Source organism: Mucilaginibacter sp. (assembly GCF_028288185.1).
Classification (GTDB): Bacteria; Bacteroidota; Bacteroidia; order Sphingobacteriales; family Sphingobacteriaceae; genus Mucilaginibacter.
The window spans coordinates 57,672-115,342 of sequence record NZ_JAQBOF010000012.1; the positions used below are offsets into that span (position 1 = coordinate 57,672).

Below are 57,671 nucleotides of genomic sequence, written 5' to 3' on the forward strand. Positions count from 1 at the left end.
ATTGCCCCGGCGTGCCATTTTGAAATACCTGGTTCAATCACTATCTTAACCCTGCAATAACAAACACGTAATCAGGCTTATGGCAGGTACCGGTACAGAACAATTAAAACGGGTATTAAAGCCTGTACATTTATGGGCAATAGGGGTTGGGCTGGTCATATCCGGCGAGTATTTTGGCTGGAACCTGGGCTGGGCTGTAGCCGGTACTATCGGGTTGTTGATAGCTACTATAGTGGTTACCATTATGTACGTCACCTTTATTTTTAGCTATACGGAGCTTACCGCCGCTATACCACACGCGGGTGGGGCTTTTGCCTATGCTTACCGTGCCATGGGGCCATTTGGCGGATTGATTGCCGGATATGCCACATTGATAGATTTTTTATTAGCTACACCCGCTATAGCTATATCCTTAGGCAGTTATCTCCATTTTTTATACCCGGTGATACCGGTTATGCAGTCGGCTTTGATATTTAACACTGCTTTTATTTTGCTAAATATATCCGGGGTGAAAGAGTCGGGAATGTTCTCAGTTTTTATTACTATCCTGGCCGTTGCCGAATTGATATTATATATGGGCATAGTTTCGCCGCATTTTAAAATGAGCAATTTTATGGCTGATCCGATGCCATTTGGCTGGTCGGGCGTGTTTGCGGCCTTGCCTTATGCTGTTTGGTTATACTTAGCTATTGAGGGGGTAGCTATGGTAGTAGAAGAGGTTAAGGAACCTAAAAAGAATATCCCCAAAGGTTATATATCGGCCATATTAACGCTGGTAGTGCTGGCCTTAGCTGTAATGATATTAACCGGCGGCATTACCGACTGGCATAAGCTGGATAGCCTGGCTTACCCGTTACCGGCATCAATAGGTATTGTATTGGGCGATAATAACAGTCTAACCAAACTGTTTGCAGGTATAGGTTTGTTTGGATTAATAGCTTCTTTACATGGTATCATATTGGCATCGTCGAGACAAGTATTTGCCATGGCCCGTAGTGGCTACTTGCCAAGAACATTAGGCAATGTAAACACCCGATTTAAAACACCGCACTGGGCCTTAATAGGCAGTGGCATGGTTAGCTTTATTGCGATATATATTGGCACAATGGATCAAATATTAGTGTTATCTGTATTGGGCGCGGTGGTGATGTATTTAATGAGTATGACAAGCCTGTTTATTTTAAGGAAAAAGGAACCCCAGTTAGAGCGGCCCTTTATATCGCCGTTTTATCCCATCTTTCCGGCAACGGCATTGGTGATATCGGTGGTTTGTTTATTCGCTATCATGTATTTTAACGTTACAGTTAGCTTGATATTCTTTGCCATATTAGCCGTTGCGCTAACTATCTTTATGCTGATGGGAAAACATAAAATGAAAATAATGGATGATGTATTGCTGGAGCGTTAAATCGCTATCCCACCAATGAACTAATAAACCATTGAACTAATGAACCAATAATGTACCGCCACACCATAAAAAGCAAAGTATACCAATTTGCAGATTTAAAAGATCTGCTGGCTAAAGCATCGCCCTGCCGGTCGGGTGATGAGTTGGCGGGGGTATGCGCTGCTACTTATGAAGAACGCGTGGCTGCGCAAATAACATTGGCTGATGTACCGCTAAAAACCTTTTTGAACGAAGTGGTTATTCCGTACGAAAAGGACGAAATTACCCGCCTCATCATCGACACCCACAATACCGAAGCTTTTGAACCCATAAGCCACCTAACCGTTGGCGATTTTTGCGACTGGCTGTTAAGCGATCATACCACTACTGAAACTTTGCAACAGATCTCTGCAGGTATTACCCCCGAAATGGCGGCAGCGGTATCAAAACTAATGCGCAACCAGGACCTTATCGCGGTAGCAAAAAAATGTGAGGTAGTTACCAGGTTTAGAAATACGATAGGTTTAACTGGCCATTTCTCTACCCGCCTGCAACCCAATCATCCTACGGACAATCCAAAAGGTGTGGCGGCAAGTATAATTGATGGCTTGCTATATGGCAGTGGCGATGCCGTGATAGGTATAAACCCGGCTACGGATAGCCCGGCGGCAGTGGCTAATTTGCTTAATTTAATAGATACGCTCCGGCAGCAGTTTGATATACCTACGCAATCGTGCGTGTTGAGCCATATTACCACAACTATTCAATTAATCAACGAAGGTGCGCCGGTTGATCTTTGTTTTCAATCCATCGCCGGGACCGAGAAAACCAATTCAAGCTTTGGCATCGACATGGCATTACTGGACGAGGCTTACGCCGCCACGCTATCATTAAACCGTGGCACGGTTGGTAATAATGTAATGTATTTCGAAACCGGGCAGGGTAGCTCGCTATCGGCAAATGCTAATTTTGGGGTAGATCAGCAAACTTGCGAGGCCAGGGCTTACGCTGTTGCCCGGAAGTATAACCCTTTATTGGTAAATACCGTTGTGGGGTTTATTGGCCCCGAGTATTTATATGATGGCAAGCAAATTATTCGTGCCGCTTTAGAGGATCATTTCTGCGGGAAACTGCTTGGCCTGTCCATGGGTGTTGATGTGTGCTATACCAACCACGCCGAGGCCGACCAGGATGATATGGATAACCTGCTTACGCTGCTAGGCGTAGCCGGTTGCAGCTTTATTATGGGCGTCCCGGGGTCTGATGATATTATGCTGAATTATCAATCTACCTCATTTCATGATGCGTTATACTTACGCAAGGTTTTAGGACTAAGGCCAGCGCCAGAGTTTGAGTTATGGCTGATGAAGCAGGGAATTATTGATGATAAGGGCAACCTGTTATCAGTTAACGCCGCGCATGGGTTGTTAGGGGGTAAAGGATGAAAAAGGTTATCAAATCAGCAGAGCAGTTAATTGCCCTACAAGAGTTTACCGCTGCACGGATAGCGATTGGCAGGGCAGGTACCAGTATACCCTTAAAACAGTCGTTAGCATTTAAGCTGGCTCATGCCCACGCACGTGATGCGGTATATTCTGAACTGGATATAACTTGCTTAACCGATCAATTAAAACAATTTGACTTGCCGGTATTGCATTTACATAGCATGGCTGGCTATCGTGAACAATATTTGCAACGGCCGGATTTTGGAAGAAAATTGAATGAAGAATCTATACTACACTTAGCAGATCATACACAAGCCAACGATATAGCCATTATTATTGCCGATGGGTTATCCGCGACAGCAATTAATAGTAATGTAATTGGGTTATTGGAAGTATTAATACCGACGCTCAGATCAGCCGGACTGAAACTGGCAGATATTACCTTGGTTGAACAGGGTAGGGTTGCCATAGGCGATGAAATAGCATCGGCCTTAAATGCTAAACTATCCCTGATATTAATTGGTGAGCGCCCGGGTTTAAGCTCGGCAGATAGTATAGGCGCTTATTTAACTTATGCGCCTATACCGGGGCTAACTGACGAGTCGCGTAACTGCATATCTAACATTCGCCCTAAAGGACTTAGCTATAAGCAGGCATCAAAAAAGATCTTTTATTTAGTACAGGAGGCTTTCAGGAGAAAACTATCGGGGGTAGAATTAAAGGATAATGCAGGTTTATTAGGCGAATAACAAACCTGCATTATTAGATGAATTATTTACTTCGTTCCTTTGCTTCCTCAATATAACCATTATAAGAAATAGGCTGTTTATTAAGCGGGCTAACATGCAATGATGCATAACCGTCAGATTGTACGTTTAGAATTAACTGTTGGATATCTTTAACACCACTTATGCTATTCTCCTGTGGTTTAATGGTGATATCCCAACCGCCTTTTTTATCGGGTTTGGCATTATAGTCAAACTTGGTTGTTTTTAATTTAAGGCCACCATCATTCAGGTCACGCGGGGCTACGTATGCACGGCCAAAATAGGGTAGGTATATATCCAGTTTATCTTTATTTACGGTAACATCATAATCGCTGGTTAAAGCGCGCGATGGCATACTTGCCGGGATTACATAGTTAGCTACAAAGCGATAATTCATAGCGTTTACTATTCTTGAAACATCGGCAGCTTTAGCAGCTTTCTTCTCAGCTTTGGTTTTTTGCGCATAACTTACATTAAAGCTTAAAGCACAAACTAACAGAATGCAAAATACTTTTAAGTTTTTCATAACAATGAGATTTAAAGGTTTAACTGGTTTATAACGAATGGGTTTCGTTTGGTTATATAAAATTACTTAATAATATTTTATAAATAACAAAGCCGCGTATAAATATTTATATGCGGCTTTAATATTAATATTTGATAAGTTAAAACTCATCAATAGTATCGCGCCTTATTGGGTCATGAATATGTACGGCCAGTATATTATTGATCAGATCCACTTCAAAATCAGCCTTTTCGTTAGCCGGTTCATCGCTGTTGATATCCGAACATCCAAAAAAGAAACGCACCCTGTAGCGAAAAGTAACCTTGCCTTTATGTGTTTCAGGATCGTATATAACTTCTTCCGGTAAAATATCGAATTGTTTAACCTCGGGCGAACCACCGTCACCATCATGAAAGGCAACTAGTTCAGCACAAATCAGCTCAGTATTAACCGTACTGTTTACAGCAAAAACGTCCAATAAAAACTGACCGATGGCGGTTTGGCCATCGGTCAGTTTAGTAATTAGTTCTGGTGGTACATTATAGGTTACCGTTGCCATATTATTTCAGGCGATAATATTATATCAAATTAACACTGCGGTTAACAAACTCCGTCAAATCTGCACCGGTTAATAAACCTTGTGATAGCAAAGCCAGGTCAAAAGCTTGTTTAGCTAATTGCGACTGTACCTCTTCGTTTTCATCCTGTAATATACGGCTTACCAATTTATGGTTGCCATTAACTACTACCTTGTAATTATCGGGCATACTGCCATAAAAGCCCATACCGCCGCCCATGGCTGCCATATCTTTCATACGGCGCATAAACTCGTCCATGGTTACGGTAACCGGTAACTCGTCAGGGTTCAAGCTTTCCAGCTCAACTTTATAAGCCGGGCGGTTTATCGCTTTATCAAAAATTGCTTTTACTTTGGTAGCCTCTTCTTCGGTTAAAACATGCGCTAAGGCATCATCTTTTTTAATCAGTTTATCAGCCACATCAGCATCAACACGTTTTAACGATGTTTTCTCCAGTTTCTGCTCTAAGTGACTTACAAAATGTGTGTCGATAGGCGAATCCATCAATAAAACATCATAGCCTTTCCTGTTAGCCGATTGGATGAAAGCATCTTGCTTAGATGGATCGTTAGTGTAGATGTACACCAACTGGCCGTCTTTATCAGTTTGCACCGGCTCTACTTTGTCTTTATACTCGGCTAACGTAAAGTTTTCTTTAGCTGTATTGGTTAGCAAAACAAAGTCTTTTGCTTTATCGTAAAATTTATCTTCGCTCACCATGCCGTATTTAACAAACAGGCCAATGTCGGTCCATTTTTCTTCGTAACCCTTACGGTCGTTTTTAAACAGTTCTGCCAATTTATCAGCTACTTTTTTGGTGATGTAGCTGTTTATCTTTTTAACGTTACTATCGGCTTGTAAAAAGCTTCGCGATACGTTCAATGGGATATCTGGCGAATCAATGATACCATGCAACAACATTAAAAACTCGGGCACAATATCTTTTACCTCATCGGTAATAAATACTTGTCTTGAGAATAATTTGATCTTGTTACGTTGGATCTCGAAATCCTTTTTCAGCTTAGGGAAGTACAATACCCCGGTTAAGTTGAACGGATAATCAACATTCAGATGGATCCAAAACAATGGGTCCTCGCTAAACGGATACAACTCTTTGTAGAATGCCAAATAGTCTTCATCTTTTAATTCAGACGGCGCTTTCGTCCAGATTGGGCTGGTGTTGTTAATTACATTATCAACCTCAACATCTGTATATTTTGGTTTGCCTTCTTCGTCAACGCCATCCTCAACAGACTCGGTTTTTTTACCAAAGATGATCGGCACAGGTAAGAAACGGCAATATTTATCCAGTATTTCCTGTAAACGATGTTTACTTAAAAACTCTTCAGATTCGGCATTGATATACAGGGTGATTTCAGTTCCGCGCTCTTCTAAGCTGCCCTCGCTTATTTCAAATTCGGTACTGCCATCGCAGATCCAGTGTGCAGGCTCGGCACCATCCTGGTATGATAAGGTTTGTATTTCAACCTTATCGGCCACCATAAATGCAGAGTAAAAGCCTAAACCAAAGCGGCCGATGATCTCGTTGGCATCTTTAGCTTCTTTAAACTTCTCCATAAACTCGGTAGCGCCGCTAAATGCTATCTGGTTAATGTATTTTTTTATTTCTTCGGCGGTCATACCCAAACCATTGTCAGATATGGTAATGGTTTTTGCTTTTTCATCAAAAGCAATCTCAACCCGCAGCTCGCCAAGCTCGCCATTGTATTGGCCTAATGAAGCCAGGCGTTTAATTTTTTGGGTAGCATCAACAGCGTTCGATACCAGTTCACGTAAAAATATCTCGGTATCAGAGTACAGGAATTTTTTAATTATCGGAAAAATGTTTTCGGTATGGATCGAAATGGTTCCTTTTTCTTGCATAATTTTATTTATCTAATTTCAGGGTTAATGTTTAGTAACAACCCTGCATATCAATGAACGTTCCAAAGGGGAATGTTTGTCAAATTGTCAGTAGAGGTTTTGAAATAAAAAAATCATGTAAATTCAGGTTGATGCAAAATTCTTATATTTGGCATAATGACAAATCGCAGGCAACAAATAAAGCAATGGCTAAAAGAAGTGCTTGAAGATAATCTTCGGGATATTTCTTATCGTGCTTTTATTTTTGGTTCTCAGGCAAATAAAACTGAACTTATTCGTTCTGACATTGATGTTGGTATACTTGCGGACAAAGCCATTCCTGCTATAAATTTTGTCAGGATAAGTAATGCTATTGAAGATTTGCCAATGCTATATAAAATAGATTTGGTTGACTTTCATAATGTAGAAGATAAATTTAAAGCGGTTGCATTAAAAAACGTAGAATGGCTATGAGTGATTATTTTGAAGATAAATTAGCCACTTTTGACCAGGCGTTAAAAACCTTTAAAGAATCATTATTAGATGCTCCATCACAATTGGAACGTGATGGAGCTATACAGCGTTTTGAATATTGTTATGACCTTTCATGGAAAACGTTAAAGCAATATTTGCAGCGCAGAGGCATAGTTGATCTGAATAGTCCGAAATCGGTTTTTAACGCGGCTTATACAGAAAAGGTTATTGACGATGAATCAACATGGTCGACCATAATTACTAAGCGTAACCTATCTGTACATACTTACAATCAAAAGTTAGCTGATAGTTTGTTTTCGGAGTTGCCTGAATATTATAATGCTATGCTTACTTTATTGAAAGCTATGGTTGACTAAGCGCCTTTAGAAAAGCATCCAGTACGTCTTTCAAATCCTTCAACGTCTCCTCATCCTTAACATTTCCATCATTATCCATTTTTGACCGAATAAATTGGATCAGCAAAGTAGCATCAGCAATAACATTTGCAGACAAAGCACCTAAAGTAAGCAGGAGCGAGGCATGAGCATATTCGCCGCCTAATGATGCCGTAATTAAAGCGATGGGTTTATCAACCAGCGTGCTGCTTGATACCATCCAGTCCAGCATGTTTTTTAACCCGCCGGGTACACCAAAGGCATATTCGGGTGTGCAGATAATGAGGCCATCGGCTTCGGTTAATAATTTGCGTAATGCTACAACCGGCGCGGGCGGGCTATCAGTATCTAGTCCCGGATCAAAGGCGGGTATTAAAGCAAGGTCATTATAAATGGCATATTCAATATCCGCAGGAACTATCGAACCTAAGTATTGCAAAATGGCATGGTTGGATGATCCCTGGCGTAAACTGCCCGATATAGCTAAGATATTTTTCATGGTTTTAGTGCCGGCAATTTATAATATGGAACCGAAAATAACGAATGTGAGTGATTCACAAAAGTGATTCACTCTGAATTTTGAAATCTTACTAAAATTACATAAGTTATTATATTACAATACCTTAATGTTCTTATCTGAAGTTTTTGTACTGATTCAGGGTGATTTACTCTGTTTTTATAAAACACTTATTTACAGATATTTATAATCAAAAAGTGATTCAGGTGATTCAAAGTGATTCGCTTTTTGTGAATCAGTAAACATCCCCAAAATCTAATGGCAATATACTGACTAATGCCTATTGGCAAGCATCGCAATAAATGCTACTTTTGTGCTTCATTTTTAAAAGATGTCTGAAAATATTGAACGTGTAAAATGCCTGATCATCGGGTCGGGTCCTGCAGGATATACTGCTGCTATATATGCCTCTCGTGCTGATCTGAAACCGGTTATGTACACCGGGATGTTAGCCGGCGGCCAGCTTACCCAAACAACTGATGTAGAGAACTTCCCCGGCTATCCGCAAGGGATTATGGGACCTGATATGATGGAAGACTTTCGCCAGCAAGCCGAGCGTTTAGGTACCGATATTCGTTTTGGTTACGTAAGCTCGGTTGATTTTTCAAGTCTGCCGCATAAAGTTACGGTTGATGAAAACAAAACTATATTGGCTGATACGGTTATCATATCAACCGGCGCGTCTGCTAAATGGTTGGGTTTAGAGTCTGAACAAAAATACAGCGGTTTTGGTGTATCTGCCTGCGCGGTATGCGATGGGTTCTTCTTTAAAGGTCAAGACGTTGCCATAGTGGGCGCTGGTGATACCGCTGCCGAGGAAGCAACCTATCTGGCTAAATTATGCCGCAAGGTATATATGATTGTTAGGCGGGATGAGTTCCGCGCTTCAAAAGCGATGGTACACCGTACGGTTAATACGCATAACATTGAGATACTATATAATACCGAAACCAAAGAGATATTGGGCGATGGACAAAGTGTAAACGGTGTACAGGTAATCAACACCAAAACCAATGTAGAAAGAACACTGGATGTTACCGGCTTTTTCGTAGCTATTGGGCATACCCCGAATACAGATATCTTTAAAGGCTTTATTGATATGGACGAAACCGGTTATATCCTAACCAGACCTGGTTCAACCCAAACCAATATTGAAGGTGTATTTTGCTGCGGCGATGCGCAGGATCATATTTACCGCCAGGCCGTTACCGCGGCAGGCACCGGCTGCATGGCTGCCATAGATGCCGAGCGTTATCTGGCAGCAAAAGAGCATATTGTAACCGCTTAATTAAGCTTTAAATACAGCATATTAAGGTTGTCTATACAGGCAGCCTTTTTTTGTGCATATTTTTTACAAGATACACTGGGTTATTTTTTTAAAATATTTAACTTCACCAGCTTAAATTATTGATCAATCTATAATTATGTATAAAAAAATAATTCTGCTACTGGTTGCTTCGTTTAGTTTTTCTATTGCTGCGCATTCTCAAAACACTGACCCTAACCTGGGGATAATACCCGCGCCGTTATCTATTAAAAAGGCCACGGGTACCTTTGTACTGAGCCAGGAAACACAAATATTTGCTGATTCGGTAAACAACAAAGCAGTTGTTTTTTTATCAGATTATTTGAAAAATATAGCCACGCTGCATATTCCGGTAAAGCTAAATTCCGGGCAAAGTGTGAGTAATAGCATAGTACTTACCAGTGCAGGTACAGACAATTTACCTGCCGAAGGGTATCGCCTAACAATAACCCCAACTAACATAACCATCGCCGCTAAAGGTGCCGGCTTGTTTTATGGCATACAAACTCTTATACAACTAATACCAGCTGATAAAGGCGCTGTTGCTAAACTACCATGTGTGCTGATTGAAGATTACCCTCGCTTTGGCTATCGCGGATTGATGCTGGATGTTTGTCGTCACTTTTTTTCTGTACAGTTTGTAAAGAAGTATATCGATCTGATGGCAGCTTACAAATTAAACACCTTTCACTGGCATTTAACCGATGACCAGGGCTGGCGGATTGAGATCAAGAAATATCCTAAGTTAACAGAGATAGGCAGCCGCCGTGCAGAGACCGTAATAGGTAACTACCATGACCGTACCCCACAACAGTTTGACAATACCCCTTATGGTGGCTATTATACGCAAGACGAAATACGTGATGTTATAAAATATGCCGATGCCAGGTATATTACCATAATTCCTGAAATTGAAATGCCGGGCCATGCCATGGCTGCATTAGCTTCATATCCTGAGTTGGGTTGTGAACCTACTTTAAATTACCAGGTACAAGGCACATGGGGTGTATTCAGAAATGTTTATTGCCCGTCCGAAAAAACCTTCGGTTTCCTGGAAGATGTACTAACGGAGGTAATAGATCTTTTCCCAAGCAAATATATCCACATAGGCGGTGATGAAGCGCCAAAGGATGTGTGGAAGGAATCTAAATTTTGTCAACAACTGATCAAGAAGTTAAAGCTGAAAGACGAACACGGTTTGCAAAGCTATTTTATCCAACGGATAGAGAAATTTGTAAACTCAAAAGGCAGAAGGATCATTGGCTGGGATGAGATACTTGAAGGTGGCCTTGCACCTGACGCTACCGTAATGAGTTGGAGAGGTGAGCAGGGTGGTATTGATGCCGCCAAACAAAACCATGATGTTATAATGACTCCAGGAAGCGGCGGTATGTATATTGATGCTGCTCAAGGTAAGTTAAGTACCGAGCCATTAAGTATTGGTGGTTTTACACCGCTGTCCAGAACATACAGGTATGACCCAACCCCCGAGGCTTTGAATGATGATCAGAAAAAGCATATACTGGGCGTACAGGCAAACCTATGGACCGAATATATCGCCACAGAAAACAAGGTACAGTATATGCTATTACCGCGTATGATGGCCTTGTCAGAAGTAGCATGGACATCTTTAGCGAATAAAAACTTTGTAGACTTTGCAGACACCCGTTTACCGTCACACTTAGCTTGGTTAGATAAAAATGGCTTTGATTACCGTGTTCCTACTGCCATTGGTGCAACGGATACCGTGTATTTTGGCGATAAGTTAACTGTAAATTTAGCACCATCTGTAAAAGGAGCCAAAGTGTATTATACCATTGATGGTTATACCCCACGCGAAACTGATAATGAATATACTATACCAATGACCTACAATGTACCTGCAGATCAATATCGCGAATTGCAAACCATTGTAATAACACCAACCGGCAAACGCAGTGTGGTTACCAAAACAGTAGTTTATAACAAAGCGCCACTAGCGCCGGTTGTTTATAAAGGGACAAGTGCCGGCTTACGCTATGAGCTTTTTCCGGGTGAGTATAACAGCACTAACGATTTTAAATTATCCGCTGAAGGTGCCGATTCATTAATTGCTAAGAGCTTTAATATCAATCAATTTAGAAAAGGAACCGGCTTTGCTATAATATATAGTGGTTATGTACGTATAGACACAGATGGTGTTTATGGTTTTTCAACTTCGTCTGATGATGGGTCTACATTATTAATTGATGACCAATTGGTTGTTGATAATGATGGCAAGCATCCGATTAGTGCCAAAAACGGGGCTATAGCTTTACAAAAAGGCTATCACAAGTTTACTTTGAAATATTTTAACATAGGTACTACAGGTAGCCTGAAAGTGTTTATTACCATACCGGGCAAACCAACCGGCGAGTTAGGGTCTGATTTGCTATCTAATTAATGAAAAAGGATATGAACGTAAGGTTTTGTTTTTTTACACTGATAGGCTGCACTATGCTTGCAGGCTGTGCGCAGGAACAAAAGAAGCCTTCCAACCTGGATAACATGCCTAAAGCTGCGGCAGTGATGGCCCCCTTTAAGTTTCATAAAATGATTGAGGTAGCTCCCGGACAGTCTTATGATATATTAAGCTGGGGAAGGGGTGCGGTTGATACAGGTGCTTTTATGATATTACACTCAGATTCATCAGGCAGAAAATACACCACCACAACCGGCGATTTGAATGGCCAGATAGTAGATGTTTATAATGCTGATATGGATATTGACGGTCACCCCGAAATATTGATACAGGCAAAACGGAAAGATACCATCAACTATACCACCATTTATGCTTTTGAATTTTATGAAGGCAGGGTGCAAAAACTTGATTTCCCTAAATTAACCAGCTCGCAACGTAAAGGTTATCGTGGCAATGATAATTTCTACATATCCGAAGGTAAGTTTATAAGAGAGTTCCCAATTTATGAGGGAAGTGGTGCAACAGCTAAACCAACAGCCGCTAAGCGCAAGTTAGAGTACAGTTTAAACAATAATAGTTTTAATGTTAAACAGCTAAGTAAGGATTCAACGTCAATAAAAGACAAAGTTGTATCTATACCAGCGGTTAAAAAAACGGCTGAAGATAAACCTGCTAAAGCCAAAAAAACAGAAAAGAAAAAACATCACAAAGCCGAGGTTCATAAAAAGAAGAAAAAAAAACGACACCATCATTCGTAGAGACGCAATACTTTGCGTTTCTAAAATTCAAATCGGAAACGCAATGCTTTGCGTCTCTATGCATTTAATTTTATACATTTGAATATCGTCTGCTAGCCATTAAAAAATGCACTTTCTATACCCGGCTTTTTTATTTGCATTAATATCTCTGGCCATCCCTATATTGGTTCACTTGTTTAATTTCAGGCGATACCAAAAGGTTTATTTTAGTAACGTCCAGTTCCTTAAAGAAATTCAGGAACAACAATCATCCCGAAAAAACTTAAAAGAGCGATTAATATTAGCCGCCCGTTTACTGGCACTTACTTTTTTGGTGCTGGCATTTGCCAGACCTTACATATCAAAAAACAGCAATACCAATGCCGGGGCGCAGCGCAACATCAGTATCTTTTTAGATAATTCGTATTCCATGCAAACCCTAAACAGGGAAGGCTCTTTGCTTGACGAAGCTAAACGACGCGCTAAAGAAATTGTATCGGCTTACTCAATGAATGATAAGTTTCAGCTAATTACGCAGGATTTTGAAGGGAAGCATCAACGTCTATTAAGCCGTGATGAGTTTAATGATGCTGTAGATGCGGTTAAGATCAGCCCGCGCAGCCGAACTTTGCAGCAGATCATTGACAGGCAGCAAAATTTATTAACCACGCAACCTGGTGCAAGTAGATCTATTGATGTTGTATCCGATTTTCAAAAGAATATTACTAACGGCCAACCATTAAAAGTTGATACCGGCATACACGTTAGCCTGGTTCAGTTAAACGCTAACACACAAGCTAATGTAGCGGTTGATTCAGTATGGTTGTTAAGCGCTATACATCGCCCCGGCGAAACAGAGAAATTGGTAGTAAAACTGCATAACTATGCCGGCGAAAACTCAACTAAAATACCGCTTAAATTATCTATTAATGGCGAGCAAAAAGCGTTGGGTGGTTTCACTATTAATGCCCGATCTATCCAAACAGATACGCTTACCTTTTCGGGATTAAAACCGGGTTGGCAACGTGGCGAGATAACTTTACAGGATAACCCGGTTACTTTTGATAATCAGTTTTACTTTAGCTTTAATGTAAAACAACAGATGCCGGTGTTATTGATTGATGGTGGCACAGCTAACCCTTATTTAAAAGCCGTTTTTGGTGCCGACCAATTCTTTAATGCCAACCGCGTGCCCGATGGCAATGTTGACTATGCCGGTTTAACAACTTATCCGTTAATAGTTATAAGTGATGTTAAAGCAGTATCCGCAGGTTTATCACAGCAGTTAAAAAGCTATGTAAACAAGGGCGGTACATTAGTGGTGTTCCCGCCTGCAGATGCCGATTTGGCAAGCTATAAATTATTTCTGCAACGGATGAGTGCCGCTTATCCTGAAAAACTGGTAACAGAAAACATTAAGGTATCGGCATTGAATCTGCAAAACCCGGTGTTTAAAAACATCTTCGAAGATCTGCCCACAAACCCGGATCTTCCTATAGTGAAGAAATATTACCAGCTAAGCAATTCATCAGGCAGTAATGAAAATATAATGCAGTTGCCGGGTGCCCAGGCTTTTTGGGCCGGCTATAATAATGGTAAAGGAAAAGTGTACGTATCAGCCGTGCCGTTAAACGAAGATTTTAGTAACCTACCTCGACACGCGCTTTTTGTGCCGATAATGTTTAGGATAGCGCTGTTAAGCGGCCATGATCAGCCTTTGTTTTATTCGTTAGGTCATGATGAAACTATTGAAACTACGCCTATACAGTCGTCAGAAAAACAATTACTTAAATTAATTAAAGGCAAGCAAAGCATTATTCCTGATGTAAAACAGCAGGAGGGAAGTACGCTGTTATATGTATCAGACCAATTGCAGGAAACCGGCCTTTATGAACTTAAAAAACAGGATAGTACAGTTTCTGTAATGGCTTTTAATGATAACAGGGGCGAGTCGGATCTGAGCTATTATACACCTGCCGAACTCAATAAAATATTGCCCGATAAAGGCGATGTTATTGAAACCAATAAGGGTTCTGTAAAAGATATTGTAAGCCAGGCAGATTTTGGTGTGCAATTATGGAAACTTTGTATAATTTTGGCATTGATTTTTCTGGCTGCCGAAATATTGCTTACCAGGTATATCCCGATAGCTATCGGGACCGATAAAACAATAGCTTTGCAGAACGAAAAATCGCCCTCAATCCACACATAAAGCAGCGCTAATGAATTTGCTTATCAAATCCGCTACAATCGTTGATCCCAACTCATCTTTTAATCAACAAGTTGCTGATATTTTAATAAAAAACGGAACTATTACAGAAATTTCCAAAGCGATAAATGCCGATGTTGAAATTTTCGATGCTACAGGCAAACAACTCTCTCCCGGCTTTTTTGATCTGAATTGTAACATAGGCGAACCGGGCCTTGAAACTAAGGAGAACCTGCAAACCGGTACAGCCGCTGCTGCTGCAGGTGGGTTTACCGGGATAGCTTTAATGCCTAATACCCAACCGCCCGTTCACTCAAAATCCGAAGTTGAATATTTGATTAACCGCGCAAAAGGTAATTTAGTTGATGTATATCCATTAGGCTCACTATCACATAAACGCGAGGGTAAAGACCTGGCCGAAATGTATGATATGTACCTGAGCGGTGCCAAAGCTTTTACAGACGGCAACCGCCCGGTGCAGGATGCAGGCCTGATGGAACGGGCCATGCTTTATACCAAAGGTTTTGAAGCGACTGTATTTTCATATCCCGAAGATACGGCCATAGCCGGAAAAGCTAAAGTTAACGAAGGCGAAATGAGCACATTATTGGGCATGAAAGGTATACCATCATTAGCCGAGGAGTTAATGATTGCCCGCGATCTTTACCTTGCAGAGTACACCGATTCAAAAATACATTTCAGCACCATATCCACTATCCGTTCTGTGGAGTTGATAAGGGATGCTAAGAGAAAAGGCTTAAAAGTTACCTGTGACGTGGCTGCACACCACCTGGTGCTTACTGACGAGGCTTTAGCTGGCTTTGACAGCCTTTATAAGGTAAAGCCACCCTTGCGCACGTCTGCTGATGTAAAAGCGCTTATAAAGGGTTTAAAGGACGGAACTATAGATGCCATTGTATCGCAACATACCCCGCACGAGATAGAATTTAAAGACGTAGAGTTTGAGGTGGCTGAGTTTGGCATAATTGGTTTTCAAACCACTTTGTGCCTGGCTCTAAAGGCTGGCTTGGATATTGATCTGATCATACAAAAACTAGTTGTTAACCCGCGTAATATACTTGATGTTGAAGTACCGGTTATAGTTGTCGGGCAAAAAGCCAACCTGGTAATTTTTGATAAAGATGCAGAGTGGGTGTACAGTAAGAAAAACAATAGGTCTAAATCATACAATTCGCCTTACATAGGGCAGAATTTAAAAGGACAAGTTTTATTAACTTGTAACAATAATCATTTATTTAAATCGAATATATAATGATCGACCCAAAAATAGAAATTGCACTTGGCGCTGCGTTACAGGCTTTTTCAAAATATAGCGGAATAGATGTTAGTAAAATACATGCCGAATTTTTATCAGTATTTGCTTTAGAAGACGACTTTTTAACTAAGGTTGATGCTTTGGACGGCGTGTTTAATGATCACGCTCAGCTTGAAGTTTTACGCGAAGTGTTTTTTGACCTGCTGATGATCAACTTCTTTAGTGCCGATGTAAAGAAACTGGAGGAAGATTATTTAGATACAAAAGAGTGGGAAGATATTGAAGAGGAAACTTTAGATAGGGGTACAGAGCTATTAAATCTATTACTCTATTTAAATGAATGTGAGGATGAGGATATCGAACCCGAACTGGAAGATTATCTAAAAGAATTTTTATTAGTTGATGAAGATGAGTTCCAGGATGAATATCGCATTTACGAACCTGTAATAGCCCACCAGATTTTAATGGAAAGCCCGGTTGATGAGATTGCAAAGGTGGCTGTTAAGTTGCCCGAAGACTCTGAACTAAAAGAACTGTTTTATCCTATGATGTGCTTTTTTCAAAACACAAACCCATCTGCTGACGATAAAAACCAAATTGCTGATAAAGCGGTAGACAAGCAATTTGATATGCCTGTATTGAGTATATTAACATCATTTATTTAACCTTAAAATAATCACAATGGAAGAGCAAATTACAATGCCCGTAAAAAACAATCCTACCAAAGTAGCAACTAAGTGGGCGTTAATTAATGCGTTAACTGCTATTATTATTACTTACGCGTTTGAATTTTTAAATGTTGATCCAAACTCGCCATTAAAATACTTAGCGTACATTCCTTTTATCATCTTTTTGTTTTTAGCTCAAAAAGAATTTAAAGACGAGATAGGTGGATTTATGACCTTTGGTGAAGGATTTTCGGTTGGTTTTAGATATGCGTTATTTACCGGATTGATTATGGCGTTATTTATCTATTTATACTGTACCGTATTAAGTCCTGCTTTTTTCGACAAGGCTATTGAAGCTTCAAGAACTAAAATGGAAGAGAGCGGCAAGCTATCGTCAGAACAAATAGATAAAGCTATGGACATATCAAAAAAATGGGGACCGTTGATGGCTGCCTTTGGTACTGCTGTAGTATATCCAATATTTGGTGCTATTATTGGTTTAATTGGTGCTGCTATATTTAAGAAAGAACGCTCGGCTCATGATTTGATTGATGATGCGATTGACCCTACTGTATAATCTATAAAGTGTACAAACAAAAAGGGTTCGTTTCAATTGAAACGAACCCTTTTTGTTTGTACTTCTTGGTGTTATTGCGAGCGCAGCGTGGCAATCGCAAGGAAAAAAAGTAGCGCACTTTGCAACGTGCGATTGCTTCGTTCCTCGCAATGACAATTAATTATTTTACGGTTTATTCTTCAAAACCTGTTTAACAATATCATTGCCAAACACAAACACCATTAATGTTATGAGTAAAACAAAACCAACTATTTGAGCACGTTCTAAGAACTTATCGCTAAGTGGCTTGCCTTTTATCATTTCGATAATTAAAAATACAGCATGCCCGCCATCAAGTGCTGGTATAGGCAACAAGTTGGTAATAGCCAACGCCATAGATAATAAACCTACCATACCCCAAAAATGGATCCAATCTACATGGCTGCCAAACATGGTTGCAATAGCAACCGGGCCGGCAACTACCTTGTTAAACTTAGCTTCACCTTTAAATACTTTACTCATTGAGCGAATATTTATAGAGAAGTTATCCCAGGCTTTTTTAGCACCAAGTGGTAAAGATGCTAATACACCATATTTTATAGTCTTTTCTTCGGGCAGATCAAATTTGGCCGATATACCAAAGCCACCGGTTTTTGAGCCAAGTTTTCCATCATTATTAACGGCTACGGTTAGCTGTTTTACTTCGTTATTACGTTTTACTTCAAGTAAGACGTTTTTGTTGGCGTATTTTTTAAGTTCAGCTTGTAACTGGTCATAAAAGGTGATCTTAGCTCCGTTTACTGCGGTTATACTGTCACCCTTCATTAAACCGGCTGTTTGAGCAGCACTGCCCGGTACGATAGAATCAATAGAGAATTTTGTGCGTGGTAGCGGGCTTATAAATTGATCTATACCATCTACACCATAATCTGCCAGATCATTGATGAGAGTGGTCGGAACTGTAAGATCCATAGTTTTACCGTTTCTTTGCAAGGTTAACACAGTATGGTCAATAAATACTTTAGGACTTATCAGGCTATCAAACTTAACAAGCGGTCTACCATTTATGGCAATAATCTGGTCGCCGGCTTTAAGGCCCATTTTTACACCAATTTTTCCTGGCACAATACCATATTTAATGCTTGAATTGGGTATATATGTTTCGCCCAAACGTGCGGTAAGTACCCAGAAAATAACTATGGCCAAAACTACATTTACAAAAACACCCCCCAGCATTACAATTAAACGCTGCCAAGCCGGTTTTGACCGAAATTCCCACGGTTGCGGCGGGCCTTCCATTTGTTCGGTATCCATAGATTCATCTATCATACCGGCAATTTTTACATAGCCACCTAATGGTAACCATCCAACGCCATATTCAACATCTTTATAGGTAAATTTAAATAAACTAAAACCCCAGGCATCAAAAAACAGGTAAAATTTATCTACTTTAATACCAAACGCTCTTGCAGCTAAAAAGTGGCCCAGCTCATGCAATATCACTAAAATCGAAAGTCCCAGTATTAACTGGCCAACCATAATTACTATACCCATTCTTTATATTAAATTGTATGCCTTTGCCGGCATCTGTTTTATTAAATTTTGCGCAAATATGCGTGTTTCTTTGTCAGTATTCAAATAATCATCAAGGGTAGGTTGGGTTTGATAGCTAATGTTTTGCATGCAACTTTCAATAACTTCGCTCATCGCCAAAAAACTTAGTGCGTTATTTAAAAAACCAGCAACAGTAACTTCGTTAGCGGCATTTACAATACAAGGCATATTACCACCTTTGTTTAAAGCTGCGTAAGCTAAGTCCAAATTCTTAAAAGTTTCTGTATCGGCCTTTTCGAAGCTAAGATTTGGGTGATCTGTAAAACTAAACCGTTTGAAATTGTTTTTTAAACGGCTAGGGTGGGCCAGTGCATACTGTATAGGCAGTTTCATATCCGGCAATCCCATTTGCGCTTTTATAGAACCATCCTCAAATTGAACCATAGAATGTACAATAGATTGCGGATGAACAATCACCTCTATCTGGTCGGTATTAAGATCAAACAGCCATTTGGCTTCAATCACTTCCAACCCCTTGTTCATTAACGTGGCCGAATCAATAGTGATCTTGGCACCCATTACCCAATTAGGATGCTTTAACGCATGTTCACGCGTTACATCAGCTAAAAAAGCCCTTGTCTTTCCCCTGAACGGGCCGCCAGAAGCAGTTAATATGATCTTCTCTATCGGGTTATTTTCTTCACCAACCAGGCATTGGTAAATAGCCGAGTGTTCAGAATCAACCGGTAGTATTTTAACATTATGTTGTTTAGCCAGGCTGGTAATTAGTTCGCCGGCAACAACCAACGTTTCTTTATTTGCTAACGCGATGGTTTTGCCGGCTTTTATAGCTGCAATGGTAGGCTCTAAACCTGCAAAGCCAACCATAGCGGTTAGTACAATATCAATTTCGGGATGGGTAACTACCTCATTAATTGCATTGATACCGGCCAGAACTTTTACAGATGTGTTAGCTAACGCTTGCTTTACTTCGGCATATTTGCTTTCATCGCAAATAATTGCGTACGCAGGATTAAACTGCAATGCCTGTTGTATCAGCAAAAAGGCATTCCTATTTGCCGTTATAACATGAGCCTTAAACAATGATGGGTTTTCGCCTATCACCTCTAACGCTTGTGTACCTATACTACCTGTTGAGCCAAGAATGGCTATATTTTTAATGTTGTTACTCAATTCTTATATATAAACGTGTCATCTGCCCCCTCTAAATCTCCCCCGGTTGGGGAGACTTTTTTTAAAGCCCTCCCTACCGGGGAGGGTTGGGAGGGGCTATATAATCTTTCAATTCGTCCGCTATCTTCCTGTCGTTAGCCAGCCGCGGTACCTTATTTTGTCCGCCAAGTTTTCCCTGCGAACGCATATAATTAATAAAGGTATCTTTTTTTAGGCTTTGGATGATCAAAGGTTGCAAAATGTTACCGTCAATAAGATCAAAATAGTAAATATTTTTTGCTTGTAATGCTTTATCCACTTTAGCCGCGAAGGCTTTCATATCTTTTGGTATAGTACCAAACTCTATAAACCATTCATGGTAAGGTAATTGACCCTGTGTTGGATTTACCTGTGGTGCTACTGTAAATTCAATAATATCAACCCCTTCTTGGTTAGCTACACCCATTAATGCCTGTTCAACCTCTTCGCCAATAACATGTTCTCCAAACGCAGAAATGTAATGTTTAATACGTCCGGTCACAACTATTTTATACGGATTCTTTGAAATAAACTTAATGGTATCGCCTAAACTATATCCCCATAAACCGGCATTAGTATTTAATATAAGCGCGTAATTTTTATCCAATTCCACATCCTCCAAACTAATGCGGGTTGGGCTTTTATTAAAATATTCATCCGTAGGGATAAACTCATAAAATATGCCCGAATTAACCAATAACAACAATCCTTTTTCTTTTTGAGAATCCTGGAAAGCAATAAACCCTTCGGATGCAGGGTAGGTTTCAATCGTATCAATATTAAAACCTATACTATCTAACATACGGGCGCGGTAAGGCTCAAAATTAACCCCGCCATATACAAATAGCTTAAAATTAGGGAAGATGTCTTTTATCTTTTTACCACCAGATATTGCCGATATCCTGTCAAAATACATCTGGCACCAGGGGGGGATGCCTGATATAAGGCGCATATCTTCTTTTGCGGTTTCCTGTACAATGGCATCTACCTTTTCTTCCCAATCTTCAATACAATTGATCTCGTAGCTTGGCAAGCGGTTTTTTTGTAAATAAGCCGGAACGTGGTGTGCTACAATGCCTGATAATCTGCCGGTGGGAATACCTGCTTTTTCGGCCAGCACCGGGCTGCCTTGTAAAAATATCATCTTGCCATTCAGGAAATCAGCTTTACCGGTTTCATGAATATAGCTTAGTAAAGCATTACGCGCGGCCTTTATATGCTCCGGCATGCTTTCTTTACTGATGGGTATATATTTTACTCCTGAGGTAGTACCCGATGTTTTAGTGAGATAAGTAGGCTTCCCCGGCCAGAGTACGTCGGCCTCGCCATTGGCTACACGTTTAATGTAGGGGCTAAGCTCTTCGTAATCGCGTATAGGGACGTGCTTTTTAAAATCCCGGTAGTTTTTTATCTGGCTAAAGTTATGATCCTTGCCAAAAGAAGTGTTTTTTGCTTGTTGAATTAATTGCTCGAAAGTTTTTTGTTGCAGCGATACCGCGTTTTTGCGTATGCGGTTAAGGTCAGTATTAACCCATGCGGCAAATACCTTACTCAATATGGCTTTTAAACCCATAACTTAATTTGTTTCGGCAATATCATCATCCACATCCTGGTGACTGTATACCAGCTTGCGGTAAGTTACTGCTAATATAATATTAACAAAAGGATAGGTAAATATAATAGCTATGGATATAATGGGATAATACTGAGATAATTTAGCGGGTAAGGCTATCAGCACTAAAATAATTATCAGCATGAGCAATACTTTAAAGAAGTTACCTTTTGTTAACTGAAAACTTTGACGGATAGATTCAAATGCGCCGGATTGATCATCAACCGCAAATGTGATAAAAAACATAATCCGTAGCGCTATGTATAGCGCAATTAGGGCTGCAACATTTTCAAGTAAGGTTTGTATGTTGGGGTAGTTATCCAAACGTTCCATTAAAAAGTGAAACGTGGTAACTAAAAAAGCAATAAAGAAAACTACTGTCAAATAGCTTACTATGCTTTTAAAGGCGGGTAATACCTGTCTGAACTCAAATTCATAATACTCACTATCCATCACTGTAAAAATAAGTTTATAAAGCCCCAGCGTGGTATAGGCCTGTATAAATACCATCACAAATGATACGGCCATTTTGCCGGCAAAGGCTTCGGGCGAGATCACATATTCGGTAACAATACCTAAAACAGAAATCAGCAAAAATGATATAAATGAGTAAACAATTATAGTTACAAAGTTTTTTTTAAAAATACTCCAGGCAGTTTTACTAGTTTCTGCAACCGAAAAAGGATGATACATGCTTTATTTATGGTCTTTTTAATATTACGCGCTTCCAAAAATCCTGCATAAAACCAAGCCCGTAAGCCGTTAATTGAATGAAGGAAGCCAGTACACTCAAAAATGCAATTTTTAACGACTTGTTTTTAGTTAATGAGTGAAAAAATATCAACAAAATAATAAGTATGGCAATAATATTGCATAAGGCAGCTATGCGCCAGCTAAATATATTGGAAATTATTGTAAATAAGACACATAGCGTAAATAAAGCCGGAAAAAAATGCACCAGTTTAAGCTCGTTAGGGAAGAACTTATAAACATTAATACGCGCCCTGCCAAAAAAATGCAACTGTTTATAAAATTGCAGCAGACTAGTACGGCGTTTATGGTAAACTTTGGCCCGCGGGATCAGCCCAATTTTAAAACCCATGGAGTGTATGCGGATACTGTATTCGATATCCTCGCCCAAACGGGTAATGATAAAACCACCTGCTTTCTCCCAAACCTGCCTTGATATGCCCATGTTAAAACTACGCGGATGAAACTGACCAATGCTATTTTTATTACCTCTGATGCCACCTGTTGTAAACGGCGATGTCATGGCATAACTAATAGCTTTTTGGGTAGGGGTGAACGATGGATGCGCCGCATCCGGGCCGCCATAGGCATCCAGCCAGTTTTCTGCAAGCGAGTTATTTACGATCTCTAAATAATCTTCGGGTATCAAACAGTCAGAGTCAAATATGATGAAGTAATCGCCTGTAGCTCGTTCGAATGCAAAGTTACGGGCAAAGCCTTGGCCGGCGTTTTCTTTTACCAGGTATTTTATATTCAGTTGATCAGCAAAGCTTTTAATTATAGCTTCCGCATCATCTTTTGATCCATCTTCAATAACCAGCACCTCGAAATTTTTATAGCTCTGCAACGTAAGTGTTTCAAGCAGTTCTTTTATCTCTTGGGGGCGGTTGTATAAAGGTATAATGATGGAAAAAAACATATTTAAATGTGCAGATTTTTTTTAGTTGGAATTAAGTTATTGAAAAATGTTTAGCAATCATTTGCACATCTGCATATCCACGCATCTGCACATTAGATACTATCCTCTATCTGGTATTTATTCCGCTCGGGGGCGCTGCGGGCTACAAGTTCAGCAACAAAGCCGGTTAAAAATAGTTGCGAACCTAATATTATGGCTACCAACGCAATGTAAAACAAAGGCTGTGCCGTTACCTCGCGCGAGTATTTAATGTGATAGGCTATATCATATAATTTATCGCCTATTATCCACAATGCACATACTGTACCGGCAAAGAAACTTAAACTACCCATGGCACCAAAAAAGTGCATTGGGCGCTTACCAAACTTGCCTACAAAGAATATAGAAAGCAGGTCTAAAAAGCCATTTACAAAACGGCTTAGGCCAAATTTGGTAGTGCCATATTTACGGGCGCGATGCTCGACCACCTGCTCGCCAATTATGGTGAAACCGGCCCATTTGGCAATTACCGGTATATAGCGGTGCATTTCGCCGTAAACCTCTATGTTTTTTACTACTGCTTTACGGTAAGCTTTTAAACCGCAGTTAAAATCATGCAGGTTATCAATACCCGACATTTTACGGGTAGCATAATTAAATAATTTTGTAGGGACGGTTTTGGTTATAGGGTCATATCGTTTGGCTTTCCAGCCTGATATTAGATCATATTTCTCTTCGGTAATACGGCGATATAGCTCAGGTATTTCATCAGGGCTATCTTGCAAGTCAGCATCCATGGTAATAACCACATTACCTTCTGCTGCATCAAAGCCTACGTTTAACGCTGCTGATTTACCATAATTACGCCTGAATTTAATACCCCTGATAAAAGGATTATTTAAACGCAGTTTATTAATCATTTCCCACGAGCCATCTGTACTGCCATCATCAATTAAAATAATCTCATACATAAAACTATTTTCGTCCATAACCTTACTTATCCATGAGGTAAGTTCTGGTAATGATTCAACTTCGTTAAGTAAAGGTATTACAACTGATATATCCATTTAATAGTGGTAAGGGTTTAAGCGATGCTGTTTTTCAAACCCATGCAAAAATATAAAAAATGAGTTATGATTTTATAGAGATTAATCCCAATTGCAAATTCTAAATAGCTTTTTGCACGTTGGGTCGTTAAGGCTGGCATCCATCTTTTTGCACCAGCCACACCATGAGGCATGGAATATCAGCAATACTTTTTTATTTTCTTTTTTTGCTTGCGCATAGGCTTGCTTTAAAACGGCATCGCTTGCAGGTAATGCTTCTTGTGCAAAAGTTGTAGCCGCAAAAAATATCAGGACAAGTAATAAAAGGTGTTTTTTCATGGTATGAATTTAAGGAAATTTAGCAACAATTTTACTTTATTTTACAACTACTTGTACTGTATTACGACTTATTTGTTCAAGCAATGTGGTTTTTCCGGCGGTTAAATTCTTTATGAAACCGTCGGCGCTATGCCGTACGGTTATTAGTGTTAACTCACTGTTATACTTTACTTTATAATTTTCTTTTAGGCTGGCTAATAGCTTGTTAAAATACTCCTCTTTATAATCAAAACAAACGCTGAAACTTAGCGCCGATGTTTGCATCATATTGATCTTAACATGGCTTTTAGCGAACTTGCCGAATATATCACTTAAATGATCTTCAGATATAAACGAGTAATCTTTGGTCGATAACGAAAGCAATACCTGGTTCTGTTTAATAATAATAACCGGCTTGGCAAACACGTGCGCCGCGCTTTCTTTAATAATGGTTCCCGCTTCTTCCGGATGATTAAATGGTTTTACCAACAATGGTATTTTAGCGTTTTGCAGCGGCTTAATGGTTTTTGGATGGATAACCGTGGCGCCGTAATAAGTCATTTCAATAGCTTCCGTATAGCTTAATTCGTCAAACTTTACAGTGTCCTCAAATAATTTCGGGTCGGCATTTAGTATGCCGGGGACATCTTTCCAGGTAGTAACAGACTCGGCACCCAAGCAGGCCCCGAATATAGAAGCGGTATAATCAGACCCCTCACGGCCTAAGGTTGTGGTAAAGTTCTCAGATGTCCCGCCCAAAAAACCTTGCGTTACCACAATACTGCGCTCTAATTGCGCTGGGATGCTTAGTTGGATGCTCTCTCGGGTTTTATCCCATTGAATAACGCCTTCGCGGTAGGTGTTATCCGTATGGATATAGCCGCGCACGTCAAGCCATTGGCTTTTTAGTCCGGCTTTGTTGAGGTAGGCAGTGACGATACGGGTTGATACCAACTCGCCGACCGACACGATCTGATCATAAATAAAATCATAGTCATCCTGCGGTTCGTCCTCGATCATCCAATCTATCTCTACAAAAGTATTGGCCACTTCATCAAATACCGGGTTGTTGGGTTCAAATAATTCGGCTATGATGTCGTAATGATATTGTTTAATGCCTTCATAAATATCGTGCATATCATCGGCCTGGTCAACGTAGGCTTTAGTTAATTTCTCGAGCGCGTTGGTAGTTTTACCCATTGCCGAAACCACGATAAGCAATTGCTCACTCTTATATTTACCGACAACCTTAGCCAGGTTAATCATACCTTCCGCATCCTTAACCGATGCACCTCCGAATTTAAAAACAAGCATTTATTTAAGATATTGAGTGATAACCGTATTAGGTTTTAATAGTGATTTTATTTTAGCATAGGGGATAAACAGATCAGTTGTCCCGGCGGCGTAAGGTTTAATTTCGTATTGATTATATAGAAATCTGATACCTAAAGGCGTAATCGAAAAATTTTCATTCAATGCAAACTTACTGTCTTTAAAAAAGTAATCATTCGTTAATGAAGCTGTTTCACTTAGTTTTTCCTGTTTTCTGAAGATGGTATCAGCAATAGCTGTTAATTTGTCTTTATAATTATCGGTAAGGACATCCCCCAGATCTATGCTTTTTTGAGCTTTTGTGTTCCAGTTAATAAATGTTGTGATTGAACTGCCATGTGCGCCCCCCTTAAAATTATAACCGCTAATTTCCAAAGTAGTCAAACTCGAGTCCTGTCTTATTATTTTAGCGTGGCTATCCAACGTAAAAAACATCGCCGATCTTTTATCGTGCTTTTTAAATGCATTATATCCCGCCAAAAAATGCTCCGTATATTGTTGCAGATCAGTCCCAGGTTCATCGGCGCCAAACAAATTGACTAGCTTATAACTAACGATTTCATTCAACGAATCCTGCCCGTTAAACATCGGATAACTGATTTTTACAACCGTACACCCGCTATCCGGTTTATTCCCGCAATCTGTCGCACGTTCTTTAATAGTTTTATTGACATAGGTAAGCGTATCCGTTGTAATATCAGGTTTAGGCTTTTTATCATCACCCCACATGCAGGAACTTAACCCCAATATCGTCCCTAAAAACAACAAACTTCCTGCTTTCATAACCTAATAATTTAATAACTGATCTGTAGATAACGCCGCGTTTAACCAACCCGCCTCAATAGATGCCTGGTACTTGGCGTAAAAATTAAGAGCGGGCTCGTTCCAGTCCAGTACCTGCCATACCATGCCTTTAAAACCCATTTGTTTTGCTTCGATAATCAACTGGTCAAAAAGTAGTTTGCCAATGCCCCGGCCACGCATAGGTTCGGTAACTATGAAATCTTCTAAATACATACGGCAGCCTTTCCAGGTAGAAAAGCGAATGTAATACAATGCGAACCCAACCACCACACCGCCAACCTCGGCAACATAAGCCTTCCATACCGGTTTCTCGCCAAAGCCTGCATCTTTAAACTCTTCCAAGGTTACGGTTACTTCCTGCGGGGCTTTTTCATATAACGCCAGTTCATTCACTAATTCTAAAAGGCGTATGCAGTCTTCTTTTGCGGCTGGTCTTAAATGTATGTTGGTCATTTGGTTATTAGTCATTGTGTCATTAGTCATTAATGTCATTTGTTAAATCCGAAATAGAACATCCGAATCCGATATTCTAATTATTTTTCCAATGTTTAATAACCCTGCCGCCAAAAATGGTGCTGCCTACACGGATCATATTGCTACCCTGCTCGATAGCTATCTCATAGTCTGACGACATACCCATTGATATGGTATCAAAACTATCTTCTTTCCTAAAAAAGCTTTGCTTCATGCCATCAAAAAACACCTTCAACTCCTGGAACTCGTCCCTTAGTTGTTTTTCTTTATCAGTATTGGTAGCAATGCCCATCAAGCCGCGTATGCGGATATTTTTTAATACCGTAAATTCGTCAGACCGTAACAACTCTATCGCCTCGTCAAAGCCCAAACCAAATTTGGTATCCTCGTCAGCAATATAGATCTGTAATAAGCAATCTATAACACGTTTGTTCTTTTCGGCCTGTTTATTTATCTCCTGCAAAAGCTTCAAACTATCAACAGCTTGTATCATACTGATAAAAGGGGCGATGTATTTTACTTTGTTGGTTTGCAGGTGGCCAATTTGGTGCCATTCTATGTCTTTAGGCAGTTGTTCATACTTCTCAACCATCTCCTGAACCGTGTTTTCGCCAAACAAACGCTGGCCCGCATCGTAGGCTTCCTGTATATCTGCAACCGTTTTTGTTTTTGATACTGCTATTAAAGTGACCTTTTTAGGGGTAGTTTCGTTTTTTAAGCTTCTGATATTATCTGCAATGCTCATTTATCCGTAATTTTGCTCCAATTAAACCGCTAAATTACAGAATGCGTAAACATATCTTCTTGTTTTTTTCAGCTTTGCTTTTTTTGTTCGCCTGTAATCAGGCTGATGATACTAAGGGTATTATTAAACAGGACGAAATGACGCGCCTATTAACCGATGTGCACCTGGTTGATGGCAGCCTGGCTTTACAGCCAAATGGCGATAGCCTGTACAAGTTTGGCACCGGCAGGTACTTTTATGTGTTTAAACAATATCATACCGATTCGGGACAGTTTAAAAAAAGCGTAAAATATTATTCGGCCCACCCAGAAATATTATTGAAAATATACGATGGCGTTAATACCCGCCTTAAAGCTAAAGCCGACTCGATGAACGCTTTAGTAGCAAAAGATAACGAACGGATAAGACGGCAGGCAGAAGTAGCACAAAAAAGAGTCGAAAAACTAAGAAAGGACTCGTTAGCCGTAAAACTAAAAACGGATAAACTGAAACTGAAAAAAGATTCGCTTGATAAGAAGAAGATCATCAAGCATAAAAAAAAGAAAAAATTAAAGAAAATAACAAAGCCAATAGTACAATAAATGCTTTACCCTGAGAATAGTATTGATAAGCTGGGATTTACCGAGGTAAAGGAATTAATAAAGGCGCACTGCCTGAGTATTATGGGCCAGCAAATGGTTGACAAGATACAGGTAATGAGCAATTACGACCTGATAAGCAAGTTTTTAAGCCAGGCGCACGAGTTTAAAAATATATTGCAAAATGATGCGGCGCTGCCTATTCAGCATTTTTTTGATATAAAGGCTTTAGCCAACAAGGCCCGGTTAGAAGGCGCTTTTTTAACCGAAGAAGAATTTTACCAGGTACTTGCTTCATTAACTACCGTATTTGCAGTTATAGCTTATTTTAATGAGCGCGAGGGTCAGTATCCAAATTTGGAAGCGCTGTTTGAGCATCTGGCTATTGAAAAGGCTATCATCAAAAAAATTGAACAGGTAATTGATCCCAAGGGAAAAATAAAACCCAATGCATCGCGCGAGCTAGGCGATATATCAGCCGGTATTGCTAAAGCTGAGCAGGAAGCAAGAAGGAAAATAGACCAGGTATTTAAAAGCGCGGCAGGCAATGGTTGGACGGCTGACGGCTCGTTAACTATTCGTGACGGGCGTTTGTGTATTCCACTTTTAGCCGAAAACAAGCGCAAGGTAAAAGGCTTTATCCATGACGAGTCTGCATCAGGCCAAACAGTTTATATGGAACCTGAGGAAGTTTTTACGCTAAACAACCGTATCCGCGATCTGGAATTTGAGCGCAGGCGTGAGATAGTAAAGATATTAACCGGCCTCACAGACGAATTAAGGCCTTATGTGCCACTTTTGTTATCATACCACAGTCTACTTACTAAATTAGACTTTGTACGCGCCAAGGCGCTATTCGCTATTGATATTGAAGGCGAACTGCCACAGGTAGTAAACGATGCACGTTTAAAACTGGTTAATGCCCGTCATCCGCTGCTGTTCCTCAATTTTAAGAAAGAGCATAAAACGGTGGTGCCGTTAAATTTGCAGATCGATGATCGCACACGTGTGGTCGTAGTATCGGGCCCTAACGCGGGTGGTAAATCTGTTTGTATGAAAACCGTTGGCTTGCTGCAAATTATGGTGCAGGCGGGTTTATTAATTCCTGCGGATGAAGCCAGCGTGGTAGGGGTGTTTAAACAGTTTTTTGTTGATATAGGCGATGACCAGTCGATAGAAAGCGATTTGAGCACCTACAGCGCCCATCTATCAAAAATGAAAAATTTTGTAGAGAACGCTAACGGAAAGTCGTTGATATTGATAGATGAGTTTGGTACCGGCACTGACCCACAATTTGGCGGACCTATTGCCGAAGCGGTTTTGGAATCATTAAACCATAAAAAGGTGAGGGGCATGGTTACTACTCACTACAGCAACCTTAAAATATTTGCCGGTAATACCGAAGGGATAGAAAACGCATCGATGTTGTTTAACAATATCGAAATGAAACCGCTTTATATACTGGAAGTGGGTAAGCCCGGCAGCTCATACGCTTTCGAGATCGCCCAAAAAATAGGCTTGCCGCAGCAGGTGCTCAATTTGGCTAAGACCAAGATAAGTGCCGGGCAAAAAAATGTAGATACGCTGCTGGTTGGCCTGGAGCGCGAAAAGAAAGAGATACTGGATACCCGCGTTAAGTTAGAAAGACAGCAAAGACAGGTTGACGCTTTATTAGCCGAAAACGAAAAAATAAAAAATTATCTCGAAGAGAATAAAAAGGTATTAATACGCGAGGCAAAGGATGAAGCTAAAAATATTATCCTTAATGCTAATAAACTGGTAGAGAACACCATATCAGAAATTAAAAGCAGTAATGCTGATAAGGAAAAGACGCGAGATCTGCGCGAAAACCTGAACAGGGAACTGGAAAAAAATACAGTCAAACCCGATAAAGTAAAAGCTGTAACTGCCGATGAAGAACTTAAAGTAGGTGATTGGGTTAAACTAAACGACTCTGAAACCACCGGGCAGGTAATCGAACTGATAAAAGATAATGTGATCATCGCTATTGGCGATTTGCGTACGGTAGCTAAACGGAAACGGGTACAGAAGGTAGCAAAATCTGTTGTACCCAAAGAAGTTAGGCGAAGCATGAACAGCCATACTGGCGATATAGCCAGCTTCAGCCCCGAGATAGATGTACGTGGTATGCGTACGGAGGATGCTTTGGCGGCTATTGAACGTTTGTTTGACCGTGCCTTGATGATGGGTTTTGGTAACCTTAAAATACTACACGGCAAAGGCGACGGCATACTACGCAAAATGATCCGCCAATACCTTAAAAAATACGACCAGGTAGACCGTATGGAAGATGAACATGCTGACCGTGGTGGAGATGGTATTACTTATGTGTATTTTAAATAACCTAAGATCAGAGTTGGTTATACCTAGGTAACACTCATTTCAGGTGATTCACTCTGTTTTTAGGATTTGCCGATAAAATGAATAAATAATTAACAGTCAACTATTTATATATATTCAGTTAAAGTTTTTGTAGTGATCCAAAGTGATCCACTCATTTTGTCAAACAGCTTATTTACAAATATTTAACCAAAAAAGTTGATCCTGGTGATCCACTTTTTCAGGTGGATCACTAATCCTTCTTATTACCACCCCCAAAAACAGAGAAGTGTACATAACGTTTAGGATTAGCCTTCAGATCAAGAAACAATAAGTTAAGGTTATCAGACGCGGATTGTAGATTTTTATACAGTTTATCATCATTCAATAATAAACCCATAGAGCCTTTATTACTGTTGATATTGGCCATAGTGGCTTGCAGATCGGCCACGGCTTTATTCGTATTTTCTAATGTTTGTTTAATGTTTGCGTTAGCCAGATCGCCGCTAAATTTCTGGAAATTTGCAGTAACATTATTCAACCCGGCTGTACTAACCTTTAAATTACCGGATACAATTTCGGCATTAGTTAAAATACCGTTAATGTGTCCACTTTGTGTAGCCACCAGTTCATCAATTTTCTTGGTGGTACCTTCTAAAGTTTGTAAAGAATTGGCAATACTTGCAAAGCTGCGATCCACATTTTTTTGAAAATTCGGGTTCAGTATTTTATTGATAGAAGCCAGGGACGAATCCAGCTTGGTCATTAAGTTTTCGGCCTTGGTTTGTATTGGCTGTAAACTTTCTGCTAAACTTCCTTGAATATCCGCACGTAGGGTGTCTTTGTTTTCGGCTAATTGTTTACTATCGCCTAACAAAAACACAATTGCCTTACTTCCCAAAAGATCGGTGCTTACCAATTTAGCTAACGTGTTAACAGGTACCTTATATTCGTCTTTAATTTTAAACTCGACAGTGGTGCGGCCATCCGGTTTTAACTCCATTTTAGAAATGTGCCCTATCTGGAACCCGTTTACCAATACTGGTTTTGAAACCGTAAGTCCGTCGACACTTTTATAAATTGCGTAATATTTATTAGAGCCGCCAAATACATCATTGCCTTTTAAAAAGCTATATCCTAATATTAATACAGCAATGGCAATAGTGGTGAGTGCGCCTATTTTAGTCTCGTTTGATATATTCATGTGATAATGTTGTGATGCGTGTAATGGGTTGATATTTTTTTCACATCCTTATAACCAATTATTTTACTACTTGTTCTACTTCGTCCTTATAATTCTTTAACGCTCTTACAAGTGTACTTACAATTTCATCCTGGCCTTTTTCAGAATTTAAGTACGCTTCATCATCCGGATTATTGATATATCCGGTTTCGACTAATACTGCAGGCATGGCGCTATGGCAAAGTACTAAAACGCCTTGTTCTCTTATCCCTTCGCTTTGCCTGCCATCAGTTTCAGTAAACTCGGTATTAATAAGGTTGGCCAAATGTATGCTTCGTTGCCTGAACTTGCTTTTATATTGGTTGATCAATATGATTGATTCGGGATCGTTAGGGTCTAAGCCTGCATTCATTTCGGCACCTTCGCCTTCTCCTTCGCTGCCTTCCAATTGATTCTTACTTATGGCTTTTTCTTCTTCGCGGGTGCGATGCAAACCATAAACCAATAATAAAACGCCTTTTCCAGAGCGATTTGGCACTCTTACCGATTTATAAATAGCTCTGCCATGTTTATGCCCTACAACCTCGCGTACAACCCTGTCTGAAAGTGAATTACAATGTAACGAAATAAATAGATCGCCTCTGTTCTCGTTAGCTATCTCTGACCTGCGTTCCCACGAAACATCATCTTCTGTCGATCGGGTAAGTACGACCTTTACTTTATTCAGCTCTTTTTCTATCGCTTTCTGCAATTTTAATGCGATTGCAAGCGTTACACCTCTTTCGGTAGAAAATGAACCTGATGCACCATGTGAAAAATGGCCCGTGCCGGTAGGAGCGCCGCCATGCCCCGCATCAACAATAATGGTTTTTAGTTTAAAACCTTTATTTACAACGGTATCATTTTTTGCCGGAGTAATTATTGTGAAGGAAAATAACGAAAAGCAAACCGGTAATGCCAATAATCCAAAAATCAATCTTTTCAATGCTTTATTTTTCATTATTTTTGAACGCTGTTAACTATATCTGCAAAAATACTATTCATACTCAATTTTGAAATTCATCAACTTAATTTTTTTATTTGCAATTATTTTAATGGTAAACATAATAGCTTATGCTCATAAAAGCAAAGCTGTTATTAATATAAATAAACTTGTTGCAGATACAATAATACCGCTTGATCAGTATAAATATTCTAAACTTCCTAAATATAAACAAACTAAACCAACTTCGGCATTAAAAGGCGATACCACTAAACCTAAAAACGATACAAACAAAAAGGTTATTGCAACAGATACCACAAAAAATAACTCAAACCTTGATGCAGAAATAAAAGATCTTGCCGATTCAAGCTATAATGATGTTAAAACAGGTATAAGCTATCGTATTGGTAACGCGCGTGTAACCTATGGCGATTTTGAGTTGGATGCCGAGTATATCCGGATTGACAGAAAGAAACATTTGATATTTGCCAGCGGGATGAAAGACCCCAAAACCCATCGTTATATAGGCCGGCCAATTTCCAAACAAGGTAAAGACGCGCCGTTAACATCCGATTCGTTATTGTTTAATTATGAAACAAAGAAAGGGTTGGTATATAATGTTAATACCCGGCAGGAAGAGAATTACATTTCGCACGGGCAGGCTAAAAAATTGAATGAAGATGAAGTTGCCTACCACAATATTATTTTTAGCGCCTGCGATAAGCCCGACCCCGATTATGGTATAGTTATTACCCGTGGCATTGGCGAAAAAAAGAAGATAATTTCGGGTCCCGCGTATTTGATGATCGAAGGGATACCTTTGCCCATAGGTTTACCTTTTGGCTTTTTCCCTAAAACAGATACCCGGTCATCAGGTGTGTTATTGCCAACTTTTGGTGAAGATGCTACCTTAGGTTTTTTCCTTAGGGACTTTGGTTATTACATAGGTTTAAGCGATTATGCCGATCTAACAAACCTGGGCACTTATTACTCAAACGGATCATACGAAGTAAGCAGCGCACTCGATTACATGAAAAGGTACAAGTATAACGGTAACCTTACGCTAAGCTACGGATCACATAATTACGGTTTGGCCGGCGACCCGCCAAGACGCGATTTTCACATAGCGTGGCAACATAGCCAAAACCCAAGTGCTAGTCCGGGTAGCACGTTTAGCGCGTCTGTAAATGCGGGTACATCAAGTTTTTATCAAAATAACCCGGCATCAACAGGATATAATTTACAGCAACTTACGCAAAATGCATTGCGCTCAAGTATATCCTATTCAAAAACCTGGGCAGGTACGCCTTTTAACCTTACCACCAGTATTTCGCATAGCCAGGACCTTACGCAAAAAACAGTGTCGCTGGAATTGCCGAATGTGAATTTTAGCATGGCAAGTATAAACCCGTTTGATAAAAAAGACCGGGTTGATGAGCAAAAATGGTATCAGAAAATAACGGTGGCTTATAACATGGCAGCAACTAATAAGCTAAACAATGTGCCCGAAACCGAATTGTTTAAGAGTGAGACCCTAACCAAAAGAATGCAAAACGGCATTCAGCATCAAATACCGGTTGGTATAAACTTTAATTTGCTTAACTATTTTCAGTTTAATATGAGCGCTAACTATACCGAGCGCTGGTATTTTCAATCTATAAATGAACATTATGCCAGGGCCGACTCATTAGTTACTGATACTGTACCGGGCTTTAAAAGGGTAGGCAACTATAACCTTAGCGCCGGTTTATCCACAAAGGTATATGGTACGATAAACTTTAAGAACAGCAAATTAAAAGCTATACGCCACGTAATGACACCTAGTATAGGTTTTAGTTATTCGCCTGATTATTCAGGATTTGACAGGCCTTACAATAGGTTAATTGTAAGTAATGCTACTATACCATATCCGGTGGTTAGTACACGTTATTCAATCTATAATAGTTCTGTTTACGGCGGGCCGGGTGGCGGCAGGCAGGCAGGTATAAATTTCAGCCTTGATAATAACCTGGAGGCAAAGGTTAGGGCTAAAAGTACGGATACATCGCAAGTGGATAAAAAAATTGAATTGCTGCAAAGCTTAGCAATTTCGGCATCATATAATTTCGCTGCCGATTCTTTTAAATTGAGCCAAATTTCTGTTTCGGGCCATAATGGCTTTTTTCATGATAAGATAAACGTAACGTTTAGCGCCGGTTTTGACCCATATGTTACCAGGGTATTTGATACTATTAGTCACGGGCAAATCTCAAGTTATCAAAGACAGTATAATCATTATACTTTCCAGGATGGAAAACTGCCCAAGCTTACAAGTTTTAGTTTTTCGGTAAGCGGTAGTTTAAACCCGGCAGTGTTTCATCCTATACCGGAAAACGGCAGTAATAACTATGCAAACAATCCTAATACGTTGGCAAACGCGACGCCGCAGCAACGACAAAGCCTGGCGCTGTTAAATAGCGACCCAAGCGCGTATGTGGATTTTAATATACCCTGGAACCTGGTTGTTAATTATAATTTTACTTACAGTGATAGTTATTTATCCAGCACAAGAGCTAATACAGTAATGCTAAGCGGCGATTTAAGCATTACCCCAAAATGGAAAATACAATTTAATACTAACTATGATTTACAGGCGCGCCAATTAAGCAGCGCTACCTCATTTGCCATCTATCGCGACCTGCATTGTTGGGATCTTTCTATACAATGGCTGCCATTTGGATATTATAAATCATACAATGTTACTTTAAAGGTAAAATCGGCTATTTTACAGGCATTAAAATTGAGTAAAAGAAGCGACTATACCAGTAACGCAAATTTCAATCAGTAAAAAATGTTTGCAGAAATAATAACCATAGGCGATGAAATATTAATAGGGCAGATTGTTGATACCAACTCTGCATGGATGGCGCAGCAGTTAAATAATGCAGGTATCCGCGTAAAGCAAATCTCATCCGTGTCTGACGATAAGCAGCATATCCTTACCGCGTTGGCCGAGGCCGCTTCAAGGGCGGATATTATTTTAATTACCGGTGGCTTAGGGCCGACCAAAGACGATATCACCAAAAATACACTTGCCGAATATTTTGGCGTTGGCATGGTTGAAAATGAAGCAGCGCTTAACAACGTGTTGCGCATTTTTGAAAAGTATACGCGGCCCATGCTCGAAATTAACCGGCTGCAAGCCCAGGTACCTGCAAATTGCGAGATTATCGCAAATAAAAACGGTACCGCGCCGGGTATGTGGTTTAATGAAGACGGTAAGATATATGTATCCATGCCGGGTGTACCGTTCGAGATGATGTATATGATGGAGGAAGAGGTTGTGCCTAAACTGCAATCGTTATTTAAATTGCCGGTTATCATCCACAAAACTATTTTAACGGTAGGCGAGGGCGAATCATTTTTGGCTAATAAAATTGCTGATATTGAAGATTCATTACCTGTACATATTAAATTGGCTTACCTGCCCAAGTTAGGACAAGTACGTTTGCGTTTAAGCGGATATGGAGAAGATGAGGCCGCCTTAACAGAAGATATTAATAAATATGCATCAAAAATAATTGAGCGTGTAGGTGATTTTGTAGTTGCCGAAGAGGATATACCGCTTGAAAAAGCGATACTTAACTATATGACCGGGAAGGGCCTAACTCTTTCTGTAGCCGAAAGTTGTACGGGCGGTTATATATCGCATTTGTTTACCCAGCATGCCGGTTCGTCAAAAGTGTTTTTTGGCGGGGCGGTTTCTTATTCGTACGAATTAAAAGAAAGCATACTGGGTGTAAAAAATGAAACCCTATGGCAATACGGCGCGGTAAGCGAAGAAACCGTTACCGAAATGGCAGAGGGCGCGTTACTTAATTTCAAATCGGATTACGCCATTGCCGTAACCGGAATTGCCGGCCCTGATGGCGGCTTGCCCGACAAGCCTGTAGGAACCGTATGGATTGCGGTGGCATCTGCAAAAAAAACTGTTAAAAAGAAATTCACATTTGGCAGTAAAAGGCAGCAAAACATCGAAAGGAGCGCTATAAGCGCATTATTTATGTTGAATACTTTACTCAAGGATGTTGACTAACTAGCTAACATTTCTCTAATTTTGACCAAAGAACTATATTTTATTGTATGGCTAAATATCAGCTATTATTGCCGAAGATGGGGGAGAGTGTTGCGGAAGCGACCATAATTAAATGGATAAAAAATCCAGGTGATTATATTGAGGCCGATGATGCAGTAATGGAAATCGCTACTGATAAAGTCGACTCTGAAGTCCCATCACCTGTTTCGGGAAGACTAGTTGAACAACGTTGTAAAGAAGACGAAGTTGTACAGGTAGGGGCCGTTATAGCCATTATTGAAACGGATGAGCCTGAACAAGCGCCAACACCGCAAGCCGCGCCCGCGCCGCAACCGGTAGCAACACCACAACCGCCGCCTGTTGCCGCACCGCAACAAACTGATCAGACGCCGGTAGTACAACAGCAGCCACAAACTATTCCGGGTACCGAGCAATTGGCACAAAGAAGCCAAGCGCCCGCCCCTCAACAAGATTTTAAAAGCGAATCAAGATTTTATTCGCCTTTAGTAAAACATATAGCACAACAGGAAAACATTAGCATTAATGAGCTAGACCGCATACACGGTAGTGGTGCCGAAGGCCGTTTAACAAAAGATGACCTGTTAAATTACATACGTAATAGGGTAGCTGATCCTGTACAACAGCAGCCTGCTGCATCGCCACAGCGACCAATTCAACAACCTTCAGCAACAGCGTCTCAACCAGCATCAGCTGCTCAACCACATGCCGCTGCTGAAGCACCAAAGCAAGCTCAGCAGGCAGTGCCAAAGGGCGAGCCTGCTAAACCCGCCACATCAACATCAGGTGTTGATGAAATTATAGAAATGGACAGGATGCGTCGCCTCATAGCCGACCACATGGTGATGAGTAAGCACACCTCGCCACACGTTACCTCGTTTGTTGAGGCTGACGTAACCAGCCTGGTATTATGGCGCGAAAAAATAAAGAACAGCTTTGAAAAACGCGAAGGTGAAAAAATAACTTTCACCCCCATATTTATTGAGGCCGTAGTTAAGGCTATTAAAGATTACCCAATGATCAACGTATCCGTAAACGGTACGCAGATTATTAAAAAAGCCGCTATAAATATCAGCATGGCAACGGCTTTACCAAACGGTAATTTAATTGTACCGGTAATTAAAAAGGCGGATGAGTTAAACCTGCTTGGCCTTACCAAAGCGGTCAATGACCTTGCTAAAAAAGCGCGTACCGGCAAATTACAGCCCGATGATGTTAAGGATGGTACTTTTACCATTACTAACGTTGGTACATTTGGTAACGTAATGGGTACGCCTATAATTAACCAGCCACAGGTGGCTATATTGGCTGTAGGAGCGATTAAAAAGAAGCCCGCCGTTATTGAAACTGCCGAAGGTGATGTAATAGCTATCAGGCACATGATGTTCCTTTCGCTATCTTATGACCATAGGGTAGTAGATGGTATGTTGGGCGGTACGTTTTTAAGTCGCATAGCACATTACCTTGAAAACTGGGACGCTGACAAAGATGTGTAGCTTCATAAAAAATCTTCTCCACATTCCAAACAACCGGCTCTGTTTTGTAGTTTAAGCAATAGAGGCCGCGTGATGCTGTCCATTACTTAACTACAACTACCATGGAAAATTATGAAACCTTAGTGGATGCCACTAATGATTTGATGAAAAGAGGATATACGGCTAATTTAAGTATGGAAGGCGATACCATCGATGACAAATCCAAGGATATACATATGACGGCTGATGATTTCTCGATAGATGAGTTTTATCGCTTCGAAGGTGCCAGCAACCCGGCAGATACGTCTATAGTGTATGCCGTAAGCTCGCCAAAATATCATTTAAAAGGTATTATTGTAAACGCCTATGGTACTTATGCTAATGATAGTTCATCGGCTATTCAAGCCAAATTACATCATTATATGGTAAGCAACAACCTGCACGGCAGCGATAGGCCATCAGCATAATTTGAATTTCGGATTTTGAATTTTCGATTTCGGATTTGGTTATTAAATAATTTATAAATCCGAAATTCGATATCCGAAATTCGATATTTTACAGTTCCTTCAACAACTTCTTGCCCCGTGTCTGTATAGCAGCAGTACCATCTCGCATCAAAAACTGTAACTGGTTAGCAAGTTCTTCTGCAACCCAATCATACCTATACCTTAAATTAAACAACGCTTCGGCGGCAAATACCTTTACGGCTATTTTTATTTGGGGGGCTATCATCCAGTCAAACAGTTGCTCTACTATTTGTTCAAGGTCAATAGTTTGCACTTTATCTTTTATTATTTGTGGGGCTTTAGGATCGGTAATGTGCATTACAATTTTTGCATAATGCCTTTTACTGCCGGCGGCTTTTATTACTTCCATTTTTGATAACAGGTATTCCAGGTCGTGGAGGTAAATTTCGGGATCCTGTAAAAATACATTCTCTAATATCCATGTGGCACGGAAAGCAATATTGGGTTCGGGATGCAGGGTAATGTCTATAAGGTCGCGCAAGTTAAATCTTCTCTCTGTCAATATCTTACCCAACTCCAGTACTTTTACTTTACCTATGGTGTCAGTAATTTGTTTAATGAGTTGGGTTTGATCCATAATAGGCTGATATGCTGTACGAAACGAAAATAAAAAATATACGCTGTTCAGACTAATAGAAATTATCTAAAATCATACATTTGCTCACTAATTTTTATAACGAATAACATATACATGGTTAAATTCAACCGATTTACATTAGACAATGGCCTCCGCGTTATTGTTCACGAAGATAATACCACCCCAATGGCCGTAGTTAACATTTTATATGATGTTGGCTCGCGCGATGAAAACCCCGAACAAACCGGCTTCGCGCATTTATTTGAACACCTGATGTTTGGCGGATCAGTAAATATCCCCAACTATGACAGCCCTTTGCAACAGGTAGGGGGCGAAAACAACGCCTTTACGAGTAACGATATTACTAACTATTATATCACCCTGCCATCAGCCAATTTAGAAACCGCTTTTTGGCTGGAGAGTGACAGGATGCTGAGTCTGGCCTTCAGCAAAAAAAGCCTGGAAGTGCAGCGTGCCGTAGTTATAGAAGAGTTCAAGCAACGCTATCTTAATCAGCCTTACGGCGATGTTTGGTTGCGTTTACGCCCAATGGTTTACAAAAAGCACCCATATCTTTGGGATACCATCGGCAAAAATATAGAGCATATTGAAAATGCTAAGATCGAAGATGTAAAAGCCTTCTTTAAAAAACATTACAACCCGCAAAATGCCATTATGGTTGTTGGCGGCGATGTGAAATTGGAGCAGGTAAAAGAGCTGGCCCAAAAATGGTTTGGCCCTATCCCGGCAGGCGAAAAATATACCCGAGATCTGCCACAAGAACCCGAGCAGCATGAAGAACGCCGCGAAATAGTTACCGCAAAAGTACCTTTGAATGATGTATACATTGCCTTGCAAATGCCGGGCAGGAGAGAGCAGGAGTTTTACGCGGTCGAGTTAATGTCTGATATACTTTCGCGTGGCAATTCATCGCGTATGTATCGTAACCTGGTTAAAGAGAAACAACTGTTTAGTGAGGTACATGCTTATGTATTAGGCAGCTTAGATAAAGGTATGTTTGTACTGGAAGGTAAGCCAACAGAAGGTGTAACCATTGAGCAAGCCGAAGCTGCTTTATGGGATGAAGTAGAACTCCTGAAAACGCAGGAAGTACCGGCTGATGAGTTAACCAAGGTTCAAAACAAAACAGAATCAACCATGATATTTTCTGAAATGTCATTATTAGATAAAGCCATGAACTTAGCTTATTACGAATTATTGGGCGATGCTGATCTGCTTAATAACGAAATCCAAAAATTCTTAGCGGTGACACCTGCGCAAATAAAAGAAGAAGCAAATAAGCTCTTCAGAAAAGATAATTCATCAACCTTAATTTATTTGGCTGAACAATAATGGTAGATAGAAAAACAGCGCCTGATTTTAAGGCGATAGATAATATAAACTTAATACGCCCTGACCAAAAAAAATTGGCTAATGGGGCTGAAATTTTTTGCTTTAACTCCGGCGACCAGGAACTGGTGCGTATAGAGTGGATCTTTACCAACCTGCATTTTGATGCGGCGAAGCCGTTATTAAACATGGCGGTTAATACCATGCTCACAGATGGTACTAACACCCTAACTGGTGCAGAAATAGCTGATAAAATTGATTTCTATGGCGCGTTTTTGCAGGTAGATTATGGCTTTGAGCAATCGTTGGTTACGCTATACTCGTTAACCAAGCATTTGGATAAAACTTTGCCGGTTGTAAAAGATATTTTAACCAACTCTATATTCCCTCAAAAAGAACTGGATACGTTTATACGTAACCAGCAGCAAAAGCTACAGGTTAGCCTGCAAAAAAATGATGTGGTTGCCCGCCGTGCGTTTAATAAAGCGCTTTATGGCGATACGATTTATGGCTTAGCACCTGATCTGGATACTTACAAAACCCTGCATCGTGATGATCTGTTGGTTCATTTTAAGCAAATGTATCAGCCATTAAACTGCTCTATCATAATCGCAGGTAAGATTGAACAAGCAACGCTTGATATTTTAACAGCTACTTTTGAGAGTGGCTGGGAAAACACAACAGTTGCAGCTGATACCACCCAACCTACAGTTAACCACGCAACCGAACATTTTTATTTTGTAGAGAAGCCTGACGCATTGCAATCGGCTATTCGTATGGGATTACCGTTCATTAATCGCGAGCATCCGGACTTTCCGGCTGTACAGGTTTTAAATACAGTTTTAGGCGGATATTTTGGCTCAAGGCTGATGAATAACATCCGCGAGGACAAAGGTTACACTTACGGCATTGGATCAGGCATAAGCTCGCATAAGCAAGGTGGTGCCCTGTTTATCGCTACCGAGGTTGGCGCCGATGTTTGCAAAGCCGCTACCATTGAAATTGAAAAAGAGATCACCCTGCTAAAAACCGACCTGATACCTGATGAAGAATTATCGCTGGTGCGTAATTATATGTTGGGGTCGTTGCTGGGCAGTTTAGAAAATGTGTTTTCGCATGCTGATAAATTTAAGAACCTATATTTTTCGGGTATGGATTATGAATATTATGACCGGTATACCCAAGTAGTAAAAACCGTAACTGCTGATGAATTATTGAAATTAGCTAACCGGTATTTGGATTTTGATCAGTTTTATAAGGTGATAGTAGGGAAGTATTAAAATATCAGATTTCGGATTTTCGATGTCGGATTTAGTTGAAACAAAAATAAATCAATTTGTAATTGTTTGACTGCAAGTAGGTTGAGTGTATTTTATACTTAAAAGCCCTGACGTAAAAGTTGTTTCATTTTGTTTCACGGGTTTTTTGTTAACTATTGTATTTCAATAACTTAACTAAAAAGCTTGTTTCACTTGTTTCATCTGTTTCACTGTTCCATGAAACAAACATTGACATCATATTGTAAATCTCGTACAATTCCGAAATCCGAATTTCGATATCCAAAATAATTCACTAGCTTTGCCCGGCAAATAATACCTCCAAATAATTATTTGCTATGCAATCAGACCCATCAAAATTTGTTGCCGAAGGTTTAACCTACGATGACGTATTACTACTCCCGGCTTATTCAGAAGTTTTACCGCGCGATGTTAACACCAGCTCGTTTTTAACCCGTACAATCAGGTTAAATGTACCTTTGGTATCAGCCGCTATGGATACCGTTACCGAAGCGCAATTGGCTATAGCCATGGCTCAGGCCGGTGGCTTAGGTATGCTGCACAAAAACATGAGCATTGATAAACAAGCTGATGAAGTGCGCAAAGTAAAACGATCAGAAAGCGGAATGATCCAGGACCCGATTACCCTACATGAAGCATCAACAGTGGGCGATGCTGTGAAAATTATGCGCGAGTATAAGATAGGTGGTATCCCCGTTGTTGATAAGGACAACAAGTTAAAAGGTATCATCACCAACCGCGATCTGCGTTTCCAGAAGGAAATGGGCAAACCGGTACAGGAGGTGATGACCAAAACTGATTTGATTACCGCTGCTGCCGGTACCACCTTATCGCAAGCCGAAGAAACACTGCAACAATATAAAATTGAGAAACTACCGGTTGTTGACGCCAATGGCGTATTGATCGGTTTGATCACTTTTAAAGATATTCAGAAATTTAAAAACTTCCCTAACGCTTGTAAAGACGAGCATGGCCGCCTGCGTGTAGGCGCGGCTGTTGGCGTTACTGCCGATACCATGGATAGGGTAGATGCCCTTGTAAAAGCCGGGGTTGACGTTATAGCCATTGATACCGCGCATGGCCACTCAAAAGGTGTTATTGATAAACTAAAAGAAGTAAAAGCAAAATATCCCAACTTGCAGGTTATTGCAGGTAACGTAGCTACCGGCGATGCGGCCATTGCACTAGCTAATGCAGGTGCCGATGGTGTTAAAGTTGGCATCGGCCCGGGTTCTATTTGTACTACACGTATTATAGCAGGTGTTGGTGTTCCGCAATTGTATGCCGTTTATGAGTGCGCTAAGGCATTAAGAGGTACAGGTGTTCCGGTTATTGCTGATGGCGGGATTAAACACACCGGGGACATTGCAAAGGCTATCGCGGCAGGTGCAGGCACGATCATGGCAGGTTCATTATTTGCAGGAGTTGAAGAATCGCCTGGCGAGAGCATTATCTATGAGGGTCGCCGTTTTAAATCATACCGTGGTATGGGGTCGATAGAGGCAATGGAACAAGGGTCAAAAGACCGTTACTTCCAGGATGTTGAGGATGATATCAAAAAATTAGTTCCCGAAGGTATTGTAGGCCGCGTACCCTACAAAGGAACACTGTCAGAAGTAATATACCAGTTTGTAGGCGGACTTCGTGCCAGTATGGGATATTGCGGCGCCAAAGACATTGAAGCCCTGCAACAAGCTAAATTTGTACGTATAACGGCATCTGGTATCCGCGAGTCGCATCCGCATGATATTACGATAACTAAGGAGGCACCGAATTATACCAGGTAGTTTTAATGAGTGAATGAGTGAATATAAATTTGTTAATCAAAACATTCACTCATCCACTCAGTCCATCATTCACTTATTACAATGAAATCCATTTGCGTATTCTGCGGAGCTAACTATAACGGCGACCCCATATTAAAAGAAGCTGTTGAATTATTAGCCGAAGTGATGGTGAGTAAAGACATCACCTTAATATTTGGCGGTGGGAAAGTAGGGGTAATGGGTTTTATCGCCGATGCTGTTTTACAGCGAGGCGGTAAGGCTATTGGTGTTATCCCTGGATTTTTGATGGATAAAGAAGTTGGGCATACAGGCTTAACCGAAATGCACGTAGTAGAGAACATGCACCAGCGCAAGCAAATGATGAATGATCTTTGTGATGGCATCATCATGCTCCCTGGTGGATTTGGAACACTCGAAGAATTTTTTGAAGTACTAACCTGGTTACAACTGGGCCTGCATCACCACCCGGTAGGTGTATTGAATGTGAATGGGTTCTATGATAACCTGTTAAAACAAATGGACGTAATGGTCGAGCAGCGTTTTCTGAAACCTGTAAACCGCCAATTAGTTATAACATCAGCAGATGCTATTGAATTGGTAACCCTGATGGAAAATGTAAAAATTGAACCAGATGATGTTTGGTTCAGAGATAGAAATCTTTCCTGAGAAAATCAAGATCTAATTAATTTTATGGGTTGGCCTTGGTAGGCATAATAGGGGCTAAAGTCACTGCTGGTATTTGGGTGATCAGTACTAAACTGTAAATGCGTGCTAAAACATTAAAGCGTTTGCACAAGTAAGCTATAGTTAAAATTATCATCAGCTAGCGGATTAATGACTTCTTAATACGAAGAGAAGGAATAAAAGTTGCGCTTGTAAATCTTTTTGTAATAAAAAAGTTACAATATTTTTTATTCACCGCAGTTAGATAAAAAATGCTATTGTGAGCGTTTTTTATCTAAATTGTATTTTTCTGTTATAACCTATATGGATATCGATTTTAATAAGTACGAAGATATTAACAAGCAGTTGGCGTTTGACATAAACACTAAACTGAAAAAAATATACCTGGGTGGCGGCGAGAAAGCCGCGGCCAAACAAAAGGAAAAGGGTAAAATGCTGGCCCGTGAGCGCGTTGCTTATTTAATTGATAAAGATAGCCATTGGTTAGAGATTGGTGCGTTTGCAGGCGATGGTATGTATGCCGAACATGGCGGCTGCCCATCGGGCGGCGTAATAACAGGTATTGGTTATATATCGGGCAGGCAATGTGTTATTGTGGCTAATGATGCTACGGTTAAGGCAGGAGCCTGGTTCCCGATAACGGCAAAGAAAAACCTGCGCGCGCAGGAAATAGCGATGGAAAACCGCTTGCCTATTATTTACCTGGTTGATTCGGCAGGCGTTTATTTGCCTTTGCAGGATGAGATATTTCCGGATAAAGAACATTTTGGCCGCATTTTCCGGAACAACGCCATCATGAGCAGTTCAGGTATTATCCAGATCTCGGCTATTATGGGTTCGTGTGTTGCAGGCGGCGCTTATCTGCCTATTATGAGTGACGAAGCTATGATCGTTGAAGGTACAGGTTCAGTTTTCCTGGCGGGATCGTTCCTGGTAAAATCAGCCATAGGCGAGGATATTGATAACGAAACATTGGGCGGCGCTACTACGCATTGCGAAATATCGGGCGTTACTGATTATAAACAACCCAATGATAAAGCCGCACTTGATTCTATCCGCAAGATCATGAGCATGACCGGCGATTTTACTAAAACAGGCTTTGATCGTATTAAACCAGTCACGCCTAAACTGGATGTGAGAGATATCTACGGAATTTTACCTGATAATCGTGAGAAGGCTTATGATATGCGCGAGATCATACTACGTTTAGTGGACAATTCTGAACTGGAAGAGTACAAAGAAGGTTACGGTCAATCAATTATCTGCGGACTAGGCCGTGTGGATGGATGGGCCGTGGGTATTGTTGCTAACCAACGCAAAGTTATCAAATCAAAAAAAGGCGAAATGCAGTTTGGTGGAGTGATCTATTCAGATTCGGCAGATAAAGCCACGCGTTTTATCATGAACTGTAATCAAAAGAAAATACCTTTGGTTTTTTTACAGGATGTTACCGGCTTTATGGTGGGCAGCAGGTCTGAGCAGGGCGGTATTATTAAAGATGGTGCTAAGATGGTTAACGCGGTTGCAAATTCTGTTGTGCCGAAGTTTACGTTTGTAATAGGCAATTCATACGGGGCAGGTAACTATGCTATGTGCGGCAAGGCTTATGACCCACGATTGATCTACGCCTGGCCATCAGCTAAAATAGCCGTAATGGGCGGCTCGCAAGCGGCTAAAACGCTGGTACAAATGCAGGCTGCAAGTATGAAAGCAAGGGGAGAAGATGTTAACGAACAAAAAGAAACTGAATTACTAAAACAAACCACAGACCGGTATAACGCTCAAACCACACCATATTACGCCGCAGCCCGCCTTTGGGTTGATGGTATTATTGATCCGCTGGAAACACGTAAAATCATATCAATAGGTATTGAGGCAGCCAATCACGCACCTATTGAGAAGCAGTTTAATGTGGGGATAATACAGACATAATGTAATTTCTCTATTAAAAGGAAAAATTATACTTTTACTTAACCAAACTCAAAACCATGAAAAAACTTATACTTACTCTAGCTATCTGTATTGCCACCATATCATTATCTAATGCACAGATTATACCCAGCTTTCAATTTGGATTAAAGGGCGGCATGAATTTAACAAGCCTTTCAAAATCAGGAACGTTTGCCAGCAACAACAATGCCGGCTATCTCGGCGGTATCTGGATGCGGTTTGGCGCTTTAGGCTTTAACTTTCAACCCGAAGCATATATAACCGGCAAAAACGTAACTGTTGATGGTATAGAGCGCAAATTCACCAGTGTTGATGTACCTTTGTTAATTGGCGGTAAAATTGGCGCGTTTGGCTTTGGTGCCAGGTTTTATACAGGGCCGGTGGTATCGTTCGCGATTAACAAAGATCAAAACTATGGTTCAGCTGCCGGTAGCATAACTTCCCTAAATTATAAAAACCAAAATTATGCGTGGCAGGTTGGTACGGGTGTTGATATCCGCAGTCTATCTGTTGACCTGCGTTACGAAGCGGGGTTGAGCAAGCAAGATTACGGTTCAGGATCTACAAAGATCAACTTGTTTAATTTGTCATTGGCGTATAAGTTATTCTAATTTACAGTTACATAGTAATTGCGGTCAAAATAAACCCTATACTCAAACTAAAAGTAAATACTATAAAATACATAAAAGTAGCTCCAATCAATTTAGATATGGTGCGCCATTTGCTGCGTTGATAAAATACTTTTAGCGATCGATATAAATACCATATAACACCAATTGTAGCGGCAAGATCAAACCAGCTATGTAGTCCCCAGTTTTTTGGGATAATAAGTTCGAGCACCATTATTATCGCCAGGAAAAGAAACAGGAAGCAATGCAAATGGAAGGTAAATATCAAATGTTCTACATAGTATTTTCTATTCTTGCGGAAACTTAACTTTAATATTAAAGCGCATAAAGGCAGCATCAGGAACATTAGCTTAGGCATATTGTGCTTAAACTCTTCAAAAAATGCCTCTTTTGCATGTGTACCATATTTCTCCTTATACATAAAAGCCTTTTTGTTGTATAAGCGGTCAATAAAGCCGTCACGTTTATTCTCGGGTAATTTGCTTTGCGATATCAAATATTGGGCATAAGTACTGTCATGCGTCATGCCGGGTAGCTTGCCTTTGCCTATCATGTTGTCAATATCAGCATCATCATCGCCACTCTCGTCTTTGTGGGCAGTATTTTTTTTTGCAGCCGAATCGATATTTTTTTTGGCGATAGCTATTGCACTTTTTGCAAAACCGGGCACGCGACCGTTTTTCATAACACTATCCAATTTTTTATCAGTTGCAGCCAGTTCTTTTTTACGGCCAGCCTTGTCTTTGTGCCTGTTTACTTTTACCGGCGGCTCATAACCGCTTTGAAACAGTAGGACAAAATAAACCAAACTAATAAAGATGTACATTTTTATAGGGTGCAGGTATTGCACGCGCCTGCCGGCCATATACTCATTAGTAAGTTTACCGGGTTCAAATAGTAATGGTTTTAAGGTATGGAAAAACTGATGATCGAAATGAAAGTAATCACTTATGGCATGATTCATCATGTGGCCAAAGCTTTCCTTGATCTGTAGGTTTTCTTGGCCGCACACATGGCAAAACTTGCCCTGCAACTCTGCACCGCAGTTTAAACAATCGGTTTCGGTACGGTAATGTTTTTTCATTTATAGTAAACGCTAACCAATTAAATGGGATAATTAATATTACGCGTGTTTAATAGCATGCGCAAGTGCCGCATTATGTTTATATCTAAAAACAAACGGAAAGATAACAGCAATTACTAAAGCATATCCTGCAAAGCTAAGCCATATCCCATGCCAGTCTTTACTTCCGCCGGACAGGGTGAAAAATTTATCAATAATAAAACCACTGGCAATACTTCCAAAAAAGGCACCAAATCCGTTTACCATCATCATAAACAAACCCTGCGCGCTGCCACGTATTTCGGGGGTGGTTTGTGTTTCTATAAATAATGATCCTGATATATTAAAGAAATCAAAGGCCATACCGTAAACAATGCACGATAGAATGATCATCCATAAACCATCCGCAGGATTACCAAACGCGAACAAGCCAAAACGTAAAACCCAGGCCAGCATACTAAATAGCATTACATTCTTAATACCAAACCTGCGTAAAAAGAAAGGTATAGCTAAAATGAAAAGTGTTTCGGATACCTGCGAGATCGATATAATTGCGCTGGAATGTTCTACCGCAAATAAACCTTTGTAGGCTGGTGTTTTTGCAAAATCCAAAATATAAGTGGTGCCGTAGGCATTGGTAAGCTGCAAAGCCGCGCCCAAAAGCAATGAAAAGGCAAAAAAGATGGCGAATTTTGGCGTCTTAAATAATTCGAATGCATTTAGACCGAGCGCATCTCTTAATGTTTTCTTACCTACTTTCCCCAACAATGGAGGGCATTTAGGCAACGAGAAAGAAAATATCCCTAATGCCAAAGCCACCGCAGACGCGATGTAAAATTGATTGGCAGTAGTTTCGCTTTTTGTTACATCTACCACCAACAAAGCGGCAATAAACCCGATAGTTCCCCATACGCGTATAGGCGGATAAACTTTAACTACATCTTTACCTTCGCCTTTTAGTGCTGAATAAGCAACCGTTATAGATAAAGATAATGTTGGCATATAAAACAGCATATTGAGTAATATAACCCAAAAAAACACGGTTGGGCTGTTTACCATAGGCACACAAAAAAGAACTATTGCGCCTAATATATGTAACACACCATATAGCTTTTCGGCATTTATCCATTTGTCTGATATGATACCCGCAATTGCGGGCATAAATATAGAGGATATACCCATGGTTGAAAAAATTGCCCCAAACTGCGCGCCCGACCATCCTTTATTTTGAAACCAGTAAGCGCCTACAGTAAGCAACCACGCTCCCCAAATAAAAAATTGCATAAAATTCATTAGTATCAAGCGAAACTTAATATTCATACAGTCTGGTTTTAATCAATGATGATCAGTTAAAATTAAAAACTGAAAGTAGTTAAATTTATGGGAATTAGAAAGGGTTGGTGGTTATTTCGGATGTTCGATTTCGGATTTTATAAATTATAATTAAACACAAAGGCGTGCTAAGTTATTTATAACATCTTTTATCCACTTATTCAAGAAATATAATAAATCCGAAATCGAACATCCGGAATCCGATATTATGATGCCTTGCGGCGATTCAGTTCATCCCGTATTTTAGCGGCTTTTTCGTATGATTCTTCGGTAAGTGCTTCCTGTAGTTTGGTTTTTAGCTCGTCTGTACTTAGTGCTGCAAAACCGGTGGTAGCTGATGAAATCGGCGTGATTTCTTCAGGAGTTTCGGTAATATTTTCTAAATAAACAAAGTCATTACCCTCAATTACAATACCCGCGCTGGATAGGATAAACTCGTAAGTGAAAATAGGGCATTCAAACCTTACAGCTATGGCAATTGCGTCAGACGTACGGGCATCAATCTCCATCACTTTTTTACCATCGCTGCATATCAGCTTTGAAAAAAATATGCCGTCAACCAGGTTGTAAATAACAACTTCCTGCACCATAATATGGTAGGCTTCGGCAAAGCTTTTAAATAAATCGTGCGTAAGCGGGCGGCTTGGGGTCATTTTTTCAATTTCTATCGCTATGGCTTGTGCCTCAAAACTACCTATAATAATAGGTAGCCTGCGCCTGCCGTTAACTTCGCCCAATACCAATGCATAAGCGCCAGATTGCGTTTGGCTGTAGGACAAGCCAACAATATCAAGCTTTATTTTTTTCATGTTATTACCCATCACAACAACCCCTATTTTAGGCTACGTTTTTATGTTCTTTAATAGCTGCTATCAATTTTGGTACCACTTCAAAAGCATCACCAACTATGCCATAATCGGCCACTTTAAAAAAAGGGGCCTCGGCATCTTTGTTTATAACTACGATAACTTTTGATGAGCTTATACCAGCCAAATGCTGTATAGCCCCCGAAATTCCTATTGCAATATACAAATTTGGACTGACAGCTATACCAGTTTGTCCAACATGTTCGCTATGTGGCCGCCAACCCGCGTCTGATACCGGTTTTGAGCAGGCAGTAGCAGCTCCTAACAGGTCTGCCAGTTCTTCTATCATTCCCCAGTTTTCAGGGCCTTTTAAGCCTCGGCCGCCTGATACTACAATCTCGGCATCGGGCAAAGAAACTTTATCTGTCGACCTGACAATCTCTTTCAACAGCACTTTAAAATCAGATACTTTAGCTTCTATACTAAAATCTTCAATCTGCGCAGGCTTAGCAGTTTCAACTATTTTATATGAGTTTGGCGTTAACGCTATTACTTTATTGGCTGATGTTAACTCGACCACCGCAAAAGCTTTGCCAGAGAAGGCTGTTTTTTTAACCGTGAACTTTCCGCCGCTTTGCTCCGGTAACGATACCGCGCCATCAACAACACCGGCATCCAATTTAACACCCAATCTTGGTGCTAAACCACGGCCCGAAAACGAGTTGGATAAAATAACAATATCCGCGACCTGCTTTTTAGCTGCTTCGGCTATAACAGAAGCATAGGCCTGATTAACAAAGTTTTTTAGTTGAGCGTTGGCTACGTTCAGTATTTTTTCGGTCCCGTATTTAGCCAGTGAGTTTAATTCGTCACTACTTACATCACCGATAGAAATAGCGGTAAGCGAGGTGTTATTTTGATCGGCAATTGCGCGGGCATAGCTTACAGCTTCAAAAGTTGATTTTTTGAATTTGCCGTCCGCGTTTTCCGCATATATTAAAACTGACATAGTTTAGTATCTAAATAAAAATTATATAACCTTCGCTTCTGTATGCAGTAACTCAATTAGTTTAGCCGCATCATCAGCCGCAACCAGTTTTACTTGTCCGCGTGGTGTCGGTGTTTCATAACTAATGATCTCCGAATTTGTTTTTACCTCGATCGCCTCAATTATCTTTAAAGGTTTTGTACGTGCCGACATAATGCCCCGCATATTTGGTATCTTAGGTTCGGCAACACCCTCGGCTGTACCTGCCACAAAAGGGAAGGGGACGGTTAGTATTTCTTTGCCGCCTTCAATCTCGCGCTCAACCGTTGCTTTATCGCCGTCAACTTCCAGTTTTTTTATGATAGATACGGATGGCAGGTCCAGCAATTCGCCTAACATACCGGCAACTTTTGATCCGTTATAGTCTATAGATTCTCGGCCTGTTAATATCAGGTCGAAAGGATGTGCTTTAACATATTGCGCTATTTGATAAGCTACAAACCAGGCATCATGCGGTTTAGCGTTTATGCGCACCGCGTCCGTAGCGCCAATAGCCAGGGCTTTGCGTATGGTGGCCTCAGTATTAGCCTCGCCAACATTAATTACAGTTACTGTACCTTTATCGCCATCTGTTAATTCAATAGCACGTGTAAGCGCTATTTCGTCATAGGGGTTTAAAATGAATTGCACCCCATTTGTATTAAATTGGGTGTTGTTATCAGTAAAAGTTATTTTTGTGGTGGTATCAGGGACATTACTTATACACACTAGTACTTTCATAGAAATAGGTTTTTACAAATTTAGATAAAAAAGATAGGGTTTAAAAATGGAGATAAGCAGATTAGATAAGCTACTGGAATTTATAAAAAGCGAACCCAATGATGAGTTTTTAAAATACGCATTAGCAACAGAGTATCTCCGTTTAAACCAGGTTGATAAGTCTTTGGAATATTATGAGGACCTGGTTAATAACCATCCTCAATACTCAGGTACTTATTATCACTTAGGTAAATTATACGAAGCGCTTGATAGAAAAGATGATGCAATAAAGATCTACGAAAAAGGCATGGAAATAACCAAAGCCAAGCGCGATAATCATGCTTTTTCTGAGTTACAAACAGTTTATCGTGAGGTTATTGGGTATGATGACGATGATTATTGAGCTCTATCCAATCCTCCCCGGCGGGGAGGGCTTTAAAAGGAAAGTCTCCCCTTCCGGGGGAGATTTAGAAGGGGCTGGACTTTGAAAAAACGCCAATTCCTCTTTCTGCGCGATGCATTGCTGTATACCCTTAGTGCATTTGGCGGGCCGCAGGCACATATAGCCATTATGCTGCGCGAATTTGTGCAAAAGCGTAAATACATTACCGAAGAAGAATTGATGGAACTGAACGCTTTGGCGCAAGTGTTACCCGGCCCGTCATCAACCCAAACATTGGTGGGTATTGCGTGGAAGGTTGGTGGCTTATGGCTGGCCATTACTACGTTTTTGATCTGGGTACTTCCCTCGGCCGCTATTATGTGCGCGGCGGCTATCAGCTATAAAATATTTGCCGACCGTGGTAAGCTGACTGATATATTACGTTTTATACAGCCCATGGCAGTGGGTATTGTGGCCTACGCAACTTATACATTTGCTAATAGGTTCTTAAAGACACGGGTAAGTACCATGCTGGCCATAGGCTCATTAATAGCAACGCTGATCTTGCAAAACGCTTATGCGTTCCCTATATTGATCTTACTTGGCGGCATCATATCATCTGCATTAGAAACTCAACCGCAGGAGAGCGAATTACGCATCAAGCTATTCTCTAACGTTAACCCAAACAAAGTAGCCTACTTTATTGGCGTATTGCTGGCATTTGCGGCTTTAGGCGCTTTGATCAACCGAACATCGCCGTTTAGTTTGCCTATCCGTTTGTTCGAGAATTTTTATCGTAATGGCATAATGATATTTGGCGGAGGGCAGGTGTTGGTGCCGTTGATGTATACAGAGTTTGTCGAAGTAAAACATTACCTATCAAGCGCCGAGTTTCTTTCGGGGTATGCCTTACAGCAGGCCTTACCTGGGCCAACGTTTTGCTTTACTTCGTTTTTGGGTGGTGTTACTATGGGTAACCAGGGCTATGGTATTGGGGGGCAAGTTATTGGCAGCTTGATCGCCGTTATCGGTATTAATACACCGGGGCTAATATTGATCTTATTTATCGTTCCGTTTTGGGACGACCTGAAAAAAATAACCCGTATAAAAAACTCATTAAACGGGATTAACGCCGTGGCGGTAGGTTTTATGGCAACCGCGCTGATATTACTAACCCGACCATTTGGATTGGACTGGATGGCTTATTTAATTATGATAGCAACTTTCCTGCTGCTGCAATTCACCAAAATAAAAACTCCGATAGTTATTGTAATAGGAGTGGTGCTGGGATTGATATTTTAATTTCGGATTTTAAAGAATATCTAAAAAATCTGATATATGATTAAAACGGCGGCTCATCCTCCATATCATCCATCCTTGACGGGCGGATTATAAAGTTACTTGGCTTATCAAAATCTTGTGATGGGTTAAGGCCGGTAAGCGCGCTACCTGATGAAGGAAAAGAATCGCCGCCATCCAGATCCGTAAACTTAACATATTTACCCACAAATTTCAATCGTACCGTACCGGTTTCGCCGTTACGGTGCTTGGCTATAATTACCTCGCCAACGCCTTTTGTTGGGTTGTTATCCTCATCCACATCCAAGCCATAATATTCAGGGCGGTAAAGGAACAATACCATATCCGCATCCTGCTCAATAGAGCCCGACTCACGTAAATCTGATAGCATCGGGCGCTTATTGGCACCGGGCCGGCTCTCTACCGCGCGGCTTAATTGCGACAGGGCAATTACCGGTACATTTAATTCTTTAGCTACCGATTTTAACGCCCTTGATATACTACCAATTTCTTGCTCACGATTGCCGCCGCCTTTGCCATCGCCGCTTTTGCCCTGCATTAACTGCAAGTAGTCAATGATGATTAACTGTATATCGTGCTGCGATTTTAAACGGCGGCATTTAGCGCGGAATTCGAATATATTTAAAGCGGGGGTATCATCAATAATTAATGGCGCTTGTTCTAAGCGGCCAATTTTCGAGTGGATCTGCTGCCATTCCCACTCTTCTAAAGTTCCCTTACGGATCTTTTCCTGCTCAATTTCAGTTTCCCCGGATATTAAACGGTTCACTAATTGAACAGACGACATCTCTAATGAAAACACTACAACAGGCTTTGCAAAGTCCACCGCGGCATTACGGGCGCAGGTTAGTACAAAGGCCGTTTTACCCATCGCGGGGCGGGCGGCTATAATTACCAGGTCTGATTTTTGCCAGCCTGAGGTCATGCGGTCCAGGTCTGTAAATCCTGATGCAACACCGGTTAAGCCGTCTTTTTTATCTTTTAGTGCTTCAATTTCTTTTAAAGTTTCATGCAACAGGTCATCCATCTTGCGCGAGTCGCGGCGAAGGTTGTTTTGTGCTATATCAAACAGGTTCTTCTCGGCTTTGTCTAACAAGTCAAGTACATCGGTAGTATCCTCGTAGGCGCTGTTTATTATTTCTGTCGATATTCGGATCAGCTCGCGCTGTATGAATTTTTGAATGATGATACGCGAGTGAAACTCGATATTTGCAGCAGATGCGACACGATTGGTTAGCTCGGTAATATAATAGGCACCGCCTATCATTTCCAGCTCGCCCTGGCTGCGCAGTTGTGAGGTAACAGTCAGGATATCAACCGGCGATGTTTTTTCAAACAGATACTGTATCGCTTTAAATATGCGCTGGTGATTATCGCGATAAAATACCTCGGGCTTTAAAATATCAATTACTGACGAAAGCGCGTCTTTCTCCAGCATTAAAGCGCCCAATACGGCTTCCTCCAGGTCGGTTGCCTGTGGGGGTAATTTGCCTAACCCGGTATAAGGGGTAGGGTTGGTAATCCGGCTACGTTTCTCGTTGGTATTCGGCTTGTAATTGGGGTTGTCGTTCTCAAAAATCATTGGATCAAAAATATACTAAAAATTGGCGGATGTATCCATAGTTGACATCTTTTTTTTGCAAAAGGCAAAACGCCCAAATCAGTAAAATTTTGGCACTTGTTATTAACAGCCGATTGTTGGTAAATATAAATTTCAGCTGTAAAACGCCATTTTTATAGCGTTGTTAATAAAATAGTTTTGCTTATTTATCTTAAAATTTATAACTAGAAACAGTATTATCGTAAGCCGACACAAAGTTAATTAATATGGCTATTTTTACACCCTTAATTTAATTGTAAAATGTATAATAATAACAGGGAAACCCGCGAAAGTAACCAGGTAGTTTTTGGTATCCGCGCGGTTATTGAAGCCATAAAAGCAGGTAAAGAAATTGAATCATTATACATACAGCGCGGCATTGGTGGTGAGTTGCTTAACGAGCTTAGGGAGTTATTAAACGATTACAACATAACAGCCCAGCAAGTACCAATTGAGAAGCTGAACCGTATTACCATGAAGAACCACCAGGGGGTTATCGCTTTTATATCGCCGATAACTTACCAGAAGATAGAAGACATTATTCCGCAGATATTTGAGAAAGGAGAGGTGCCCTTAATTTTAGTGCTTGATTCTATTACAGACGTGCGCAACATGGGTGCCATAGCCCGTACCGCCGAATGCAGCGGCGTACATGCCATTGTTGTCCCGGCAAAAGGCTCGGCACAGATCAACCCTGATGCTATCAAAACATCAGCAGGGGCGTTGTACACTATCCCGGTTTGCAGGCATGATAATTTTATGCAAACCATAAAATTCTTGCAGGAATCGGGCTTACAATTGGTTTGCTGTACAGAAAAGACCAAGGAATACATTTACACGCCTGATTATACTGGCCCTACTGCCATCATCATGGGATCGGAAGAAGACGGTGTGCGCAGCGAGATCATCCGCATTGCAGACCACTTGGCTAAAATACCTATGTATGGCGAGATAGAGTCGTTAAACGTATCGGTTGCTACAGGTGTTATTTTGTATGAGGCGATGAGGCAACGGATGGTGATTAGTTAATTAGAGATTAGGTTGCCTGAATAGCAAATAAATGACGATTTTAAGCGACCTTGACAACTTCTATCTCCAACACCCTGAACCGGTGAACGAATGTTTATTGGCGCTGCGAAATATTATACTAAAACAAGATGAAAACATAACGGCTGCGTGGAAATATCGCATGCCGTTTTTTTGTTATAAGGGGAAAATGTTTTGTTATTTATGGGTGTATAAAACTACTCATCAGCCTTATATCGGTATTGTTGAAGGTAAACATATTGAACACCCTGACCTGATTACCGAGAAGCGTTCAAGGATAAAGATCATGTTGTTTGACGTGAATGAAGATTTGCCCGTGGATACAATTGAAGGGATACTTCAACAAGCGCTTGATTTGTATAGATCAGGCGTAATAAAGATTTGACAACTTTTAAAAAGTTGTCAAATCTAATCACGGGCTATCTCCAGGCCCCCAATATCGCGCCCATAACGGTTAGCGCAACCACACTGTATCCGCCATTAATAAAAATATAGCGCCAGCTTTTAAGTTCGAAAAGGCTATGGGTGGCTATCGCGCCAAACGTCCAAATACCGGCTAAAAAGCCCGCCGTAGCGCCCCATGATGTGGTAGTTGTTGGTACAGCTAAAAAAGCCGCTAAATTAGCTGATGATATCAAACAAAATAACGCGGTAAAGCCAAACGTGCGGCCCATGCTTGATTTTTGTATCTGCTCTTGCGACAGGTTACTGTCAACCATCCACATGTTGCCAAATACTTTTGGGTTGTACCAAACACCGCCTACTGCAAATGATGATAGGGCCGCAACTAACACCGCAGGCCAGTTAATTAATGAAGAATTCATAATTGTGGGTTTAGCCCCTTAACTCCCTAAAGGGGGAACAAGAGGTGGTTAATAATATAATAAAGATAGTAAAATAATCAGCGTAACTAATTGATATATAACAAAAAAGGTGTCTTGAAATTCAAGACACCCTGGTTCTTCAAAAAGTTCCCCTTTAGGGGGCGGGGGCTAAATATACTTCGTCCCAAACTGTTGCTTCACATCAGCAACTACTTTTTTAACGTGCTGT

At 40.6% G+C, this 57,671-nt stretch carries 54 protein-coding genes (1 of these 54 only partly in view); 28 read left to right on the forward strand and 26 right to left on the reverse strand.

Features of this window, described 5'->3' with window-relative positions:
• Nucleotides 1–79: 79 nt before the first annotated feature.
• The 3 genes from eat to eutC are packed head-to-tail and all read left to right on the forward strand — an operon-like array spanning nt 80 to nt 3,581.
• Nucleotides 80–1,408: an ethanolamine permease gene (gene eat, locus JWQ34_RS05805; protein ID WP_299355300.1), complete on the forward strand. Its 1,329-nt coding sequence runs from the start codon at nt 80–82 to the stop codon at nt 1,406–1,408.
• Between the two features lie 50 nt (nt 1,409–1,458).
• Nucleotides 1,459–2,832: an ethanolamine ammonia-lyase subunit EutB gene (locus tag JWQ34_RS05810; protein ID WP_299355303.1), complete on the forward strand. Its 1,374-nt coding sequence runs from the start codon at nt 1,459–1,461 to the stop codon at nt 2,830–2,832.
• The gene (gene eutC / locus JWQ34_RS05815; RefSeq protein WP_299355306.1) at nt 2,829–3,581 is read left to right on the forward strand and encodes an ethanolamine ammonia-lyase subunit EutC; all 753 of its coding nucleotides are present in this window, start codon (nt 2,829–2,831) and stop codon (nt 3,579–3,581) included. Before JWQ34_RS05810 ends, eutC begins: the two co-directional genes overlap by 4 nt.
• Nucleotides 3,582–3,603: 22 nt before the next feature.
• Here eutC and JWQ34_RS05820 read toward each other — a convergent pair whose 3' ends face one another.
• The 3 genes from JWQ34_RS05820 to htpG all read right to left on the reverse strand — a co-directional run bounded on the left by JWQ34_RS05820 (nt 3,604) and on the right by htpG (nt 6,566).
• A complete protein-coding gene (locus tag JWQ34_RS05820; RefSeq protein ID WP_299355309.1) occupies nt 3,604–4,125 on the reverse strand; it encodes a DUF4251 domain-containing protein in 522 nt (173 codons plus the stop codon).
• 139 nt (nt 4,126–4,264) lie between these two features.
• Nucleotides 4,265–4,663 carry a hypothetical protein gene (locus JWQ34_RS05825; RefSeq protein WP_299355312.1) on the reverse strand — a complete coding sequence of 133 codons (399 nt, stop codon included), beginning with the start codon at nt 4,661–4,663 and terminating at the stop codon, nt 4,265–4,267.
• Nucleotides 4,664–4,682: 19 nt separating this feature from the next.
• Nucleotides 4,683–6,566, reverse strand: a complete 1,884-nt coding sequence (gene htpG, locus JWQ34_RS05830; protein ID WP_299355315.1) for a molecular chaperone HtpG — start codon at nt 6,564–6,566, stop codon at nt 4,683–4,685.
• 156 nt (nt 6,567–6,722) lie between these two features.
• Here htpG and JWQ34_RS05835 point away from each other — a divergent pair, with 156 nt between their 5' ends.
• Both JWQ34_RS05835 and JWQ34_RS05840 read left to right on the forward strand, forming a co-directional pair.
• Nucleotides 6,723–7,019: a nucleotidyltransferase domain-containing protein gene (locus tag JWQ34_RS05835; protein WP_299355318.1), complete on the forward strand. Its 297-nt coding sequence runs from the start codon at nt 6,723–6,725 to the stop codon at nt 7,017–7,019.
• Entirely contained in the window at nt 7,016–7,396 is a 381-nt protein-coding gene (locus tag JWQ34_RS05840) for an HI0074 family nucleotidyltransferase substrate-binding subunit (protein WP_299355320.1), read from the forward strand. The genes JWQ34_RS05835 and JWQ34_RS05840 overlap by 4 nt, the downstream gene beginning before the upstream one ends.
• On the opposite strand, the gene JWQ34_RS05845 is transcribed toward JWQ34_RS05840, so the two are convergent.
• The gene (locus JWQ34_RS05845; RefSeq protein ID WP_299355323.1) at nt 7,383–7,913 is read right to left on the reverse strand and encodes an NADPH-dependent FMN reductase; all 531 of its coding nucleotides are present in this window, start codon (nt 7,911–7,913) and stop codon (nt 7,383–7,385) included. The two genes, JWQ34_RS05840 and JWQ34_RS05845, sit on opposite strands and share 14 nt — an antisense overlap.
• Nucleotides 7,914–8,262: 349 nt before the next feature.
• Between JWQ34_RS05845 and trxB the strand changes: the two genes are divergently transcribed.
• The 7 genes from trxB to JWQ34_RS05880 all read left to right on the forward strand — a co-directional run bounded on the left by trxB (nt 8,263) and on the right by JWQ34_RS05880 (nt 17,144).
• On the forward strand, nt 8,263–9,219 hold the full coding sequence (gene trxB, locus JWQ34_RS05850; RefSeq protein ID WP_299355326.1) for a thioredoxin-disulfide reductase: 957 nt from the start codon (nt 8,263–8,265) through the stop codon (nt 9,217–9,219).
• 136 nt (nt 9,220–9,355) lie between these two features.
• Nucleotides 9,356–11,659, forward strand: coding sequence for a family 20 glycosylhydrolase (locus tag JWQ34_RS05855; RefSeq protein ID WP_299355329.1), 2,304 nt, complete (start codon nt 9,356–9,358; stop codon nt 11,657–11,659).
• Between the two features lie 11 nt (nt 11,660–11,670).
• On the forward strand, nt 11,671–12,435 hold the full coding sequence (locus JWQ34_RS05860; RefSeq protein WP_299355331.1) for a hypothetical protein: 765 nt from the start codon (nt 11,671–11,673) through the stop codon (nt 12,433–12,435).
• A gap of 106 nt (nt 12,436–12,541) precedes the next feature.
• Nucleotides 12,542–14,626 (forward strand): BatA domain-containing protein, encoded by a 2,085-nt coding sequence (locus JWQ34_RS05865; RefSeq protein ID WP_299355334.1) that lies wholly within the window; start codon nt 12,542–12,544, stop codon nt 14,624–14,626.
• A gap of 10 nt (nt 14,627–14,636) precedes the next feature.
• On the forward strand, nt 14,637–15,896 hold the full coding sequence (locus JWQ34_RS05870) for a dihydroorotase (RefSeq protein ID WP_299355336.1): 1,260 nt from the start codon (nt 14,637–14,639) through the stop codon (nt 15,894–15,896).
• Nucleotides 15,896–16,564 carry a hypothetical protein gene (locus tag JWQ34_RS05875; protein ID WP_299355337.1) on the forward strand — a complete coding sequence of 223 codons (669 nt, stop codon included), beginning with the start codon at nt 15,896–15,898 and terminating at the stop codon, nt 16,562–16,564. Before JWQ34_RS05870 ends, JWQ34_RS05875 begins: the two co-directional genes overlap by 1 nt.
• Before the next feature lie 16 nt (nt 16,565–16,580).
• Nucleotides 16,581–17,144 (forward strand): DUF4199 domain-containing protein, encoded by a 564-nt coding sequence (locus tag JWQ34_RS05880; protein WP_299355339.1) that lies wholly within the window; start codon nt 16,581–16,583, stop codon nt 17,142–17,144.
• A gap of 165 nt (nt 17,145–17,309) precedes the next feature.
• Here the strand turns inward: JWQ34_RS05880 and rseP are convergent, their stop codons facing one another.
• The 11 genes from rseP to JWQ34_RS05935 all read right to left on the reverse strand — a co-directional run bounded on the left by rseP (nt 17,310) and on the right by JWQ34_RS05935 (nt 27,868).
• Nucleotides 17,310–18,677 (reverse strand): RIP metalloprotease RseP, encoded by a 1,368-nt coding sequence (rseP, locus tag JWQ34_RS05885; RefSeq protein ID WP_299355341.1) that lies wholly within the window; start codon nt 18,675–18,677, stop codon nt 17,310–17,312.
• Between the two features lie 3 nt (nt 18,678–18,680).
• The gene (locus JWQ34_RS05890; RefSeq protein ID WP_299355344.1) at nt 18,681–19,871 is read right to left on the reverse strand and encodes a 1-deoxy-D-xylulose-5-phosphate reductoisomerase; all 1,191 of its coding nucleotides are present in this window, start codon (nt 19,869–19,871) and stop codon (nt 18,681–18,683) included.
• Nucleotides 19,872–19,944: 73 nt separating this feature from the next.
• The gene (locus JWQ34_RS05895; protein ID WP_299355347.1) at nt 19,945–21,462 is read right to left on the reverse strand and encodes a GH3 auxin-responsive promoter family protein; all 1,518 of its coding nucleotides are present in this window, start codon (nt 21,460–21,462) and stop codon (nt 19,945–19,947) included.
• 3 nt (nt 21,463–21,465) lie between these two features.
• On the reverse strand, nt 21,466–22,194 hold the full coding sequence (locus tag JWQ34_RS05900) for a glycerophosphoryl diester phosphodiesterase membrane domain-containing protein (RefSeq protein WP_299355350.1): 729 nt from the start codon (nt 22,192–22,194) through the stop codon (nt 21,466–21,468).
• Between the two features lie 7 nt (nt 22,195–22,201).
• Complete coding sequence (locus JWQ34_RS05905) at nt 22,202–23,170, reverse strand: glycosyltransferase (protein ID WP_299355352.1); 969 nt, start codon at nt 23,168–23,170, stop codon at nt 22,202–22,204.
• Between the two features lie 92 nt (nt 23,171–23,262).
• Complete coding sequence (locus tag JWQ34_RS05910) at nt 23,263–24,216, reverse strand: glycosyltransferase family 2 protein (RefSeq protein WP_299355354.1); 954 nt, start codon at nt 24,214–24,216, stop codon at nt 23,263–23,265.
• An 81-nt stretch (nt 24,217–24,297) separates the two neighbouring features.
• Nucleotides 24,298–24,534, reverse strand: a complete 237-nt coding sequence (locus JWQ34_RS05915; RefSeq protein ID WP_299355356.1) for a thioredoxin family protein — start codon at nt 24,532–24,534, stop codon at nt 24,298–24,300.
• Nucleotides 24,535–24,570: 36 nt separating this feature from the next.
• Nucleotides 24,571–25,827: an aspartate kinase gene (locus tag JWQ34_RS05920; RefSeq protein WP_299355359.1), complete on the reverse strand. Its 1,257-nt coding sequence runs from the start codon at nt 25,825–25,827 to the stop codon at nt 24,571–24,573.
• On the reverse strand, nt 25,828–26,628 hold the full coding sequence (locus tag JWQ34_RS05925) for a DUF3298 and DUF4163 domain-containing protein (RefSeq protein ID WP_299355362.1): 801 nt from the start codon (nt 26,626–26,628) through the stop codon (nt 25,828–25,830). It lies immediately after the preceding gene.
• Nucleotides 26,629–26,631: 3 nt separating this feature from the next.
• Nucleotides 26,632–27,132 (reverse strand): GNAT family N-acetyltransferase, encoded by a 501-nt coding sequence (locus JWQ34_RS05930; RefSeq protein ID WP_299355365.1) that lies wholly within the window; start codon nt 27,130–27,132, stop codon nt 26,632–26,634.
• A 46-nt stretch (nt 27,133–27,178) separates the two neighbouring features.
• On the reverse strand, nt 27,179–27,868 hold the full coding sequence (locus tag JWQ34_RS05935; RefSeq protein WP_299355368.1) for a YggS family pyridoxal phosphate-dependent enzyme: 690 nt from the start codon (nt 27,866–27,868) through the stop codon (nt 27,179–27,181).
• 41 nt (nt 27,869–27,909) lie between these two features.
• Here JWQ34_RS05935 and JWQ34_RS05940 point away from each other — a divergent pair, with 41 nt between their 5' ends.
• Together JWQ34_RS05940 and JWQ34_RS05945 are read left to right on the forward strand one after the other, a co-directional pair.
• Nucleotides 27,910–28,449 carry a DUF4296 domain-containing protein gene (locus JWQ34_RS05940; protein ID WP_299355371.1) on the forward strand — a complete coding sequence of 180 codons (540 nt, stop codon included), beginning with the start codon at nt 27,910–27,912 and terminating at the stop codon, nt 28,447–28,449.
• On the forward strand, nt 28,450–30,810 hold the full coding sequence (locus JWQ34_RS05945) for an endonuclease MutS2 (RefSeq protein WP_299355374.1): 2,361 nt from the start codon (nt 28,450–28,452) through the stop codon (nt 30,808–30,810).
• A gap of 229 nt (nt 30,811–31,039) precedes the next feature.
• Here JWQ34_RS05945 and JWQ34_RS05950 read toward each other — a convergent pair whose 3' ends face one another.
• Nucleotides 31,040–31,990, reverse strand: coding sequence for an MlaD family protein (locus JWQ34_RS05950; RefSeq protein WP_299355376.1), 951 nt, complete (start codon nt 31,988–31,990; stop codon nt 31,040–31,042).
• Between the two features lie 58 nt (nt 31,991–32,048).
• Nucleotides 32,049–32,969 carry an N-acetylmuramoyl-L-alanine amidase gene (locus JWQ34_RS05955; RefSeq protein WP_299355379.1) on the reverse strand — a complete coding sequence of 307 codons (921 nt, stop codon included), beginning with the start codon at nt 32,967–32,969 and terminating at the stop codon, nt 32,049–32,051.
• Nucleotides 32,970–33,063: 94 nt separating this feature from the next.
• On the opposite strand from JWQ34_RS05955, the gene JWQ34_RS05960 reads away from it, so the two are divergent.
• From JWQ34_RS05960 to JWQ34_RS05975, 4 genes are all read left to right on the forward strand, one after another.
• Nucleotides 33,064–35,778 carry a putative LPS assembly protein LptD gene (locus tag JWQ34_RS05960; RefSeq protein WP_299355381.1) on the forward strand — a complete coding sequence of 905 codons (2,715 nt, stop codon included), beginning with the start codon at nt 33,064–33,066 and terminating at the stop codon, nt 35,776–35,778.
• 3 nt (nt 35,779–35,781) lie between these two features.
• Entirely contained in the window at nt 35,782–37,026 is a 1,245-nt protein-coding gene (locus tag JWQ34_RS05965; RefSeq protein ID WP_299355384.1) for a competence/damage-inducible protein A, read from the forward strand.
• 47 nt (nt 37,027–37,073) lie between these two features.
• Nucleotides 37,074–38,540, forward strand: a complete 1,467-nt coding sequence (locus JWQ34_RS05970) for a dihydrolipoamide acetyltransferase family protein (protein WP_299355387.1) — start codon at nt 37,074–37,076, stop codon at nt 38,538–38,540.
• 101 nt (nt 38,541–38,641) lie between these two features.
• On the forward strand, nt 38,642–38,986 hold the full coding sequence (locus JWQ34_RS05975) for a phosphoribosylpyrophosphate synthetase (protein WP_299355390.1): 345 nt from the start codon (nt 38,642–38,644) through the stop codon (nt 38,984–38,986).
• A gap of 88 nt (nt 38,987–39,074) precedes the next feature.
• Here the strand turns inward: JWQ34_RS05975 and JWQ34_RS05980 are convergent, their stop codons facing one another.
• Entirely contained in the window at nt 39,075–39,623 is a 549-nt protein-coding gene (locus JWQ34_RS05980; RefSeq protein WP_299355393.1) for a hypothetical protein, read from the reverse strand.
• A gap of 114 nt (nt 39,624–39,737) precedes the next feature.
• On the opposite strand from JWQ34_RS05980, the gene JWQ34_RS05985 reads away from it, so the two are divergent.
• The 6 genes from JWQ34_RS05985 (at nt 39,738) to JWQ34_RS06010 (ending at nt 47,303) form a co-directional block, all read left to right on the forward strand.
• Nucleotides 39,738–40,976 carry a pitrilysin family protein gene (locus JWQ34_RS05985; RefSeq protein WP_299355396.1) on the forward strand — a complete coding sequence of 413 codons (1,239 nt, stop codon included), beginning with the start codon at nt 39,738–39,740 and terminating at the stop codon, nt 40,974–40,976.
• Nucleotides 40,976–42,253 carry a pitrilysin family protein gene (locus JWQ34_RS05990; RefSeq protein ID WP_299355399.1) on the forward strand — a complete coding sequence of 426 codons (1,278 nt, stop codon included), beginning with the start codon at nt 40,976–40,978 and terminating at the stop codon, nt 42,251–42,253. Before JWQ34_RS05985 ends, JWQ34_RS05990 begins: the two co-directional genes overlap by 1 nt.
• Nucleotides 42,254–42,588: 335 nt before the next feature.
• A complete protein-coding gene (gene guaB, locus JWQ34_RS05995; protein WP_299355402.1) occupies nt 42,589–44,058 on the forward strand; it encodes an IMP dehydrogenase in 1,470 nt (489 codons plus the stop codon).
• Between the two features lie 81 nt (nt 44,059–44,139).
• Nucleotides 44,140–44,724: a TIGR00730 family Rossman fold protein gene (locus JWQ34_RS06000; RefSeq protein ID WP_299355405.1), complete on the forward strand. Its 585-nt coding sequence runs from the start codon at nt 44,140–44,142 to the stop codon at nt 44,722–44,724.
• A gap of 321 nt (nt 44,725–45,045) precedes the next feature.
• On the forward strand, nt 45,046–46,674 hold the full coding sequence (locus tag JWQ34_RS06005) for an acyl-CoA carboxylase subunit beta (RefSeq protein WP_299355408.1): 1,629 nt from the start codon (nt 45,046–45,048) through the stop codon (nt 46,672–46,674).
• Nucleotides 46,675–46,730: 56 nt separating this feature from the next.
• Nucleotides 46,731–47,303, forward strand: coding sequence for an outer membrane beta-barrel protein (locus JWQ34_RS06010; RefSeq protein ID WP_299355411.1), 573 nt, complete (start codon nt 46,731–46,733; stop codon nt 47,301–47,303).
• Nucleotides 47,304–47,310: 7 nt separating this feature from the next.
• On the opposite strand, the gene JWQ34_RS06015 is transcribed toward JWQ34_RS06010, so the two are convergent.
• From JWQ34_RS06015 to JWQ34_RS06035, 5 genes are all read right to left on the reverse strand, one after another.
• Nucleotides 47,311–48,405 carry a DUF3667 domain-containing protein gene (locus tag JWQ34_RS06015; RefSeq protein ID WP_299355414.1) on the reverse strand — a complete coding sequence of 365 codons (1,095 nt, stop codon included), beginning with the start codon at nt 48,403–48,405 and terminating at the stop codon, nt 47,311–47,313.
• 39 nt (nt 48,406–48,444) lie between these two features.
• On the reverse strand, nt 48,445–49,704 hold the full coding sequence (locus JWQ34_RS06020; RefSeq protein ID WP_299355417.1) for a nucleoside permease: 1,260 nt from the start codon (nt 49,702–49,704) through the stop codon (nt 48,445–48,447).
• A gap of 218 nt (nt 49,705–49,922) precedes the next feature.
• Nucleotides 49,923–50,525: a bifunctional nuclease family protein gene (locus JWQ34_RS06025; protein WP_299355419.1), complete on the reverse strand. Its 603-nt coding sequence runs from the start codon at nt 50,523–50,525 to the stop codon at nt 49,923–49,925.
• A gap of 28 nt (nt 50,526–50,553) precedes the next feature.
• Nucleotides 50,554–51,531, reverse strand: coding sequence for an electron transfer flavoprotein subunit alpha/FixB family protein (locus JWQ34_RS06030; RefSeq protein WP_299355422.1), 978 nt, complete (start codon nt 51,529–51,531; stop codon nt 50,554–50,556).
• Nucleotides 51,532–51,552: 21 nt separating this feature from the next.
• The gene (locus JWQ34_RS06035; protein WP_299355425.1) at nt 51,553–52,290 is read right to left on the reverse strand and encodes an electron transfer flavoprotein subunit beta/FixA family protein; all 738 of its coding nucleotides are present in this window, start codon (nt 52,288–52,290) and stop codon (nt 51,553–51,555) included.
• Nucleotides 52,291–52,336: 46 nt separating this feature from the next.
• Between JWQ34_RS06035 and JWQ34_RS06040 the strand changes: the two genes are divergently transcribed.
• Both JWQ34_RS06040 and chrA read left to right on the forward strand, forming a co-directional pair.
• Nucleotides 52,337–52,672 carry a tetratricopeptide repeat protein gene (locus tag JWQ34_RS06040; protein ID WP_299355428.1) on the forward strand — a complete coding sequence of 112 codons (336 nt, stop codon included), beginning with the start codon at nt 52,337–52,339 and terminating at the stop codon, nt 52,670–52,672.
• An 81-nt stretch (nt 52,673–52,753) separates the two neighbouring features.
• Nucleotides 52,754–53,953 carry a chromate efflux transporter gene (gene chrA / locus JWQ34_RS06045; protein WP_299355431.1) on the forward strand — a complete coding sequence of 400 codons (1,200 nt, stop codon included), beginning with the start codon at nt 52,754–52,756 and terminating at the stop codon, nt 53,951–53,953.
• A gap of 40 nt (nt 53,954–53,993) precedes the next feature.
• Here the strand turns inward: chrA and dnaB are convergent, their stop codons facing one another.
• On the reverse strand, nt 53,994–55,553 hold the full coding sequence (gene dnaB / locus JWQ34_RS06050) for a replicative DNA helicase (RefSeq protein WP_299355434.1): 1,560 nt from the start codon (nt 55,551–55,553) through the stop codon (nt 53,994–53,996).
• A 279-nt stretch (nt 55,554–55,832) separates the two neighbouring features.
• Here dnaB and rlmB point away from each other — a divergent pair, with 279 nt between their 5' ends.
• Together rlmB and JWQ34_RS06060 are read left to right on the forward strand one after the other, a co-directional pair.
• On the forward strand, nt 55,833–56,600 hold the full coding sequence (gene rlmB / locus JWQ34_RS06055; protein WP_299355437.1) for a 23S rRNA (guanosine(2251)-2'-O)-methyltransferase RlmB: 768 nt from the start codon (nt 55,833–55,835) through the stop codon (nt 56,598–56,600).
• Between the two features lie 31 nt (nt 56,601–56,631).
• On the forward strand, nt 56,632–57,003 hold the full coding sequence (locus JWQ34_RS06060) for a DUF1801 domain-containing protein (RefSeq protein ID WP_299355440.1): 372 nt from the start codon (nt 56,632–56,634) through the stop codon (nt 57,001–57,003).
• Nucleotides 57,004–57,037: 34 nt separating this feature from the next.
• Here JWQ34_RS06060 and JWQ34_RS06065 read toward each other — a convergent pair whose 3' ends face one another.
• Both JWQ34_RS06065 and JWQ34_RS06070 read right to left on the reverse strand, forming a co-directional pair.
• Complete coding sequence (locus JWQ34_RS06065) at nt 57,038–57,442, reverse strand: DUF1761 domain-containing protein (RefSeq protein ID WP_299355442.1); 405 nt, start codon at nt 57,440–57,442, stop codon at nt 57,038–57,040.
• 168 nt (nt 57,443–57,610) lie between these two features.
• Nucleotides 57,611–57,671 carry the 3' end of a mannose-1-phosphate guanylyltransferase gene (locus tag JWQ34_RS06070; protein WP_299355445.1) on the reverse strand. 1,025 nt of this gene lie beyond the right edge of the window, so 61 of the gene's 1,086 nt are visible here — the last part of the coding sequence; its start codon lies beyond the right edge, outside the window; its stop codon occupies nt 57,611–57,613.

Coding starts and splice junctions, on each gene's coding strand:
- JWQ34_RS05985 (WP_299355396.1), top strand. CDS start 39,738: ATGGTTAAATTCAACCGATTTACATTAGACAATGGCCTCCGCGTTATT.
- JWQ34_RS05840 (WP_299355320.1), top strand. CDS start 7,016: ATGAGTGATTATTTTGAAGATAAATTAGCCACTTTTGACCAGGCGTTA.
- JWQ34_RS05920 (WP_299355359.1), bottom strand. CDS start 25,827: ATGCTTGTTTTTAAATTCGGAGGTGCATCGGTTAAGGATGCGGAAGGT.
- trxB (WP_299355326.1), top strand. CDS start 8,263: ATGTCTGAAAATATTGAACGTGTAAAATGCCTGATCATCGGGTCGGGT.
- rseP (WP_299355341.1), bottom strand. CDS start 18,677: ATGGGTATAGTAATTATGGTTGGCCAGTTAATACTGGGACTTTCGATT.
- JWQ34_RS06025 (WP_299355419.1), bottom strand. CDS start 50,525: ATGAAAAAAATAAAGCTTGATATTGTTGGCTTGTCCTACAGCCAAACG.
- JWQ34_RS05835 (WP_299355318.1), top strand. CDS start 6,723: ATGACAAATCGCAGGCAACAAATAAAGCAATGGCTAAAAGAAGTGCTT.
- JWQ34_RS06010 (WP_299355411.1), top strand. CDS start 46,731: ATGAAAAAACTTATACTTACTCTAGCTATCTGTATTGCCACCATATCA.
- JWQ34_RS05905 (WP_299355352.1), bottom strand. CDS start 23,170: ATGTTTTTTTCCATCATTATACCTTTATACAACCGCCCCCAAGAGATA.
- eat (WP_299355300.1), top strand. CDS start 80: ATGGCAGGTACCGGTACAGAACAATTAAAACGGGTATTAAAGCCTGTA.
- JWQ34_RS05865 (WP_299355334.1), top strand. CDS start 12,542: ATGCACTTTCTATACCCGGCTTTTTTATTTGCATTAATATCTCTGGCC.
- JWQ34_RS05855 (WP_299355329.1), top strand. CDS start 9,356: ATGTATAAAAAAATAATTCTGCTACTGGTTGCTTCGTTTAGTTTTTCT.
- JWQ34_RS06015 (WP_299355414.1), bottom strand. CDS start 48,405: ATGAAAAAACATTACCGTACCGAAACCGATTGTTTAAACTGCGGTGCA.
- JWQ34_RS05845 (WP_299355323.1), bottom strand. CDS start 7,913: ATGAAAAATATCTTAGCTATATCGGGCAGTTTACGCCAGGGATCATCC.
- JWQ34_RS06005 (WP_299355408.1), top strand. CDS start 45,046: ATGGATATCGATTTTAATAAGTACGAAGATATTAACAAGCAGTTGGCG.
- JWQ34_RS05875 (WP_299355337.1), top strand. CDS start 15,896: ATGATCGACCCAAAAATAGAAATTGCACTTGGCGCTGCGTTACAGGCT.
- JWQ34_RS05965 (WP_299355384.1), top strand. CDS start 35,782: ATGTTTGCAGAAATAATAACCATAGGCGATGAAATATTAATAGGGCAG.
- JWQ34_RS06030 (WP_299355422.1), bottom strand. CDS start 51,531: ATGTCAGTTTTAATATATGCGGAAAACGCGGACGGCAAATTCAAAAAA.
- dnaB (WP_299355434.1), bottom strand. CDS start 55,553: ATGATTTTTGAGAACGACAACCCCAATTACAAGCCGAATACCAACGAG.
- JWQ34_RS05950 (WP_299355376.1), bottom strand. CDS start 31,990: ATGAATATATCAAACGAGACTAAAATAGGCGCACTCACCACTATTGCC.
- JWQ34_RS05820 (WP_299355309.1), bottom strand. CDS start 4,125: ATGAAAAACTTAAAAGTATTTTGCATTCTGTTAGTTTGTGCTTTAAGC.
- JWQ34_RS05895 (WP_299355347.1), bottom strand. CDS start 21,462: ATGGGTTTAAAAGCCATATTGAGTAAGGTATTTGCCGCATGGGTTAAT.
- JWQ34_RS05960 (WP_299355381.1), top strand. CDS start 33,064: ATGGTAAACATAATAGCTTATGCTCATAAAAGCAAAGCTGTTATTAAT.
- guaB (WP_299355402.1), top strand. CDS start 42,589: ATGCAATCAGACCCATCAAAATTTGTTGCCGAAGGTTTAACCTACGAT.
- eutC (WP_299355306.1), top strand. CDS start 2,829: ATGAAAAAGGTTATCAAATCAGCAGAGCAGTTAATTGCCCTACAAGAG.
- JWQ34_RS05935 (WP_299355368.1), bottom strand. CDS start 27,868: ATGAGCATTGCAGATAATATCAGAAGCTTAAAAAACGAAACTACCCCT.
- JWQ34_RS05925 (WP_299355362.1), bottom strand. CDS start 26,628: ATGAAAGCAGGAAGTTTGTTGTTTTTAGGGACGATATTGGGGTTAAGT.
- JWQ34_RS05940 (WP_299355371.1), top strand. CDS start 27,910: ATGCGTAAACATATCTTCTTGTTTTTTTCAGCTTTGCTTTTTTTGTTC.
- htpG (WP_299355315.1), bottom strand. CDS start 6,566: ATGCAAGAAAAAGGAACCATTTCGATCCATACCGAAAACATTTTTCCG.
- JWQ34_RS05880 (WP_299355339.1), top strand. CDS start 16,581: ATGGAAGAGCAAATTACAATGCCCGTAAAAAACAATCCTACCAAAGTA.
- JWQ34_RS06040 (WP_299355428.1), top strand. CDS start 52,337: ATGGAGATAAGCAGATTAGATAAGCTACTGGAATTTATAAAAAGCGAA.
- JWQ34_RS05870 (WP_299355336.1), top strand. CDS start 14,637: ATGAATTTGCTTATCAAATCCGCTACAATCGTTGATCCCAACTCATCT.
- JWQ34_RS05810 (WP_299355303.1), top strand. CDS start 1,459: ATGTACCGCCACACCATAAAAAGCAAAGTATACCAATTTGCAGATTTA.
- JWQ34_RS05980 (WP_299355393.1), bottom strand. CDS start 39,623: ATGGATCAAACCCAACTCATTAAACAAATTACTGACACCATAGGTAAA.
- JWQ34_RS06000 (WP_299355405.1), top strand. CDS start 44,140: ATGAAATCCATTTGCGTATTCTGCGGAGCTAACTATAACGGCGACCCC.
- JWQ34_RS05900 (WP_299355350.1), bottom strand. CDS start 22,194: ATGTATCATCCTTTTTCGGTTGCAGAAACTAGTAAAACTGCCTGGAGT.
- JWQ34_RS05860 (WP_299355331.1), top strand. CDS start 11,671: ATGAACGTAAGGTTTTGTTTTTTTACACTGATAGGCTGCACTATGCTT.
- JWQ34_RS06065 (WP_299355442.1), bottom strand. CDS start 57,442: ATGAATTCTTCATTAATTAACTGGCCTGCGGTGTTAGTTGCGGCCCTA.
- JWQ34_RS05930 (WP_299355365.1), bottom strand. CDS start 27,132: ATGACTAATGACACAATGACTAATAACCAAATGACCAACATACATTTA.
- JWQ34_RS06060 (WP_299355440.1), top strand. CDS start 56,632: ATGACGATTTTAAGCGACCTTGACAACTTCTATCTCCAACACCCTGAA.
- rlmB (WP_299355437.1), top strand. CDS start 55,833: ATGTATAATAATAACAGGGAAACCCGCGAAAGTAACCAGGTAGTTTTT.
- JWQ34_RS06035 (WP_299355425.1), bottom strand. CDS start 52,290: ATGAAAGTACTAGTGTGTATAAGTAATGTCCCTGATACCACCACAAAA.
- JWQ34_RS05825 (WP_299355312.1), bottom strand. CDS start 4,663: ATGGCAACGGTAACCTATAATGTACCACCAGAACTAATTACTAAACTG.
- JWQ34_RS05970 (WP_299355387.1), top strand. CDS start 37,074: ATGGCTAAATATCAGCTATTATTGCCGAAGATGGGGGAGAGTGTTGCG.
- JWQ34_RS06020 (WP_299355417.1), bottom strand. CDS start 49,704: ATGAATATTAAGTTTCGCTTGATACTAATGAATTTTATGCAATTTTTT.
- JWQ34_RS05990 (WP_299355399.1), top strand. CDS start 40,976: ATGGTAGATAGAAAAACAGCGCCTGATTTTAAGGCGATAGATAATATA.
- JWQ34_RS05975 (WP_299355390.1), top strand. CDS start 38,642: ATGGAAAATTATGAAACCTTAGTGGATGCCACTAATGATTTGATGAAA.
- JWQ34_RS05945 (WP_299355374.1), top strand. CDS start 28,450: ATGCTTTACCCTGAGAATAGTATTGATAAGCTGGGATTTACCGAGGTA.
- JWQ34_RS05915 (WP_299355356.1), bottom strand. CDS start 24,534: ATGAAAAAACACCTTTTATTACTTGTCCTGATATTTTTTGCGGCTACA.
- JWQ34_RS05955 (WP_299355379.1), bottom strand. CDS start 32,969: ATGAAAAATAAAGCATTGAAAAGATTGATTTTTGGATTATTGGCATTA.
- JWQ34_RS05910 (WP_299355354.1), bottom strand. CDS start 24,216: ATGGATATATCAGTTGTAATACCTTTACTTAACGAAGTTGAATCATTA.